A 56,442-nucleotide genomic window follows, 5' to 3' on the forward strand; every position below is an offset into this window, starting at 1 on the left:
AGGACACCGCCCTTTCACGGCGGTAACAGGGGTTCGAGTCCCCTAGGGGACGCCAGTTTTACAGAAGCGATGTTGCAAAACGTCGCTCCGCCGCGAGGCGAAAAATCCGGGGCTTTAGCTCAGCTGGGAGAGCGCCTGCATGGCATGCAGGAGGTCAGCGGTTCGATCCCGCTAAGCTCCACCAATTTACAGTTCAAGGTCTGGCCACACCGGCCTTGAATCGATCAGTACTCAGCGCTGATCATGTACAGAAGGTTTGTGTCCCCTTCGTCTAGTGGCCTAGGACACCGCCCTTTCACGGCGGTAACAGGGGTTCGAGTCCCCTAGGGGACGCCACGATTACCCGCTCTGCGGGATTTTATAAGGGTCATTCAATTATTGAATGGCCCTTTTGTTTGTCTGGCGTTTGGCCAATCTTCCTACTCCCTCAATCCTGCTCTTCTGACCAACGGTCCTATCAACGACTTGCGTAAATTTATTATGAGAATAATATTTCTATCGTAATATTCGGAGGCAACGATGAACGACAAAAAAGCTCAAACCCGTGAACGCATTCTCCAGGCCGCCAGTTCTGCGCTGGTTCAGCGTGGTCCGGCCGAGCCAAGCGTGGGCGAAGTGATGGGCGCGGCCGGCCTGACTGTCGGCGGTTTCTATGCGCACTTCGAAAGCAAGGACGCGATGATGCTGGAAGCCTTCACTCAACTGCTCGGTCAACGCCGGGCGCTGATCGCCGAGATGGACAGCGAGCTGAGTGGTGAGGAGCGTCGGGCGTTGGTGGCGGCCTTTTACCTGTCGCGCAAGCACCGTGATTCGACCGAGCAGGCCTGCCCGATTCCGGCAGCGGTCGGTGAGATGGGGCGCCTGCCGGATAATTTTCGCAGTGCGCTGAATGAACACATCGAGCTGATGGTGGCGCAGTTGGCCACCAGCCCGGAAGACATCGACAAGGTGCTGGCTGATCTGGCGTTGATGGTGGGTGGTCTGGCCCTGGCGCGCGCGCTGGGGGCCGGTGAGTTGTCTGATCGATTGCTGCGCGCCGCCAAGTCGGCGGTGCTGTGACCTGAAGCGTTGGCCCTGGGAGATGAGCGATGAGCACGATGAGTTGGATTCGCGGCGTTAACGGCACATTGGGCTGGGTAGCGCCACAGATGGTTGCGAACAAGATGCGTCAGGTGTTCATGACTCCCCGCGAGACGCCACCCCGGGATTGGGAGCTGCCGCTGCTGGCCAGCGCCGAGCGCATCACCCTGCGCTTTGGTCTCTCGGCCTTGCGCTGGGGCCAGGGACCCACTGTTTTGCTGATGCACGGTTGGGAAGGGCGGCCGACCCAGTTCGCCAGCCTGATCAACGCACTGGTTGAGGCGGGCTACACCGCTGTTGCGCTCGACGGTCCGGCCCACGGTCGATCGCCCGGCCATGAGGCCAACGTGATGCTGTTTGCCCGGGCGATGCTCGAGGCCGCAGCCGAGTTGCCGCCACTGCATGCGGTCATCGGCCACTCCATGGGCGGTGCCAGTGCCATGCTCGCCGTGCAACTGGGCCTGCGCACCGAAAATCTGGTGAGCATCGCCGCTCCGGCGCGGATCCTCAGCGTGCTACGCGGTTTTGCGAAGTTCGTTGGCATGCCGGCGCGAGCACGCTCGGCGTTTATCCGCAAAATCGAGCAAGAGGTGGGCATTCCCGCTTCCCGACTGGATGTCGCCCATTATCAGCTGGACATGCCGGGGCTGATCGTCCACGCCGAAGACGACACCTTTGTGCGGGTCAGCGAATCGCAACTGATTCATGAGGCCTGGTTCGACAGTCGTCTGTTGCGGCTGGAGACGGGCGGTCATCAGCGCGTGCTGGCCGATCCTCGCGTGGTCGAGGGCGTGCTGACCTTGCTCGCCGGCCGCAGCCTGCAGGCGCGCCAATCGGCCTGATCATCCGTTACACTGCTCCCGGTCGAATAAACGGACCGGGAGTGTGGAATGGGCTGGGATCGGGCAACCCCCTTTGTGATTGACCTGCAGGTGGCCGCTGAGGACATCGACGGGCTGGGACACGCCAACAACGCGGTGTACGTCACCTGGCTCGAACGTTGCGCCTGGCGCCACTCACAGCGCCTGGGACTGGACCTGGTGGAGTATCGCCGGCTGGACCGAGCCATGGCCGTGGTCCGCCACGAGATCGATTACCTGGCCGCCGCCTACGAGGGTGACGAGCTGCAGTTGGCGACCTGGATCGTCGACTGGGACCAGCGCCTGAAAATGACCCGGCAGTTTCAGCTGGTACGCCCCAGCGACAACTCGACCCTGCTGCGAGCGCAAACCACCTTTGTCTGTATTGAGCTGTCTACGGGCCGGCCGAAGCGTATGCCGAGTGAGTTTATTGAGGGGTATGGGCCGGCGTTAGTCGAAGCATAAATCTGGCAGGTTCAGGACGTTTGTTTCTGGTGTAGGTGACGCTTACGGCTCCAGATGTAGGAGAAGGAGAATTACCTTTAGCGAACGGTCCTAATCGCACGTTTGACCCCGCCGAGACTCTCGCGAAGCTTTGAGTGCACGCCGCATTATTTCTGCCTCTCTTCTGAACAGAAATAATGGAGATCAAGCGCTGTGAGCGCCGGCTATTTTATAGGTCTGAATGACGAAACGAAGTGTGGCGGCAAGGTTCTCGATGGCGATCCGAGAATCAATCTTTACGGTGATCTACATGCGTGTGAGGGTGGTCGAGTTACGTGCGGGGTAACCGATAAAACCTACCAGATCGTCGGTGGTATTCCTTACATGGAGAGCCACGGCAGGTTGATGGCCGGCACCCTCGACAGCCGCAGCGGCTGAGTGACACACCCGTGGCAGTAGAAATGGTCAGTTAATTCACCAAACGCAAAAACGGCACCCGAAGGTGCCGTTTCTGTTTGTACTGCGTGCCTTTCTAAGCGATCAACCCGCCAGACCCGAGTGCTGAACCAGGGTCAGCAGCGGTTGTGGGTAGACGCCGAGGAAGAACGCCAGTACGGCGATTGCCAGCAGCATCACGCCGCCCGCTTTCTGTTCCCAGTGCAGCTGGGCGTCGACGCGGCGCAGGTTTGGCTCGATCAGGAACAGGGTGACCATCACGCGCAGGTAGTAGAACACGCCGATGGCGCTGCCCAGTACCAGCGAGCCAACCAGCCACCATTGGTGGGCTTCGACACCGGTGGCGATGATGTAGAACTTGCCGATGAAGCCGGCGGTCAGCGGGATGCCGGCCAGAGACAGCATCATCACGGTCAGTACTGCAGTCAGGTACGGACGACGCCAGAACAGGCCGCGGTACTCGTACAGGGCATCAGCGTCACGGCCTTTGTACGGCGAGGACATCAGGGTGATCACACCGAAGGCGCCGAGGCTGGTGATCACGTAGGTGACCAGGTACACGCCGATAGCTTCCAGTGCCAGACCCTTGCTCGCCACCAGGGCGATCAGCAGGTAACCGAAGTGGGCAATCGACGAGTAACCCAGCAGACGCTTGAGGTTGCTTTGGGTCAGTGCCAGCAGGTTACCGAACAGGATCGAGGCAATCGCGATCACGGTCAGCACGGTGCTCAACACGCCGCTGCTGGCCACTGGCGACATCTGGAACAGACGCACCATCACCGCGAACACCGCGACTTTCGAGGCGGTGGCGAGGAACGCCGCCACCGGTGCCGGAGCACCCTCGTAGACGTCCGGAGTCCACAGGTGGAAGGGTACCAGCGACAGTTTGAACGCCAGGCCGATCAGCATCATGCCCAGGCCCAGTTGCGCCAGCGGGCTTGGCAGGCCAGTGGCCTCCAGCGCCATGCCGATGCCGCTGAAGCTCAAGGTGCCGGCTTCGGCGTAGAGCAGGGCCATACCGAACAACAGGAACGCGGAACCGGCAGCCGACAGCACCATGTACTTGATGCCGGCTTCCAGCGAACGCTTGTTGAAGAAGGCGTAAGCCACCAGGCCGTAGACCGGTACCGACAGCAGTTCCAGGCCGATGAACAGGCCGGCCAGGTGCTGCGCGCTGACCAGCACCAGGCCACCAGCGGCAGCCAGCAGGATCAGCAGGTACAGTTCTTCGCGGTTGCCCGGGTAACCGGTGCCGCCGTCGCCCAGGTAGGCATGGGCGAGGGTGACGCAGGCGAGGGTGGCGACCAGGATCAGCGCCATGTACAGGCAGGCGAAGCTGTCGATCTGCAGCAGTGGGGTCACGGCCAAAGGCGCGACTTTCAGCGCTGGCAGGATCGACAACAGGGCCAGGTTAAGACCCGCCACCGACAACAGGAAGGTCTGCGAGTGGTTGCGGCGCCAGGCGATCGCCAGCATCACCACGATAATGGTGAGGCTGGTGATCAACAGTGGCGCAAGCGCAATAAAGTGTTGAATCGTGAATTCCATAGCGCTCTTACCGGGCCGAAGCGAGTTGAGTGAAGGCGGTACCGAGCCATTGCTGCACGCCATGCATGGTCGCAGCAGAGGTATCGAGGAACGGTTGCGGGAAGACGCCGAGGTAAATCAGCAGCACCGCAAGGCCGAGCACCATGATCAGTTCGCGAGCATCCATGCCATGCAACACCGCGTCGGACTTCGACGGGCCGAAGTAGGCGCGGTGAATCATGATCAGCGAGTAGACCGAACCGAACACCAGGCCGGAGGTAGCAATCGCGGTGATCCATGGCGCACTGGCGAAGGTGCCGATCAGGATCAGGAACTCACCGACGAAGTTACCGGTACCCGGCAGACCCAGGGAGGCGGCTGCAAAGAACAGGCTGATGGCCGGCAGGTAAGCGATCTTCGACCACAGGCCGCCCATTTCACGCATGTCGCGGGTGTGAGTGCGCTCGTACAGTTGACCGCTGAGGATAAACAGTGCGGCAGCCGACAGGCCGTGGGCCAGCATCTGGATCACGGCACCTTGCAGGGCTTGCGCGCTGCCGGAGTAGATGCCAATCAGCACGAAGCCCATGTGGGACACGCTGGAGAAGGCGATCAGACGCTTGATGTCGGTCTGCGCAAACGCCAGGAACGCACCGTAGAAGATCCCGACCAGGCCCAGAGCCATGGCAATCGGCGCGAACTCGGCCGAAGCATTCGGGAACAACGGCAGGGCGAAGCGCAGCAGGCCGTAGGCAGCGGTTTTCAGCAGGATACCGGCGAGGTCGACGGAACCGGCGGTCGGTGCCTGGGCGTGAGCGTCAGGCAGCCAGGAGTGAAACGGTACAACCGGCAGCTTGACCGCGAAGGCGATGAAGAAGCCGAGCATCAGGATGTACTCGGTGGTCATCGACATCTTGGTCTTCAACAGGTCGGCGTAGTTGAAGGTGATCACACCGGTGTTGTTGAAGTTGACCAGTACCAGGGCCAGGATCGCCACCAACATGATCAGGCCGGAAGCCTGGGTGAAGATGAAGAACTTGGTCGCCGCGTAGATCCGGGTTTTCTTGCCGTCCGAAGAGCTGTGACCCCAGAGCGCGATGAGGAAGTACATCGGCACCAGCATCATTTCCCAGAAGAAGAAGAACATGAACAGGTCGAGGGCGAGGAACACGCCGACAACGCCGCCCAGGATCCACATCAGGTTCAGGTGGAAGAAGCCCACGTGACGCTGAATTTCTTTCCAGGAGCAGAGTACCGAGAGGATACCCAGCAGGCCGGTCAGCAGGATCATCAACAGCGACAGGCCGTCGAGGGCCAGGTGCACGTTGATGCCGAAGCGCTCGATCCAGACGTGCTTGAATTCAAGCGCCCAGGTCGGGTCGGCGCCAGGCGCCGGCGCAAATGAATAGTCACCGTGGGCCCACAGCCAGAGGCCGAGAGCGAGTTCCAGGGTCATGGTCAACAGCGCAATCCAGCGCGGGAGGGTGGCGCCGAAGCGCTCAGCCATCCAGCACAGCAGGCCGCCGATGAAGGGAATCAGGATTAGCCAAGGCAGAATCATGACGGGCTCGTTTCCTTTCGCAAGTTCGCAAGGTTCATATCAGACCGCTACCAGCACGATGGCGCCGATAACCAGCACGGCACCAGCAGCCATCGAGGCAGCGTACCAACGCAGTTGACCGGTCTCGGTACGGCTCAGGGAGTTGTGACCCCCTTTGGCCAGGCGCGGGATCAAACCGATGGTTTGGTCGAACGGGTCTTTGCGCAGCAGGTGGCTGATCGCCAGGTATGGCTTGACGAACAGTTTGTCGTAGATCCAGTCGAAGCCCCAGGCAGCGAACCACCAGGCCGAGAGCAGGCGGCCGATGCCGCTGTTGGCGATCGCGGTGACTAAGCGACGCTTGCCGAGGAACAGCAGCGCGGCCAGCAGGATACCGGACAGGGCGATGGCGCCCGAGGCGATTTCCAGGCTGTGCTTGGCTTCGCCGCCGGCGTGACCAACGCTTTCTGGCAGTACGCCATGCAGCGGTGGAACGATCATCGCGCCAATGGCGGTCGACAACACGATCAGCACCGACAGTGGCAACCAGTGGGCAATGCCGTGGCCGGCGTGGGCTTCGGTCTTGGCTTCACCGTGGAACGCGATGAAGATCAGGCGGAAGGTGTACAGCGAAGTCATGAACGCACCGACCAGGCCGGCGTACAGCAGACCGTGGTTGCCGCTGGCGAAGGCTTCCCAGAGGATTTCGTCTTTCGAGTAGAAACCTGCGGTCACCAGTGGCAGGGCCGCGAGGGCCGCGCCGCCGACGATGAAGCTGGCGTAGGCCAGTGGCAGCTTTTTCCACAGACCACCCATCTTGAAGATGTTCTGCTCGTGGTGGCAGGCAACGATCACCGCACCGGAAGCAAGGAACAGCAGGGCCTTGAAGAAGGCGTGGGTCATCAGGTGGAAGATCGCGCCGTCCCAGGCACCGACGCCCAGGGCCAGGAACATGTAGCCGATCTGGCTCATGGTCGAGTAGGCGAGGATACGCTTGATGTCGGTCTGGACCAGGGCTGCGAAACCCGCCAGCACCAGGGTCACACCGCCGACCAGGCCAACCAGTTGCAGGATGTCCGGCGCCAGGGCGAACAAGCCGTGGGTACGGGCAATCAGGTAGACACCGGCGGTCACCATGGTGGCGGCGTGGATCAGTGCCGAAACCGGGGTAGGACCAGCCATCGCATCCGCCAGCCAGGTTTGCAGCGGCAGTTGTGCCGATTTACCAACAGCGCCGCCCAGCAGCATCAGGGTCGCCAGAACGATCCAGAAGTCGCCAGCCTGGAATTTCTGCGGTGCTAGCACCAGCAGTTCCTGGATGTTCAGCGTGCCCACCTGTTGGAACAGGATGAACAGGCCGATGGCCATGAACACGTCACCGATGCGGGTCACGATGAAGGCTTTGAGTGCTGCGTTTCCGTTGTTGCGGTTGCTGTAGTAGAAACCGATCAACAGGTAGGAGCACAGGCCCACGCCTTCCCAGCCGAAGTACAGGAACAACAGGTTATCGCCGAGCACCAGGAACAGCATGCTGGCGATAAACAGGTTGGTGTAGGCGAAGAAACGCGAGTAGCCGTCTTCACCGCGCATGTACCAGGACGCGAACAGGTGGATCAGGAAGCCGACGCCGACCACCACGCCGAGCATGGTGACCGACAGGCCATCCAGGTACAGGGCGAAGTTCGGAGCGAAGCCGTCAACCGACATCCACTGCCACAACACCTGGGTGTAGTGGCCGCCTTCCGGCGGTGCGACGTTGAATTGCCAGATCACGTAGGCGGTCACGATCGCCGACAGGCCGATGGAGCCGACGCCGATCAGTGCCGCGAGGTTTTCCGAGAGGCGGCCGCGGGAGAACGACAGCAGCAGGAACCCGATCAGCGGGAATACGAAAGTCAGAAAGAGTAGGTTCATCCGCGCATCTCACTGGCAGCGTCGATATCGAGCGTGTGGAAGCGGCGATACAGTTGCAGCAGGATCGCCAGGCCAATACTGGCTTCGGCGGCTGCCAGGCTGATCACCAGGATGAACATGATCTGTCCATCCGGCTGGCCCCAACGGGCGCCAGCTACGATGAACGCCAGGGCAGAGGCGTTCATCATCACTTCCAGGCTCATCAACACGAAAAGAATGTTGCGGCGGACCATCAGGCCAACCAGGCCGAGGCAGAACAGGATGCCGGCGACCGCCAGTCCATGCTCAAGAGGGATAGCAGGCATGAGTTACTCCTTCGCCTCGTTGCGGCCCAAGTGGAATGCCGTGACGGCTGCAGCGAGCAGCAGCATCGAGGCGAGTTCGACCACCAGCAGGTAAGGACCGAACAGGCTGATGCCGACGGCCTTGGCGTCTACGGTGGTTTGACCGATGGCCGCACCGCTGCTGTGGCTGAACAGGACATACAGCAGTTCAGCCAGCAGCAGAGCGGCGAGTACGACCGGACCCAGCCAGATGCCGGGCTTGAGCCACACGCGCTCTTGCTGAACCGCGGCAGGGCCGAGGTTGAGCATCATCACCACGAACACGAACAGCACCATGATGGCGCCGGCGTAGGCGATCACTTCCAGGACCCCGGCAAATGGTGCACCGAGGCTGAAGAAGGTCATCGCCACGGCGATCAGCGAAATAATCAGGTAGAGCAGGGCGTGCACAGGGTTGGTGTTGGTGACCACACGAAGCGTGGACACCACCGCGATACCCGATGCGAAATAGAAAGCGAATTCCATCTTTCTTCCTTAAGGCAGCAAGCTCTTCACGTTGATCGGCTCGGCTTCGTTTTGTGCGGCGCCTTTCGGCTTACCGGCAACGGCCATACCTGCAACACGATAGAAGTTGTAATCAGGGTTTTTACCGGGACCAGAGATCAGAAGGTCTTCTTTCTCGTACACCAGGTCCTGACGTTTGAACTCGGCCATTTCGAAATCCGGTGTCAGCTGGATTGCGGTGGTCGGGCAAGCTTCCTCGCAGAGGCCGCAGAAGATGCAACGCGAGAAGTTGATACGGAAGAATTCCGGGTACCAGCGACCGTCTTCGGTTTCAGCTTTCTGCAGCGAGATGCAACCCACCGGGCACGCCACGGCACACAGGTTGCAGGCTACGCAACGTTCTTCGCCATCCGGGTCGCGGGTCAGGACAATACGGCCACGGTAGCGTGGCGGCAGGTAGACCGCTTCTTCCGGGTATTGCAGGGTGTCGCGCTTGCGGAAGCCATGGCCGAAAACCATGATCAGGCTGCGCAACTGGGTACCGGTACCCTTAACGATGTCGCCAATATATTTGAACATGGGTCAAATCCTCACTGAACCGCGCCCGCAGGCGTGTTCCACAACACCACCGCAGCGGTCACCAGCAAATTGATCAGGGTCAGTGGCAGGCAGAATCTCCAGCTGAAATCCATCACCTGGTCATAACGCGGGCGCGGGATCGATGCGCGCAACAGGATGAACAGCATGATGAAGAACGCGGTCTTGACTGCGAACCAGAAGAACGCCAGTTGCGGCAGGATGCCGAACGGACCGTGCCAGCCGCCGAAGAACAGGGTGACCAGCAGCGCCGAGATCAGGATGATGCCGATGTACTCGCCGACAAAGAACATGCCCCATTTCATGCCGGCATATTCAATGTGGTAACCGTCGGCCAGTTCCTGTTCCGCTTCCGGCTGGTCGAACGGGTGACGGTGAGTCACGGCGACGCCAGCGATGAAGAAGGTACAGAAGCCGAAGAACTGCGGAATGATGAACCACAGGTTCTGCGCCTGGTATTCGACGATGTCGCGCATGTTGAACGAGCCGACCTGGACCACGATGCCCATCAGCGCCAGGCCCATGAACACTTCGTAGGACACGGTCTGCGCCGAAGCCCGCAAGCTGCCCAAGAGGGCAAACTTGTTGTTACTCGACCAGCCGGCGAACAGCACCGCGTAGACCGACAGACCGGCCATGGCGAAGAAGAACAGCAGGCCGATGTTCAGGTCCGCGACACCCCAGGTCGGGGTGATCGGGATGATCGCGAAGGCGATCAGCAAGGCGCTCATGGCCACGACCGGTGCCAGGGTGAAGATCACCTTGTCGGCAAACGGCGGGGTCCAGTCTTCCTTGAAGAACATCTTCAACATGTCGGCCGCGATCTGGAACATGCCGAATGGGCCAACGCGGTTCGGACCGTAACGGTCCTGCCACCAGCCCAGCAGGCGCCGCTCGACGAAGCTGAGCAGGGCGCCGGCGACCACCACGGCCAGCAGCACCACGATCGCCTTGACGACCGCGATGATCGTGTCGATCACTTCAGGGGTGAACCAGGTCATTGCGCTGCCTCCTGCAGACCATCAACGGATGCGCCAAAGATGGCTGGCGGGATGCCTGCCAGGCCGGCTGGCAAAGCAACCAGGCCAGCACTCAGCTCTTCGTTGATGCGCAGCGGCAGACGCAGGGTCTGGCCGGCAACGTTGAGGCTGAGCAGGGCACCTTCGTTGACGCCCAGGCGATCGGCTTCGGACTTGGCCAGTGCAACGTAGGCAGTCGGAATGCGCTCTTGTACCGGTGCGGCCTTGGAAGAGTTCTCTTCGCTGCCGAACAGGTGGAAGAACGGCACGACTTGCCAAGTGCCCTGGGCCGGGTTGAAGGCGCGTGGAACACTGGCGAACCAGTTCAGCGCATCACCCTGGCTTTCGATCAGGCGAGTGCCTGGATCACCGGCACGCAGGTGACCACCGACTTCGTCCTGGAACTTGTTCCAGGCCTGCGGCGAGTTCCAGCCCGGCGACCAGGCGAACGGCACCTGCTGGCGCGGTTCGGCGGAGCCCGAGTAACCTTCCATGGAGAAGGCAAACGCGGTGTCCTTGTCTTGCGGGGTGCGTGGCTCGTGGACGCTGATGTCGGCACGCATCGCGGTACGACCGGAGTAGCGCAGCGGTTCACGTGCCAGCTTCATGCCCTTGATGCGGAACGAGGCGGACGGCGCGGCGTTGACGATACCGGCCAGTTGGCTGCTGCTCGCGGCGCAGGCTGCGGTGACGTGGTCCAGTTGGGTCCAGTCCACCGGTTGGTTGAGCAGGGTTGCACGCAGGGCGTGCAGCCAGCGCCAGCCTTCGTGAACCAGGATGCTGGCATCCATGTACTGCGGGTCGAAGACCTGGAAGAAGCGCTGGGCGCGGCCTTCCTGGCTGACCAGGGTGCCGTCGCCTTCGGCGAAGCTGGCGGCTGGCAGGACCAGGTGCGCACGGTCGCTGGTGGCGGTCTTCTGATGGTCGGCGACGATCAGCACTTTCGCAGCGTTCAGCGCGGCATCGACCTTGGCTTTGGCGGTGCGGGTGTAAAGGTCGTTTTCCAGCACGACGATGGCGTCGGCCTTACCGTCGATCACCGCTTGCAGGGCAGCGTCTACCGACTCGCCACCGAGCATGGCCAGGCCGAGGCTGTTGGCTTCCGGCACGATCAGGCTGATGGAACCGTTCTTCTCGCGCAGTTTCAGGGCCTTGGCGATGTTCGCCGCCGCTTCGATCAGCGCGTTGGAGCCCAGCGAAGTACCGGCAATGATCAGTGGGCGCTTGGCGGCCAGCAGGGCATCGGCGATACGTTTGGCCAGTTCCAGGGCTTCAGCGTCCAGGCCTTCAACTGCCGGAGCGCTGGCGTCGAGGGCGTGGGCCACGGCGAAACCGATGCGCGCGAGGTCGTCGGGAGCAGCGTGTACGCACTCTTCGGCAACGTCATCGAGCTTGGTTTCGGCGAGGCTGGCGATGAACAGTGGGTTCAGCGCGTGCTGACCGATGTTCTTCACCGCCGCATCGAGCCACGGCTGAACGCGCATGGCGTCGGCCATGTCTTCGGCCTTGCCCTTGACCGACTGGCGCAGGGCCAGAGCCATGCGTGCGGCCGTCTGGGTCAGGTCTTCACCGAGGACGAACACGGCGTCGTGATCTTCAATGTCGCGCATGGTCGGGATCGGCAGCGGGCTGTCTTTCAACACCTGCATGACCAGGCGGATACGCGCCAGCTCACCGGCTTCAATGCCGCTGTAGAAATGCTCGGCACCGACCAGTTCGCGCAGCGCGTAGTTGCTTTCGAGGCTGGCGCGGGGCGAACCGATACCGACGATGTTGCGACCGCGCAGCAGGTCAGCAGCCTTGTCCAGCGCTTCGTCCAGGCTCAGCTTGGCGCCGTTGGCCAGCAGAGGCTGGCGCGGGCGGTCTTCGCGGTTGACGTAGCCATAGCCGAAACGGCCACGGTCGCACAGGAAGTACTGGTTCACCGAACCGTTGTAGCGGTTTTCGATGCGACGCAGTTCGCCGTAACGCTCACCCGGGGAAATGTTGCAACCGCTGGAGCAGCCATGGCAGATGCTCGGCGAGAACTGCATGTCCCATTTACGGTTGTAACGCTCGGAGTGAGTCTTGTCGGTAAACACACCGGTCGGGCAGACCTCGGTGAGGTTGCCGGAGAACTCGCTTTCGAGCACGCCGTCTTCAACGCGACCGAAGTACACGTTGTCGTGCGCGCCGTACACGCCCAGGTCGGTGCCGCCGGCGTAGTCCTTATAGAAACGCACGCAACGGTAGCAGGCGATGCAGCGGTTCATTTCATGGGAAATGAACGGGCCCAGTTGCTGGTTCTGGTGGGTACGCTTGGTGAAGCGGTAACGGCGCTCGTTGTGGCCGGTCATTACCGTCATGTCTTGCAGGTGGCAGTGACCGCCTTCTTCGCACACAGGGCAGTCGTGCGGGTGGTTGGTCATCAGCCATTCGACAACACTGGCGCGGAACGCCTTGGATTCGTCATCGTCGATGGAGATCCAGGTGTTGTCGGTGGCAGGGGTCATGCAGGACATGACGATACGACCACGGGTGTCGTTCTCGTCGGTGTACTGCTTGACCGCGCACTGGCGGCAAGCGCCAACGCTGCCCAGGGCAGGGTGCCAGCAGAAATACGGGATATCGAGGCCTAGCGACAGACATGCCTGTAACAGGTTGTCTGCCCCGTCGACTTCGAGCGCTTTGCCGTCTACGTGGATAGTGGCCATTGTTCAAAGTTCTTCGTTGGCCCGGTGTCAGCGGGCGTGGCTAATGGAATCTGGTCATTCGCGTGAGTCAAAACAGCCGTTTCCGGCGTCATCACACGACAAGCGAAGGGCACGGACCCTTCGCTTTTTTCAACGGTTACGCGCCGACTACGATCGGCTTTGCCAGGGGCGGGACGGCGGCGCTGAGAGGCGCAATACCGGCTTCGAACTCTGGACGGAAGTATTTGATTGCGCTGCCCAACGGCTCCACGGCGCCCGGTGCGTGAGCACAGAACGTCTTGCCTGGGCCGAGGAAGCCGACCAGACCCAGCAGGGTCTCGATATCGCCGGGCTGGCCCTGGCCGTTCTCGATGGCCATCAGCAGCTTGACGCTCCATGGCAGGCCATCACGGCACGGGGTGCAGAAGCCGCAGGATTCGCGGGCGAAGAACTGCTCCATGTTGCGCAGCAGGGACACCATGTTGACGCTGTCATCCACCGCCATGGCCAGGCCGGTGCCCATACGGGTGCCGACCTTGGCGATGCCGCCGGCGTACATCTGTGCGTCCAGGTGTTCTGGCAACAGGAAGCCCGTACCGGCGCCGCCTGGCTGCCAGCACTTGAGCGTGTAGCCGTCGCGCATGCCGCCGGCGTAGTCTTCGAACAGCTCGCGCGCAGGCACGCCGAATGGCAGCTCCCACAGGCCAGGGTTCTTCACTTTGCCGGAGAAGCCCATCAGCTTGGTGCCGTGGTCTTCACTGCCTTCGCGGGCGAGGGATTTGTACCACTCGACGCCGTCGCCGATGATCGCAGGCACGTTGCACAGGGTCTCGACGTTGTTCACGCAAGTCGGCTTGCCCCACACGCCAACGGCGGCCGGGAAGGGCGGCTTGGAGCGTGGGTTGGCGCGGCGACCTTCGAGGGAGTTGATCAGTGCGGTTTCTTCACCGCAGATGTAACGCCCGGCGCCGGTGTGCACGAACAGTTCGAAGTCGAAACCCGAACCGAGGATGTTCTTGCCCAAAAGGCCAGCCGCCTTGGCTTCTTCCACGGCACGGTTGAGGTGCTTGGCGGCGGTGGTGTACTCGCCACGCAGGAAGATGTAGCCACGGTAGGTTTTCAGCGCGCGGGCGCTGATCAGCATGCCTTCGATCAGCAGATGGGGCAGTTGCTCCATCAGCATGCGGTCTTTCCAGGTGTTCGGCTCCATTTCATCCGCGTTGCACAGCAGGTAGCGGATGTTCATGGATTCGTCTTTGGGCATCAGGCCCCATTTGACGCCGGTCGGGAAGCCCGCACCGCCACGGCCCTTGAGGCCGGCGTCCTTGACGGTCTGGACGATGCCGTCCTGGTCCATCTCGGCAAACGCCTTGCGTGCCGCGGCGTAACCGTTTTTGGCCTGGTACTCGTCGAGCCACACGGCTTGACCGTCGTCGCGCAGGCGCCAGGTCAGCGGGTGGGTCTCGGGCGAGCGCTTGATCAGGTTCGCTGGGCCAAAGGAAGTCAGGGTCATACGTAGCCCTCCAACAGTTTGGCAACGCCGGCAGGCTGCACGTCGCCGAACGTGTCGTCGTCGATCATCAGCGCCGGGGCCTTGTCGCAGTTGCCCAGGCAGCACACCGGCAGCAGGGTGAAACGCCCGTCCGCCGTGGTCTGGCCGAGGCCGATGCCCAGCTTGTTCTGGATTTCGCTGACCACGGATTCGTGGCCGCCGATGTAGCAAACCATGCTGTCGCAGACGCGAATGATGTGGCGGCCGACTGGCTGGCGGAAGATCTGGCTGTAGAACGTCGCCACGCCTTCAACGTCGCTGGCCGGGATGCCGAGGATTTCGCCGATGGCGTACAGGGCGCCGTCCGGCACCCAGCCACGTTCCTTCTGGACGATCTTCAGCGCTTCGATCGACGCCGCGCGCGGATCTTCATAGTGATGCAGCTCGTGCTCGATGGCCGAGCGCTCGGTTTCGCTCAGGGCGAAACGGTCTGTCTGGATAAGCGTGCTGTTCATGCTTAGCGGTCCACGTCGGCCATAACGAAGTCGATACTACCCAGGTACGCAATCAAGTCCGCGACCATCTCGCCTTTGATCACCGAAGGGATCTGCTGCAAGTGGGCGAAGCTCGGCGTGCGAATCCGGGTGCGGTAGCTCATGGTGCCGCCGTCGCTCGTCAGGTAATAACTGTTGATGCCCTTGGTCGCTTCGATCATCTGGAAGGATTCGTTGGCCGGCATCACCGGGCCCCACGAAACTTGCAGGAAGTGCGTGATCAAGGTCTCGATGTGCTGCAGCGTGCGCTCTTTCGGCGGCGGCGTGGTCAGCGGGTGATCCGCCTTGTACGGGCCGGCCGGCATATTGCGCATGCACTGTTCGATGATCTTCAGGCTCTGGCGCATTTCTTCGACGCGCACGATGCAGCGGTCGTAGGCATCGCCATTGGCCGCCAGCGGCACTTCGAATTCGAAGTTCTCGTAGCCCGAGTACGGGCGCGCTTTACGCAGGTCGAAATCGCAGCCGGTGGAACGCAGGCCAGCACCGGTGACGCCCCATTCCAGGGCCTCTTTGGTGTTGTACTGGGCGACGCCGATGGTGCGACCCTTGAGGATGCTGTTATCCAGCGCAGCCTTTTGGTACTCGTCCAGACGCTTGGGCATCCAGTCGATGAATTCCTTGACCAGGCGCTCCCAGCCGTTCGGCAGGTCGTGGGCCACACCGCCGATGCGATACCAGGCCGGATGCAGGCGGAAACCGGTGACGGCTTCGATGACCTTGTAGGCGCGCTGACGGTCGGTGAAGGTGAAGAACACCGGGGTCATGGCGCCGACGTCCTGGATGTAAGTACCCAGGAACAGCAGATGGCTGGTGATCCGGAAGAACTCGGCCATCATGATGCGGATGGTGTCGACGCGGTCCGGCACCTTGATGCCCGCCAGCTTCTCGACCGAGAGCACGTACGGCAGGTTGTTCATCACCCCGCCGAGGTAGTCGATACGGTCGGTGTACGGGATGAAACTGTGCCAGGACTGGCGCTCGGCCATTTTCTCGGCACCACGGTGGTGGTAGCCGATGTCCGGTACGCAGTCGACGATCTCTTCGCCGTCCAGCTGCAGGATGATGCGGAACGCACCGTGAGCCGAAGGGTGGTTCGGGCCCAGGTTGAGGAACATGTAGTCCTCGTTCGCGCCGGAACGCTTCATGCCCCAGTCTTCAGGCTTGAAGCGCGCGGCTTCTTCCTCGAGCTGTTGCTTGGCCAGGGTCAGGCTGAACGGGTCGAACTCGGTGGCGCGCGCCGGGAAGTCCTTGCGCAGCGGGTGACCTTCCCAGGTCGGCGGCATCATGATGCGGCTCAGGTGCGGGTGACCCGGGAAGTCGATCCCGTACATGTCCCACACTTCGCGCTCGTACCAGTTGGCGTTGGGCCAGATGCTGGTGACGGACGGCACGCTGAGGTCGCTCTCGGACAAGGCGACCTTGATCATTACGTCACTATTACGTTCGATCGACAGCAGGTGGTAGAACACGGTGAAGTCGGCGCCGCTTGGCAGCCCTTGACGCTTGGTGCGCAGACGCTCGTCCACGCCATGCAGGTCATAGAGCATGACATACGGCTTGGGCAGGTTGCGCAGGAAGCTCAGGACTTCGACGAGTTTGGCACGGGCAACCCACAGCACCGGCATGCCGGTGCGGGTAGGCTGGGCGGTGAACGCCTCGGGGCCAAAACGGTTGTTCAGTTCGACGACCACATCCTGGTCGTCTGCCTTGTAAGGCGGGATGTACAGAGCACTGCCTGTAGTCATGGTTATTTATCGCTTTCGGTCAACGTAAAGAATGAAGCCAGCTTCTCGTTTCTTTGCAGGAACTGTTCTGGATCAGACTTCGTCGGGGCTGCGCAGGTTGGTGACCTGAATACGCTGTTCGCGGCGCTGTTCCTTCTGCGAAGGCATCTCGGCGCGATACACGCCTTGATCACCAACGACCCAGGAAAGTGGGCGACGCTCCTGGCCAATCGACTCCTGCAACAGCATCAGGCCTTGCAGGAAAGCTTCAGGGCGGGGCGGGCAGCCAGGCACGTAGACATCCACGGGCAGGAACTTGTCTACCCCCTGGACGACGGAGTAGATGTCGTACATGCCGCCCGAGTTGGCGCATGAACCCATCGAGATGACCCACTTCGGTTCGAGCATCTGCTCGTACAGGCGCTGGATGATCGGCGCCATCTTGATGAAGCAGGTACCGGCGATAACCATGAAATCCGCCTGGCGCGGCGATGCCCGGATAACTTCGGCGCCAAAGCGCGCGATGTCGTGGGGCGCCGTGAAGGCGGTGGTCATTTCCACGTAGCAGCACGAAAGGCCGAAGTTGTACGGCCACAGGGAGTTCTTGCGTCCCCAGTTGACCGCACCGCTCAGCACGTCTTCGAGCTTGCCCATGTAAATGTTTTTGTGGACTTGATCTTCTAACGGATCGGAAACGGTTTCCCGCTCGCCGATCGGGTACTGCTCGTTAGGAGCATCCGGGTCGATCCTGGTGAGATTGTATTGCATTGCCAAAGCCTCATTGTTTCAGCTTCGCCTGCCGCTTACGACGAGCTTCCGGAGCCCAGTCAAGGGCGCCCACTCGAAATAGGTAGACAAGACCTGCCAACAGAATTGCTATGAAAACGAGAGCTTCGACGAATCCGGTCCAGCCGCTTTCGCGGACGGACACAGACCATGCAAAGAGAAAGAGGGCTTCGATATCGAAGATCACGAAGAGCATCGCGACCAGATAGAATTTGGCTGAGAGCCGCAAGCGGGCGCCACCTGTAGGTAGCATGCCGGACTCGAACGGTTCGTTTTTGCTGCGACCCCAGGCTTTTGACCCGAGGAGGGCGGAGACGCCGAGCATGAAGGCGCAGAGGCCAACGACACCCAGAAGGAAAATGGCAAAGCCCCAGTTGTGGGCCATGAGTCCTGTCGCTTCGGGCATGCTGGTAATCCTTAACAGAGAGCAAGGGTCTCTGAGCTTGATAAAGAAATAAAGCAGTGACGATATGTCGCAGCGCAATCAATCCCGCTGATTTTATGGCTAAACGCCCTGCAAGTAAAATTCCTATAGCGAAATTATTTATAGGAATAAGGACATTAGCAGTCGTCGATGCCCTGTGGGCCTTGGTAGGTGGGCATTAGGCCGGATTTCGCCAATTATGTTTTGTTTACAGTGTAACGAACGGAATTCTTTCTAAATGATAATCAATATTGTTTGGATTGGTTTTTAATCTGTTTATCAGTTAAGTGCGCCGGAAAGTTGCCCTTACATGGCTGTTACTTGTAGGAACGGGCCTGCTCGCGAAAGCGATGTTTCAGGCAATATTTTTGCTGGATGTGCCGGCCTCATCGCGAGCAGGCTCGCTCCTACAGGGTTCTGAATGCGCCACAACGCCTGCGCTCGCCACAAAACCTGTGGGAGCGAGCCTGCTCGCGATGAAGTTCATGCGGTGTTGTGCCAAAAAAAACGCCCCGAACCATTCGGTCGGGGCGTCAGAGGTGCAGCGCTACGGTTAGCTGTTCAATCGGTTCGCAGCGGCCGTTGACTCAAGCGAAGCCGATCAGTGGAACTGTTCTTCTTCAGTCGAACCGGTCAGTGCGGTGACCGACGACGAACCGCCCTGGATCACGGTGGTCATGTCGTCGAAGTAGCCAGTGCCCACTTCCTGCTGGTGCGCCACGAAGGTGTAGCCCTTGGCCGCGTCAGCGAATTCCTGCTCTTGCAGTTTCACGTAGGCAGTCATGTCGTTGCGGGCATAGTCGTGCGCCAGGTTGAACATGCTGTGCCACATGTTGTGAATGCCGGCCAGGGTGATGAACTGGTGCTTGTAGCCCATGGCGGACAGTTCGCGCTGGAACTTGGCGATGGTCGCGTCGTCCAGGTTTTTCTTCCAGTTGAAGGAAGGCGAGCAGTTGTAGGACAGCAGTTGGTCCGGGTATTCCTTTTTGATCGCTTCGGCGAAGCGACGAGCCTCGTCCAGGTCCGGCTTGGCGGTTTCGCACCAGATCAGGTCGGCGTATGGCGCGTAGGCCAGGCCGCGGGCAATCGCCTGGTCCAGGCCGGCGCGGACCTTGTAGAAGCCTTCCTGGGTGCGCTCGCCAGTCACGAATGGCTGGTCGTATGGGTCGCAGTCGGATGTCAGCAGGTCAGCGGCGTTGGCGTCGGTACGAGCCAGGATGATGGTCGGGGTGCCAGCAACGTCGGCCGCCAGACGAGCAGCGGTCAGCTTCTGCACGGCTTCCTGAGTTGGAACCAGCACCTTGCCGCCCATGTGGCCGCATTTCTTCACGGAAGCCAGCTGGTCTTCGAAGTGAACGCCGGCGGCGCCTGCTTCGATCATGCTCTTCATCAGCTCGTAGGCGTTCAGTACGCCGCCGAAACCGGCTTCAGCGTCGGCAACGATCGGTGCGAAGTAGTCGATGTAGCCAGCGTCGCCCGGGTTCTTGCCGGCTTTCCACTGGATCTGGTCGGCACGACGGAACGAGTTGTTGATGCGCTTGACCACGGTCGGAACCGAGTCAACCGGGTACAGCGATTGGTCTGGGTACATCGATTCGGCGGAGTTGTTGTCCGCAGCCACTTGCCAGCCCGACAGGTAGATCGCCTGAATGCCGGCCTTGACCTGTTGTACAGCCTGGCCGCCGGTCAGGGCGCCCATGCAGTTGACGAAATCTTTCTCAGGACGGAAGGCTGGCTTGGCACCCTGGGTGACCAGGTTCCACAGCTTTTCAGCGCCCATTTTTGCAAAGGTGTGCTCAGGTTGAACCGAGCCACGCAGACGGACGACGTCAGCAGCGGAGTAAGTGCGTGTCACGCCTTTCCAGCGCGGGTTTTCAGCCCAGTCTTTTTCGAGGGCTGCAATTTGCTGTTCGCGTGTCAGTGCCATGGAGATAAACCTCGTCGCATAGGTCTTGGGTGGAAAATTCCGTTTGCCAGGTACGCATGTCAAAGGGCGTAAGAGGCTGCTCGCTGACCAGAAGCACAGGTGGTCAAGTCGGGTTCGGCGGGGTGGCGACGGAATGAACGATGGGCTCGGGGGGGAGGCTGAGCAGGTAAAGGCGAGCTGTCGGGCGCATTCGGCGTCGTGGGCCTGGTGCGAACATCAGTGGTGTGCCGGGTTACCTAATTACGCTTCCGTCCCTCGGGACAACTTCGTTCCAGTCGGCAACCTCGTCAAACACACCTTGTGGGCGGTACAGACACGAAGCGGCTCGCGGGGTAGGTGCGAACATCGCTTCGAAGGCCCTTGCCAGGGCCTCTGATTAGCGGGAGCGAGGCCATCATGCCTTTGCTTTTTTGTATCGTCAAACGTTTTGTAGTGCTTTTTTTCTGGCACTACATCTTTGGTCTAATACGACTTATCAGTCAGTTTTCGGTGAGTTAGTCCAAAGTCTCGACTTTGACCCTCAAGGTCATGTCTTCCCGGCCCTGAGTCGCGTAGCTGCGGGTCATGCGCTGTTTGTCGGCCTGGGTCTGATGGTTGATGCCGGCCAGGGTGATCCATTCGCCGACCCGGCCGCTGACGGTTGTGTCGGTGCTTTGCACGTTCACTACATCGGGGCGTTCCTGGCTGAGGCGGTCGCGGTTGGTGCTGATGGCCAGGTGCACGGTGTCGCCGGTGAGGCTGGCCGTGACGTAGAAACCCTGGGTGACATTGCGGTATTCGGTCTGGCTGAGCAGGCGGCCGTAGCCGTCAGTCTGGGTGCTGGTGAGGGGCACGCTCTGGCCAGTCTGGATCAATGCGGGCACGCCTTCGCTGGCCTGGATCTGCTGGGTTCCGCCTTCGCGACTTTCGGTGGAGTAGGTGATGACGCGGGATTGTGGGTCGCCACTGTCCTGCTGATTCTGTTGGCTGGTGTCGACGGTGATCAGCAAGCGCTTGGGCGCGGTGTCGAGTTGGCTGATTAAGGTGTTGAGTTCATCGATCTTTTCCTGCGGGGCGTTGACGATCAGCTTATTGCCGTAGGCGCTGACGTCGCCGTCCTTGCCGATAAATTTCTGCGCCACGGGCAGCAGGTCGGCGCTGGTGCGGTGGTTGAGAGGCACCACGGCAGTTGCCGCGACGGCTGAAAGGCTCCAGCCGAGCAGGAGTGTGGTGAGCAGGGTGCGTAGGGGCATGTCCATATTCTCCGCCTTGGAAAATCACGATAGTGCCAGTTTGTCGGCTCGCGAGGAGGCAAGTTGAATCCTAGACAGCAAAACGCCCCGGCATTGGGAAATGACGGGGCGTTTTGTGGTGCTCGCGATGGTCACGCCACGGTCTCAGACCGAGTGACGCACCATATCAACATGGGGAATCCCGGCTTCGAGGAATTCCGCGCTGACTACCTGAAAGCCCAGGCGCTCGTAGAACGCCGTGGCCTGAACCTGGGCGCTGAGCATCTGCTGCTTGAGACCGCGTTTCTCGGCCTCGCCGATCACCGCTTGCATCAAGGCATCACCGACCTTCAAGCCGCGCCAGTCTTTGAGCACCGATACCCGGCCTATGTGCCCGTCAGGCAGCAGGCGCGCAGTACCGATCGGAAAGTCGCCTTCGAAAGCGAGGAAATGCACGGCGCTCGCGTCGTCGGCATCCCATTCCAGTTCCGGTGGAACCGATTGCTCGGCGATGAACACCGCTTCACGAATGCGCCGGATCTCAGCGATGTCCTTCTGCCAGTCTGCGACACTTACGTGAATCTTATTCATCGGCAAACCCCAGGCTTCCTTGCTTGACCAGTTCGCACAGCAGGCCGCGGCCGTCTTCGTCGCTCAGCCATGGGCCGAGGTTGTCGACATGCAGGGCGTCGGCGGCGCAGATCATTTTCAGCAGCTCGCGCAGCTTGCCCGGCAGGTAACGGCTCTGGCCGCTGGCGAACAGCAGCAGGTCGTCATCGACTTCGGACCAGGCCAGGCGTGCGCTCGGGTTGCGAATTAGCACCGCGCCTTGTTCCAGGGCACTCAGGAAGTCGTCTTCCTCGATGTCTTCCGGGCCTGCGACCAGTTCCGGGTAGCGCGGCTCGGTCATGAACTGGCCGAACCAAGTCAGCAGCAGGCGTTCGTCGCTCATGTGCTCGGCCAGCAGGCTTTTCAGGCGGCCAAGGGCGTCGTGCTGGATCTGGTGTGGATCGGCGACCGGCTGCGCGTCGGCGTCGGTGTAGCGCTCTTCGTCAGTCAGGAACTGGCTAAGGAAGTCGGTGAAGTGGGTCAGCACTTCAGCAGCGCTCGGCGCACGGAAACCGACCGAGTAGGTCAGGCAGTCGTCGACGGCCACGCCGCAGTGGGCCAGGCGCGGTGGCAGGTAGAGCATGTCGCCCGGTTCCAGCACCCACTCATCGGTGGCTTCGAATTCGGCGAGGATGCGCAGGTCGGCGTGTTGCAGCAGCGGGCTCTCGGAGTCGCACATCTGGCCGATTTTCCAGTTGCGCTTGCCGTGACCCTGCAGCAGGAATACGTCGTAGTTGTCGAAGTGCGGGCCGACGCTGCCGCCAGGCGCGGCGAAGCTGATCATCACGTCATCGACGCGCCAGCTCGGCAGGAAGCGGAAGTTTTCCAGCAGCTCGCTGACTTCCGGGACGAACTGGTCAACCGCTTGTACCAGTAAGGTCCACTCACGCTCAGGCAGTTTGCTGAACTCGTCTTCGGCGAACGGCCCGCGACGCAATTCCCATGGACGCTCGCCGTTCTCGATCACCAGACGCGATTCAACTTCTTCTTCCAGTGCCAGGCCGGCCAGTTCGTCGGCGTCGATCGGGCTTTCGAAATCAGGAAACGCCTGGCGGATCAGCAGCGGTTTCTTCTGCCAGTAGTCGCGCATGAACTCGCGCGCCGTGATACCGCCCAGGAGTTGAAGAGGAATGTCAGGATTCATGTGTAACCTATTGAAAAAAAGCATTTTTCAGACGGGAATAAAAACGCCCGGCGCGGCCGGGCGTCTCAAACGGGTCCAGCGGTCAATCAGATGCGCTTGGCTTGCTCTACAGCGTTGCCGATGTAGTTGGCCGGGGTCAGCTGTTTCAGCTCGGCCTTGGCCTGTGCAGGCATGTCCAGGGCATCGATGAAAGTCTGCAGCGCTTCAGGGCTGATGCCCTTGCCACGGGTCAGTTCTTTGAGCTTTTCGTACGGGTTTTCGATGTTGTAGCGGCGCATCACGGTCTGGATCGGCTCGGCCAGGACTTCCCAGCAGGCGTCGAGGTCAGCGGCGATTTTCTGCTCGTTGAGTTCCAGCTTGCTGATGCCTTTGAGGCTGGCTTCGTAGGCGATCACGCTATGGGCGAAGCCGACACCGAGGTTGCGCAGCACGGTGGAGTCGGTCAGGTCACGCTGCCAGCGGGAGATCGGCAGCTTGCTCGCCAGGTGCTGGAATAGCGCGTTGGCGATACCCAGGTTGCCTTCGGAGTTCTCGAAGTCGATCGGGTTGACCTTGTGCGGCATGGTCGAGGAACCGATTTCGCCAGCGATGGTGCGCTGCTTGAAATAGCCCAGGGAGATGTAGCCCCAGATGTCGCGGTCGAAGTCGATGAGGATGGTGTTGAAGCGCGCAATGGCGTCGAACAGCTCGGCGATGTAGTCGTGCGGTTCGATCTGCGTGGTGTACGGGTTGAAGCCCAGGCCCAGTTCGTCTTCGATGAAGGCGCGGGCGTTGGCTTCCCAGTCGATCTGCGGGTAGGCCGACAGGTGGGCGTTGTAGTTGCCTACGGCGCCGTTGATTTTGCCCAGCAGTGGCACGGCGGCGACCTGAGCGATCTGGCGCTCCAGGCGGTACACCACGTTCGCCAGCTCTTTGCCCAGGGTGGTCGGCGAGGCCGGTTGGCCGTGGGTGCGCGACAGCATTGGCACGTCGGCGAAGCGGATGGCCAGCTCACGGATGGCGTTGGCGGTCTGGCGCATCAGCGGCAGCATCACCTCATCGCGGCCTTCGCGCAGCATCAGGGCGTGGGACAGGTTGTTGATGTCCTCGCTGGTGCAGGCAAAGTGGATGAATTCACTAACGTTGGCCAGTTCAGGCAGCTTGGCCGCTTGCTCTTTGAGCAGATACTCGATGGCCTTGACGTCGTGGTTGGTGGTGCGCTCGATCTCTTTGACGCGCTCGGCGTGCTCCAGCGAGAAGTTCTCGGCCAGTTCATTGAGAACGGCGTTGGCTTCGGCGGAAAAGGCGGGCACTTCCGCGATAGCGGCGTGGGCGGCCAGGCGCTGGAGCCAGCGCACTTCAACGAGGACGCGAGCACGGATCAGGCCGTATTCGCTGAAAATTGGGCGCAGGGCCTGGGTTTTGCCGGCGTAGCGGCCGTCAACAGGGGAAACCGCAGTGAGCGAAGAGAGCTGCATGGGGTGTTCTCGGACAGTCGGGCAACGAAATGGGGCGCGTATCATACATGAAAAAATTCGCCGGTCCGTCGCCAACTGACCGGCGTATTACGCGTAGTGCAAAGTTCGGTGTGCTTGATGCGAGTTATTCGTTACGCATCAATGGGTAAAGCTCTTTGAGCAATTTGCGTCGGCTGATTACCAACTGCCAGCGATGGCCGCCCAGTTGTCGCCACAGGCGTGCGGAGCGGATGCCGGCCAGGAGCAGGGCGCGAATTTTCGACGCATTGCTCGGCTGTTGCAGATTGCGCATGTCGCCGTGGACCTGAATCCGTTGGCGCAAGGTGCTCAAGGTGTCCTGGTACAGCGCGCCACAGGCGGCGACCACGTTTTCGTGGGCCGGGCCGAAGTGTTCGACCTGGGATTGAATCTGCGGCAGGCGCTTACCGATGATCTCCAGCAGGTCCTCGCGCTTGGCCAGTTGACGTTCCAGGCCGAGCATCGACAGGGCGTAGCGCAGCGGTTCGCGCTGCAGGGTGCTGGGATCGCGCTCGAGGGCGCCGATCAGTGCGCGATAGCCTTCGCGCAGGTTGATGTCGTCGCCACCGTAGACCTCCAGGGTGTCTTTGGGGTCGCGGATCAGCAAGCTACCGAGCATACAGGTCAGGCCCGCTTCGCTGACCTGGCCGGTCTTGGCGATCTTGTCCACCAGCACCGCAGCAAGAAACACGCCGCCGAGCGCCGTCAGTTGCTCCTGGGTCGGGCTCATGGACGCGAGTCCTTGCTGTGCCAGGGTTCGGCCACTTCAATGACGCCGCCGCCGAGGCAGATTTCGCCGTCGTAGAACACCACCGACTGGCCCGGGGTGACTGCGCGCTGCGGATCGTCGAAGGTGGCGCGATAGCCGCTCGCAGTTTTTTCCAGGGTGCAGGCTTGGTCGCCCTGGCGATAGCGGACTTTAGCGGTCAGGCGGCGTGGCTGGCTCAAGTCGATCGGGTTGACCCAATAGATATCGGAGGCGAGCAGGGCGCGGGAGAACAGGTACGGGTGATCATTGCCTTGGCCAACGATCAGCTCGTTGTGCTCAAGGTCCTTGATCAATACGTACCACGGCTCATCACTGGCGTCTTTCAGGCCGCCGATGCCCAGGCCCTGGCGCTGGCCGATGGTGTGGTACATCAGGCCATGGTGGCGGCCGATCACTTCACCTTCGGTGGTCTTGATTTCGCCTGGCTGAGCCGGCAGGTATTGCTTGAGGAAGTCGCTGAAACGACGTTCGCCGATGAAGCAGATACCGGTGGAGTCTTTCTTCTTGGCCGTCGCCAGCTCGTATTTTTCGGCAATTGCACGAACTTGCGGTTTTTCCAGCTCGCCGACCGGGAACAGGGTCTTGGCGATCTGCTCACCGCCGACGGCGTGGAGGAAGTAGCTCTGGTCCTTGTTCGGGTCCAGGCCCTTGAGCAGTTCGGTGCGGCCATTGATGTCGCGGCGGCGCACGTAGTGACCGGTGGCAATCAGGTCGGCGCCAAGCATCATGGCGTAGTCGAGGAACGCCTTGAACTTGATCTCGCGGTTGCACAGGATGTCCGGGTTCGGCGTGCGACCGGCCTTGTACTCGGCCAGGAAGTGCTCGAACACGTTGTCCCAGTACTCGGCGGCGAAGTTGGCGGTGTGCAGCTTGATGCCGATCTTGTCGCACACGGCCTGGGCGTCGGCCAGGTCATCCATGGCGGTGCAATACTCGGTGCCGTCGTCCTCTTCCCAGTTCTTCATGAACAGGCCTTCCACCTGATAACCCTGCTCGATCAGCAGAAGGGCGGAAACGGAAGAGTCCACGCCGCCGGACATGCCGACAATGACGCGCTTCGATTGGGTGTCAGAAGGAGCTGAATCACGCATGGGAATTAAATGAGTGTCTTGAAAAAGGACGCGATTCTAACAGGCTGGCGCCCGCAAGGCTAAAGAGAAGGACGGATCAGTTCGAGACTGAAGCAATTGCCGGCCAGATAATCATCGATGCAGCGGATGATCAGCTCGCTGCGCCAGTCATCACGCCGGGCCAGCAACTCGTCACGAGTCAGCCAGACCGCGCCGACGATGCCGTCATCGAGTTGATAATCGGGGTGATGGCGCAATGCCTTGGCGGTGAAGCAGACCCGCTGGTAGGTCACGCCGTTGCTTGGCGCCGTGTATAAGTAGAGGCCGGTGATGCCGGTGGCCTCGACGTCCCAACCGGTTTCTTCGAGGGTTTCGCGGACGGCGGCTTCGATCAGGGTCTCGTGCGGGTCCAGGTGCCCGGCCGGCTGGTTAAGCACCACGCGCCCGTGCTTGAGTTCTTCGACCATCAGGAAGCGGCCGCTGTCTTCGACGATGGTGGCGACGGTGATGTGGGGTTGCCAATCCATAAACGTTCCTCGGATTTTTGCTGCGAACCCTGTAGGGGCTGGCAAGCCAGCTCAGGGGTCGGCAGATCGTTATGTGAAATCCAAAAACACGAACCCCGGCACATGGCCGGGGTTCGTGATGTTCCATTACAACCTTACACCAGCGCAGCAATCGCCGTGTTGAGGGTGGTGCTTGGGCGCATGGCTTTGCTGATCAGCTCGGCATTGGCGTGGTAGTAACCGCCGATGTCTACTGGCTTGCCCTGGACGGCGTTGAGTTCGGCAACGATGGTCGCCTCGTTCTCGGTCAGGGTCTTGGCCAGTTGGCTGAACTGCGCCTGCAGAGCTGCGTCTTCGGTCTGGGCGGCCAGGGCTTGAGCCCAGTACAGCGCCAGATAGAAGTGGCTGCCGCGGTTGTCGATGTTGCCGACTTTACGCGATGGCGACTTGTTGTTGTCGAGGAACTGGCCGGTGGCCTGGTCCAGGGTCTTGGCCAGTACCAGCGCCTTCGGGTTGTTGTAGTTGACGCCCAGGTGCTCAAGCGAGGCGGCCAGCGCCAGGAATTCGCCCAGGGAGTCCCAACGCAGGAAGTTTTCTTCCAGCAATTGCTGAACGTGCTTCGGCGCCGAACCGCCAGCGCCGGTTTCGAACAGACCACCGCCATTCATCAGCGGCACGATCGACAGCATCTTGGCGCTGGTGCCCAGTTCCATGATCGGGAACAGGTCAGTCAGGTAGTCACGCAGCACGTTGCCGGTCACCGAGATGGTGTCCTTGCCTTCGCGGGTGCGTGCCAGGGTGAAGTTCATGGCGTCGACTGGCGACATGATCTGGATGTCCAGGCCAGCGGTGTCGTGATCCTTCAGGTAAGCCTGAACTTTCTCGATCACTACGCCGTCGTGGGCGCGCATTGGGTCCAGCCAGAAGATCGCCGGAGTGCTGCTGGCGCGAGCGCGGTTGACGGCCAGCTTGACCCAATCCTGGATCGGCGCGTCTTTGGTCTGGCACATGCGGAAGATGTCGCCGGCTTCGACCGCTTGCTCCAGCAAGGTGCGGCCGTTGCTGTCGGTCACGCGGACCACGCCATCAGTCTTGATCTGGAAGGTCTTGTCGTGGGAGCCGTACTCTTCGGCTTTCTTCGCCATCAGGCCAACGTTTGGCACGCTGCCCATGGTGGTTGGGTCGAAGGCGCCGTGTTGCTTGCAGTCTTCGATCACCGCCTGATAGATGGTGGCGTAGCAGCGATCCGGGATCACGGCCTTGGTGTCGTGCAGTTGGCCGTCGGTGCCCCACATTTTGCCGGAGTCACGGATCATGGCTGGCATCGATGCGTCGACGATCACGTCGCTTGGCACATGCAGGTTGGTGATGCCTTTGTCGGAGTTGACCATCGCCAGGGCAGGGCGTACAGCGTACACCGCCTGGATGTCAGCTTCGATGGCAGCTTGTTGCTCAGCCGGCAGGGCCTTGATGCGCGCGTACAGGTCGCCGATACCGTTGTTCAGGTTGAAGCCGATCTGCGCCAGCACGTCAGCGTGCTTGGCCAGGGCTTCTTGATAGAACTCGGCAACGATCTGGCCGAACATGATCGGGTCGGAGACCTTCATCATGGTGGCTTTCAGGTGAACCGACAGCAGAACGCCCTTGGCCTTGGCGTCTTCGATCTCGGCGGCAATGAAGCTGCGCAGAGCGTTCTTGCTCATCACGGCGCAATCGAGGATCTCACCGGCTTGTACGGTGGTTTTTGCCTTCAGGACGGTGGCGGTGCCGTCTTGAGCGATCAGTTCGATTTTCACGGCGTCAGCGGCGTCGATCAGGGCAGCCTTTTCGCTGCCGTAGAAATCGCCGGTGCTCATGTGAGCCACGTGAGACTTGGAGTCCTTGGCCCAGGCGCCCATTTTGTGCGGGTGCTTGCGCGCGTAGTTTTTCACCGACAGCGGAGCGCGGCGGTCGGAGTTGCCTTCACGCAGTACCGGGTTTACGGCGCTGCCCTTGACCTTGTCGTAACGGGCCTTGGCGTCCTTGTCGGCGTCGCTGGTCGGATTTTCCGGGTAGTCCGGCAGTGCATAGCCCTGGGCTTGCAGTTCTTTGATCGCGGCCTGCAGTTGCGGAACCGAAGCGCTGATGTTCGGCAACTTGATGATGTTGGCTTCAGGCGTAACAGCCAGGGCGCCCAGTTCGGCGAGGTGGTCGGCTACGGCTTTGTCACCCAGTTGCTCGGGGAAGCTGGCCAGGATACGCCCTGCGAGTGAGATATCGCGGGTTTCCACGGCGATATCGGCCGAAGCGGTAAAGGCTTCGACGATTGGCAGCAGGGAATAGGTGGCGAGGGCTGGGGCTTCGTCGGTGAAGGTGTAGATGATCTTCGAGCGGGTGGGCATATTCGGATTAACTCTCTTCTTTGCTAGAGCGTACGCAGAAACTCGAGGGGCGCCGGGTAAGCGCGTTCGTTAAAAAGTCGTCCTTGAGCCGAATGTCGAGATTTCTTCGCGGTGATGTTGGGTGCATCAGTCGAGCGTCAAGCGGGTGGGCTGCGGTAACAACCCGGCTTTTCGGGCCAAACGCGTTATCTTGGGGCGTTTGGCCGTCGTGACTCTGTGGTCAGCGGCGGCATTATACATAGGTAGCTAGCAAAACGCCGGTGGTTCATACGCCACCTGTCTCGTCCATTGGTCTAAAGGTCGCACCCGGGGTGCTGCGCAGGGTCGCTTGATGTGCTTGATTTAGGCGGTTTTCCCTTTGCTTTCAGGCTTGTAGGCCGCTAACCGTGCAGCTTTGCCATCATCTGGGTAGAACATGAGGTTCCCGTGCAGATTCAACTGGGGTACGCTCGAACGCAGCCAGATGTTCAATCCACACAACGGAGTTCAGCATGGGATACAAGAAGATTCAGGTTCCAGCAGTCGGCGACAAAATCACCGTCAATGCAGACCATTCTCTCAATGTTCCTAACAACCCGATCATCCCTTTCATTGAAGGCGATGGTATTGGCGTTGATATCAGCCCGGTCATGATCAAGGTTGTCGATGCTGCTGTGAAAAAGGCTTACGGCGGCGACCGCAAGATTTCCTGGATGGAAGTTTACGCCGGGGAAAAAGCGACTCAGGTTTACGATCAGGACACCTGGCTGCCTCAGGAGACCCTGGACGCAGTCAAGGATTACGTGGTTTCCATCAAGGGCCCGCTGACCACGCCGGTCGGTGGCGGTATCCGTTCCCTCAACGTGGCACTGCGCCAACAACTCGATCTGTATGTGTGCCTGCGTCCTGTTCGCTGGTTCGAAGGCGTGCCGAGCCCGGTCAAGAAGCCCGGTGATGTCGACATGACTATCTTCCGTGAGAACTCCGAGGACATCTACGCCGGCATCGAGTGGAAAGCCGGTTCGCCGGAAGCCACCAAGGTCATCAAGTTCCTTAAAGAAGAAATGGGTGTGACCAAGATCCGTTTCGACGAAAACTGCGGCATCGGCGTCAAGCCGGTATCCCTGGAAGGCACCAAGCGTCTGGCGCGCAAGGCCCTGCAGTATGTGGTCGATAACGACCGCGACTCGCTGACCATCGTCCACAAGGGCAACATCATGAAGTTCACCGAAGGTGCCTTCAAGGAATGGGCCTATGAAGTGGCGGCCGAGGAATTCGGCGCGACCCTGCTCGACGGCGGTCCGTGGATGCAGTTCAAGAACCCGAAAACCGGCAAGAACGTCATCGTCAAGGATGCCATCGCCGATGCCATGCTCCAGCAGATCCTGTTGCGCCCGGCGGAATACGATGTCATCGCCACCCTCAACTTGAACGGCGACTACCTGTCCGACGCCCTGGCGGCGGAAGTGGGTGGTATCGGTATTGCGCCAGGTGCGAACCTGTCCGACACCGTGGCCATGTTCGAAGCAACCCACGGTACCGCGCCGAAGTATGCCGGCAAGGACCAGGTCAACCCGGGCTCGCTGATTCTCTCTGCTGAAATGATGCTGCGTCACATGGGCTGGACCGAAGCTGCCGACCTGATCATCAAGGGCACCAACGGCGCAATCTCGGCCAAGACCGTGACCTATGACTTCGAACGTTTGATGGACGGCGCCAAGCTGCTGTCTTCCTCGGCGTTTGGCGATGCCCTGATCTCGCACATGTGAGCTGAGCGGCAATGACAAAAAGCCGGCTGACTCAAGTGATTGAGTCAGCCGGCTTTTTTATGGCTGTTCGCTATGCAATTTGATTCAGGCGGTAACGGTCTGCGCCTGCTCGCTGGTTTCGCGGGTAGTGATGTCAATGGCGGCGTTGATGTCGACTGCGTGCAAGCCCTTGGGGCCCTGAATAATACTGAAGCTCACGGATTGCCCGGCCTTCAGGGTCTTGTAGCCGTCCATCTTGATCGCCGAGTAATGGGCAAACAGGTCATCCGTTTTGCCATCCTCATTGACGAATCCGTAACCCTTGGCATTGTTGAACCACTTGACCTTGCCATTGACCTTGTCGCCTGACATACCCAACTCCCTCTGCAACAGACTCCATCACTGGAGTATCATCCAGTTAATCCTCGTCAAATCCTGTAAATAAGGTTTGACGGCGTGGATCTTTTTTACCCACTGTGGGCTCTATTGGTTGTAACACTGTTTTGCCGATAGTCAAGGCGACCGGATAGCCAGAGTTGAAAAGCTCTACGGCCGCCCCCACCACTGTATTCAGCTCAACTGACGAACCTTTCTTTCCATGCATGCAATCAGCCAGATTCGACTAACATTCAATCAGGATCGCCCGGATTCGCACGAGGACGATTCCGCGGGCATTGCGGTACAGGAAGCGAAGCCTGCCTTACAGGCGCCGCCCATGTACAAGGTGGTTTTGTTCAATGATGACTACACACCGATGGATTTCGTCGTCGAAGTGCTCGAGGTGTTTTTTAACCTGAATCGTGAGCTGGCGACCAAGGTAATGCTGGCCGTTCATACAGAGGGACGGGCAGTGTGCGGATTGTTTACCCGGGACATCGCCGAGACCAAGGCCATGCAGGTCAACCAGTACGCCAGGGAAAGCCAGCATCCGCTACTCTGTGAAATCGAGAAGGACGGTTAACGCCGACCACTTGGGTATGAGGTGAAGCTATGTTAAACCGCGAGCTCGAAGTCACCCTCAATCTCGCCTTCAAGGAGGCGCGTTCGAAACGTCATGAGTTCATGACCGTCGAACACCTCCTGTTGGCCCTATTGGATAATGAGGCAGCCGCTACCGTTTTGCGTGCCTGTGGCGCAAACCTCGACAAACTCAAGCACGACCTGCAGGAGTTCATCGACTCCACCACGCCACTGATTCCCGTGCATGACGAGGATCGTGAAACCCAGCCAACCCTGGGCTTCCAGCGTGTACTGCAACGTGCTGTCTTCCATGTACAGAGCTCGGGCAAACGCGAAGTGACTGGCGCCAACGTGCTGGTCGCGATCTTCAGTGAGCAAGAGAGTCAGGCAGTGTTCCTGCTTAAACAGCAGAGCGTTGCCCGCATCGACGTGGTCAACTACATCGCCCACGGCATTTCCAAAGTGCCGGGTCATGGTGATCACTCCGAAGGCGAACAGGACATGCAGGACGAAGAGGGCGGCGAGTCCTCTTCTTCAAGCAATCCGCTGGACGCCTACGCCAGTAACCTTAACGAATTGGCACGCCAGGGGCGTATCGATCCGCTGGTCGGGCGTGAAATGGAAGTTGAGCGTGTCGCGCAGATCCTCGCGCGCCGGCGCAAAAACAACCCGTTGCTGGTGGGTGAGGCGGGCGTGGGTAAAACCGCGATTGCCGAAGGCCTGGCCAAACGCATCGTCGACAATCAGGTGCCTGATCTGTTGGCTAACAGCGTGGTCTATTCCCTCGACCTGGGTGCCTTGCTGGCCGGTACCAAATACCGTGGCGATTTCGAGAAGCGCTTCAAGGCGTTGCTCGGCGAGCTGAAAAAACGTCCTCAGGCCATTCTGTTCATCGACGAAATCCACACCATTATTGGTGCGGGTGCTGCGTCCGGTGGCGTCATGGATGCCTCGAACCTGCTCAAGCCACTGCTGTCATCCGGCGATATTCGTTGCATCGGTTCCACCACCTTCCAGGAATTCCGCGGGATTTTCGAGAAAGACCGTGCCCTGGCGCGACGCTTCCAGAAAGTCGATGTATCGGAGCCTTCGGTGGAAGACACCATTGGTATCCTGCGCGGCCTGAAGGGGCGTTTCGAGCTTCATCACAATATCGAATACAGTGATGAAGCCTTGCGCGCCGCTGCGGAACTGGCGTCGCGTTACATCAATGACCGGCATATGCCAGACAAGGCCATCGATGTCATCGACGAAGCGGGTGCGTACCAGCGCCTGCAACCGGTCGAGAGTCGGGTCAAGCGCATCGAAGTGCCTCAGGTGGAAGACATCGTCGCGAAAATCGCGCGAATTCCTCCGAAACACGTCACCAGTTCCGACAAGGAGCTGCTGCGTAACCTGGAGCGTGACCTGAAGTTGACCGTGTTTGGTCAGGACGCGGCGATCGATTCGCTGTCGACCGCCATCAAATTGTCCCGTGCCGGCCTCAAGTCGCCTGATAAACCTGTCGGTTCGTTCCTGTTTGCCGGGCCTACGGGTGTCGGTAAAACCGAAGCGGCTCGCCAGTTGGCCAAGGCCATGGGGATCGAACTGGTTCGCTTCGACATGTCCGAGTACATGGAGCGCCACACTGTTTCGCGTCTGATCGGTGCCCCTCCGGGCTACGTCGGGTTCGATCAGGGCGGTCTGCTGACCGAAGCGATCACCAAGCAACCCCATTGCGTGCTGTTGCTCGATGAAATCGAGAAGGCGCATCCGGAAGTCTTCAACCTGCTGCTGCAGGTCATGGACCACGGTACGCTCACCGATAACAACGGGCGCAAGGCGGATTTCCGCAATGTGATTGTGATCATGACCACCAACGCCGGTGCCGAAACGGCAGCCCGTGCGTCGATTGGTTTCAGTCATCAGGATCACTCATCCGATGCGATGGAAGTGATCAAGAAGAGCTTCACGCCGGAATTCCGTAACCGTCTGGACACCATTATCCAGTTTGGTCGCCTCAGTCATGAGGTCATTAAGTCCGTGGTGGACAAGTTCCTTACCGAACTGCAGGCGCAACTGGAAGACAAGCGAGTACAGCTGGAAGTTACCGATGCGGCCCGCAGTTGGCTGGCAGCGGGTGGCTACGACTCGGCGATGGGGGCTCGACCCATGGCACGCCTGATCCAGGACAAGATCAAGCGTCCACTGGCGGAGGAGATTCTGTTTGGCGAACTGGCCGACCATGGCGGTGTAGTGCACATCGACATCAAGGACGGCGAGCTGACCTTCGACTTCGAGACCACGGCGGAAATGGCCTGAGTTGGTCGCAACACAACAAAAAGGCGTCTTCGGACGCCTTTTTACTGCCCATTGAACTCTGGAGCGAATCCCAAATCTCGCGCATACAAAAACGCCCGGCAGAGCCGGGCGTCTTGTATTGACTTGATTAGCGAGCGCGGTAGGTGATGCGCCCTTTGCTCAAGTCATAGGGCGTCAGTTCGACGCGCACTTTGTCACCGGTAAGAATACGAATGTAGTTCTTGCGCATCTTGCCGGAAATATGTGCGGTTACGACGTGCCCATTTTCCAACTCCACGCGAAACATGGTGTTGGGCAGGGTGTCGACGACAGTGCCTTCCATTTCGAAGCTGTCTTCTTTCGACATGCAGTAAAGCCCTCGGTGTCCAATGAATGGCCCGGTGCAACTGCGCCAGGCAAAAGCGGCGTGCATTGTGCCCGAAAAAGAGGGGTCAAGCCAAGAGCTTTAGGGGAAGACCTTAATTCAGAACCACCCAGCGCTGATTAATCAGCAGCTCGATAGGGCGATATTGGGTCTTGTAGTTCATTTTTTTGCAGTTCTTGATCCAGTAACCCAGGTACACCGCATCCAGGCCCAGGCGCCGGGCTTCGCCGATCTGCCAGAGGATGGCGTAGCGCCCCAGGCTGCGGCGTTCTTCGTCGGGTTCATAGAAGGTGTAGACCGCCGACAAGCCATTGGGCAGCAGGTCGGTCACGGCGATCGCCAGCAGGCGACCTTCGAGGCGGAACTCGTAGAAGCGGGAAAAAGGCAAGTCGCGGACCAGGAAGGTGGAAAACTGGTCACGGCTGGGCGGATACATGTCGCCATCGGCATGGCGTTGTTCGATGTAGCGCTGGTAAAGGTCGAAGTATTCTTCGCTGAACCCCGGTTTTGCCGGGCGCACCTGCAAGTCGGCATTACGCTTGAAGATCCGCTTCTGTTGGCGATTGGGGCTGAACTGCAGCGCGGGAATACGTGCCGGAACGCAGGCATTGCAGTTCTGGCAGTGGGGGCGGTAGAGATGATCGCCGCTTCGCCGAAAACCCATCTCGGACAGGTCTGCATAGACATGCACATCCATCGGCTGGCTAGGGTCGAGGAACAGGGTGGTCGCCTGTTCATCCGGCAGATAGCTGCAAGAGTGGGGCTGAGTGGCATAAAACTTGAGACGCGCCAACTCGGTCATGAGTCAACCCTCGGGAGAAGCCGTTCAATTAAGTGTAAGCCACGGGCGCAAAAGTCGCCTAGCAAACCCATGTTGCGCTGTTGGGTTGATCGAGATGGCGGGCCAGATACCCGGCAAAGTCGCGGCGCGGGATCGAGCGAGCGCCCAGGCTGTGCAAATGCTCGGTAGGCATCTGGCAGTCGATCAGCACAAAACCGGCCTCCTTGAGATGCTGGACCAGCGTGGCAAAGCCGACCTTGGAGGCATTGTCGGCGCGGCTGAACATCGACTCGCCAAAAAACAGCTGCCCCATGGCCAGTCCGTAGAGGCCGCCGACCAGGGCTCCGTGCTCCCAGACTTCCACTGAGTGTGCGTGGCCTTGGCGATGTAACTGCAGGTAGGCATCTTGCATGGCGCCGGTGATCCAGGTGCCGTCGGCGTAATCGCGCGGCGCAGCGCAGGCGCTGATGACTGCGGCAAAGTCGCGGTCGAACGTCACCTGATAGCGTTGCTGGCGCAGCAGTTTGCCGAGGCTGCGCGATACATGCAGTTCTTCGGGAAACAGCACGGTGCGCGGGTCGGGTGACCACCAGAGGATCGGCTGGCCTTCATTGAACCACGGGAAGCAGCCATGGCGATAAGCCTGCACCAGGCGCTCGGCAGACAGGTCGCCACCGGCGGCGAGCAGGCCGTTGGGCTCGCGCATGGCTTTTTCCAGCGGCGGGAATTCCAGGGAGTTGCGTTGTAGCCAAGTCAGCATGGTCTTTCGCTTGCAGTGGGGGAGGGCGGCGGCAGCGTCGAGCTGCCGCGAAAGCCTGGCTCAGTTGTCGTCGAGGTATTTTTCAGCGTCCAGCGCCGCCATGCAACCCGCACCGGCAGAAGTGACCGCCTGGCGATACACATGGTCGGCGACATCGCCGGCGGCAAATACTCCTGCGATGGCGGTGGCTGTCGCATTGCCCTCGCTGCCACCCTGGACGCGCAAGTAGCCATCATGCATCGGCAGTTGTCCAGCGAACAGATCGGTATTGGGTTTGTGTCCGATGGCGATGAACACCCCGGCCAAGGGCAGGTCCTGGGTCGCACCGCTGTGGCTGTCGCGCAGGCGAGCACCGGTCACGCCGCTGGCGTCACCCAGCACCTCGTCCAGGTGCTGGTTCCAGTGCAGGCGGATATTGCCGTTGGCGGCTTTGTCGAAGAGTTTGTCCTGAAGGATTTTCTCCGCGCGCAGTTTGTCTCGGCGGTGAATCAGGTGAACTTCCTTGGCGATGTTGGACAGGTACAGCGCCTCTTCGACGGCCGTATTGCCGCCGCCAATCACCGCGACCACCTGGTTGCGATAGAAGAAGCCGTCGCAGGTTGCGCAGGCCGAGACCCCCTTGCCGGCAAAGGCTTCTTCCGAGGGCAGGCCCAGGTACTGCGCGGAGGCGCCGGTGGCAATGATCAGCGCGTCGCAGGTGTAGGTGCTGCTGTCGCCGATGAGTTCGAACGGGCGCTGCTGCAACTTGGCGGTGTGGATGTGGTCGTAAACGATCTGCGTGTCAAAGCGTTCGGCGTGTTTTTGCATGCGCTCCATGAGGACGGGGCCGGTAAGGCCTTCAACGTCCCCCGGCCAGTTGTCCACTTCAACCGTGGTGGTCAGCTGACCGCCGGCCTGCAAACCGGTGATGACCACCGGTTTCAGGTTGGCGCGGGCGGCATACACGGCAGCGCTGTAGCCGGCCGGGCCGGAGCCGAGAATAATCAGGCGGGAATGCTTCACTTCGCTCATAAAAACACCTCATAAGCCTTTGTCACGAAAGACAATGCATGCTCAAATTGAACGGCATGCCCGTTACGTTTGGCTATGCTGTAGACCAGGGTTTGAAGCATGGCGTTGAATGCACAAACCCGTACAATGCAAGGTTGTAACAATGCTTTTCATCAAAAACCCGTGCGTGACGTGTTTATAGAAACCGCGACGCAGTGTTAAAAGTAGTCCCTGTTGCGCCTGTGCACTTTTTTACCTGCCTGGATTGGGCAGTTTTTCATCGTCATTCAACAGATGGACGCGCCTCTGGCGCAGGAAAAGAAGCGTTTTGAAGAAATCCACCGCAGCACCTAAAACAGTCGTTCCGCTCTGGCGTCAACATCTGCACTACCGACTCAAGGAAGGTGCATTGATCGCCATCGGTGCCTTGTGCCTGTTCCTGATGATGGCCTTGCTCACGTATGGCAAGGACGATCCGGGCTGGAGTCATAACAGCAAGATTGATGACGTGCAGAATTTCGGCGGCCCGGCGGGCTCCTACAGCGCCGATATTCTGTTCATGGTGCTGGGCTATTTCGCCTACATCTTCCCGCTGCTGCTGGCGATCAAGACCTGGCAGATCTTCCGTCAGCGCCACGAGCCGTGGGAGTGGAGCGGCTGGCTGTTCTCCTGGCGTCTGATCGGCCTGGTGTTCCTGGTGCTGTCGGGCGCGGCCCTGGCCCATATCCATTTTCATGCACCCACCGGCTTGCCGGCCGGTGCCGGCGGTGCGCTGGGCGAAAGCCTGGGCGATCTGGCGAAGAATGCTCTGAATATTCAGGGCAGCACCCTGATGTTCATTGCCTTGTTCCTGTTCGGCCTGACCGTCTTTACCGACCTGTCGTGGTTCAAGGTCATGGACCTGACCGGCAAGATCACCCTCGACCTGCTGGAGCTGTTCCAGGGCGTAGCCAATCGCTGGTGGGCCGCGCGCACCGAACGCAAGCAACTGGTTGCGCAATTGCGCGAAGTGGATGAGCGGGTCAATGAAGTTGTGGCCCCCACCGTCACCGATAAGCGTGAGCAGGCCAAGGTCAAGGAACGCCTGATCGAGCGTGAGCAGGCCCTGAGCAAACACATGTCGGAGCGCGAGAAACAGGTGCCACCGGTGATCGCGCCGGCCCCGCCCAAGCCGGCGGCGCCGAGCAAACGTGTGGAAAAAGAGAAGCAGGCACCGTTGTTCGTCGACAGCGCCGTGGAAGGTACCTTGCCACCGATCTCGATTCTCGACCCGGCGGAAAAGAAACAGCTCAACTATTCGCCTGAGTCGCTTGCGGCGGTCGGCCACTTGCTGGAAATCAAGCTCAAGGAATTCGGGGTTGAGGTCGCAGTGGATTCGATCCACCCTGGCCCGGTGATCACCCGTTACGAGATTCAACCGGCTGCCGGGGTCAAGGTCAGTCGTATTGCCAACTTGGCCAAAGACCTCGCGCGTTCGCTGGCGGTGACCAGTGTGCGGGTGGTGGAAGTGATCCCGGGCAAGACCACCGTGGGTATCGAGATTCCCAACGAAGACCGGCAGATCGTGCGCTTCTCCGAAGTGCTGTCGACGCCGGAGTTCGACAACTTCAAGTCGCCGGTCACCCTGGCCCTGGGCCATGACATCGGCGGCAAGCCAATCATCACCGACTTGGCGAAGATGCCGCACTTGCTGGTGGCCGGTACTACGGGTTCCGGTAAGTCGGTGGGGGTCAACGCGATGATCCTGTCGATCCTGTTCAAGTCTGGCCCGGAAGACGCCAAATTGATCATGATCGACCCGAAGATGCTCGAACTGTCGATCTACGAAGGCATTCCACACTTGCTGTGTCCGGTGGTGACCGACATGAAGGACGCCGCCAACGCCCTGCGCTGGAGCGTGGCCGAGATGGAGCGGCGCTATAAATTGATGGCGAAGATGGGCGTGCGTAACCTGTCGGGCTTCAACCAGAAAGTGCGCGAGGCCCAGGAAGCCGGTACGCCGCTGTCTGACCCGCTGTACAACCGAGAAAGCATCCACGACGAAGCGCCGCTGTTGACCAAGCTGCCAACTATCGTGGTGGTGGTCGACGAATTTGCCGACATGATGATGATCGTCGGCAAGAAGGTTGAAGAGCTGATCGCGCGGATCGCGCAGAAGGCCCGTGCCGCCGGTATCCACTTGATCCTTGCAACTCAGCGGCCGTCGGTGGATGTGATTACCGGCCTGATCAAGGCCAACATCCCGACTCGGATGGCGTTCCAGGTGTCGAGCAAAATCGACTCGCGAACCATCATCGACCAGGGCGGCGCCGAACAGCTGTTGGGCCACGGTGACATGCTCTACATGCCGCCTGGCACCAGCCTGCCAATCCGCGTGCACGGCGCATTCGTTTCCGACGATGAAGTGCACCGGGTGGTGGAAGCCTGGAAGCTGCGTGGCGCACCGGAATATAACGACGACATCCTCAACGGCGTCGAAGAGGCTGGCAGCGGCTTCGAAAACGGCGGCGGTGGCGGTGAGGAAGACGCGGAAACCGACGCGCTCTACGATGAAGCCGTACAATTTGTGCTGGAAAGTCGCCGGGCTTCCATTTCGGCGGTCCAGCGCAAGCTGAAGATTGGTTACAACCGCGCGGCGCGCATGATCGAGGCCATGGAAATGGCCGGAGTCGTGACCTCCATGAACACCAACGGCTCGCGTGAAGTCCTGGCCCCAAGCCCGGCACGCGACTGATCCGCACCGCGTGAAGACACGCGGTGCGTCATTCAAATGAATCTCTATGAGGACTCCCATGCGTCTAATCCGCATGTTGCTGTTGCCGGTATTGGCGTTGACCACGCTTTCGGCCCACGCCGATGACAAGGATGTGGCGCGTCTGACTCAGTTGCTGGAAAAATCCCAGACCCTGAGCGCACGTTTTTCCCAGCTGACCCTTGATGGCAGCGGCACCCAGTTGCAGGAAACCCAGGGCCAGATGTCGCTGCAGCGCCCGGGCCTGTTCTACTGGCACACCGATGCGCCACAGGAACAGCTGATGGTCTCCGACGGCAAGAAGGTCACCCTGTGGGACCCGGACCTGGAACAGGTGACGATCAAGACCCTCGACCAGCGCCTGACTCAGACTCCGGCGCTGCTGTTGTCCGGTGACGTGTCGAAAATCAGCCAGAGCTTCGACATCAGTGCCAAGGAAGCTGGCGGGGTAATCGACTTCACCCTCAAGCCGAAAACCAAGGACACTCTGTTCGATAACCTGCGCCTGTCGTTCCGCAATGGGCTGGTCAATGACATGCAGTTGATCGACAGCGTGGGTCAGCGCACCAATATCCTGTTCACTGGGGTCAAGGCCAACGAGTCGATCCCGGCTTCGAAGTTCAAGTTCGACATCCCCAAGGGTGCCGATGTCATTCAGGAATAAAGCACAGGGGTTGTTTTTTGACCCGCTGTATCGCGCTCCAATGAGGTTGCAAACCTAGTGATGGACCTGTTTCGCAGTGCCCCGATCGCCCAGCCCCTGGCCGCCCGTTTGCGCGCGACCAATCTGGACGAGTACGTCGGTCAGGAGCACCTGCTGGCGCGTGGCAAACCCTTGCGCGAGGCGCTGGAGCAGGGTGCCTTGCATTCGATGATCTTCTGGGGCCCGCCCGGGGTAGGCAAAACCACCCTGGCGCGGTTGCTCGCGGAAGTCTCGGATGCGCACTTCGAGACGGTTTCGGCGGTCCTGGCCGGGGTCAAGGAAATCCGCCAGGCGGTGGAAGTGGCGAAGCAGCAGGCCGGTCAATACGGCCGCCGGACCATCCTGTTCGTCGACGAAGTGCACCGTTTCAACAAGTCGCAGCAGGATGCGTTCCTGCCCTACGTGGAAGACGGCACGCTGATTTTCATCGGCGCGACCACGGAAAACCCTTCCTTCGAATTGAACAACGCCTTGCTCTCCCGAGCACGGGTCTACGTCCTCAAAAGCCTCGATGAAGCGGCGCTGAACAAGCTGGTGCAACGCGCCCTCACTGAGGAGCGCGGCCTCGGCAAGCGCCAGTTGAGCCTCAGCGATGAAGGCTTCCAGATGTTGTTGTCAGCGGCCGACGGCGATGGCCGGCGCCTGCTGAACCTGCTGGAGAACGCTTCGGACCTGGCCGAGGACAACAACGAAATTGGCATCGAGCTACTGCAGAGCCTGTTGGGTGATACGCGGCGGCGTTTCGACAAGGGTGGCGAGGCGTTCTACGACCAGATTTCCGCACTGCACAAGTCGGTGCGCGGCTCCAACCCGGATGGCGCGCTGTACTGGTTTGCGCGCATGCTCGACGGCGGCTGCGACCCGCTGTACCTGGCCCGGCGCGTGGTGCGCATGGCCAGTGAAGACATCGGCAACGCCGACCCGCGTGCCCTGAGCCTGTGCCTGGCGGCCTGGGATGTGCAGGAACGCCTGGGCAGTCCGGAAGGCGAGTTGGCGGTGGCCCAGGCGATTACCTACCTGGCCTGTGCGCCAAAAAGCAACGCGGTGTACATGGGCTTCAAGGCCGCCATGCGCAGCGCCGCCGAGCACGGTTCGCTGGAAGTGCCGCTGCACCTGCGCAATGCCCCGACCAAACTGATGAAGCAACTGGGCTACGGCGATGAATACCGCTACGCCCATGACGAGCCGGATGCCTATGCCGCCGGCGAAGACTATTTTCCCGACGCGCTGGAGCCGCAGCCCTTCTACCGTCCGGTGCCGCGCGGCCTGGAATTGAAGATCGGCGAGAAGCTCAATCATCTGGCACAGCTCGACCGGTTAAGCCCCAGGCAGCGGAGGAAACCGTGATTCCCTTGATCCTTGCAGTTTCCGCTGGAGGCATCGCCGGCACCCTGTTGCGTTTCGCCACCGGCAACTGGATCAACGCCAATTGGCCGCGGCACTTCTATACCGCGACGCTGGCCGTTAATATCGTGGGCTGTCTGCTGATCGGCATATTGTACGGCCTGTTTTTATTGCGCCCGGAGGTACCCATCGAGGTACGTGCCGGGTTGATGGTTGGCTTTTTAGGCGGCCTGACGACTTTTTCATCCTTTTCACTGGATACGGTGCGCCTGCTGGAAAGCGGGCAAGTGCCGCTGGCCCTGGGCTATGCGGCGATTTCCGTATTCGGCGGGCTGCTCGCGACGTGGGCTGGCCTGTCCCTGACCAAACTTTGATAAACGAGAGACCGACATGCTCGATTCCAAACTGTTACGTAGCAACCTCCAGGACGTAGCGGACCGCCTGGCATCCCGTGGCTTTGTGCTGGATGTTGCGCGCATCGAAGCGCTGGAAGAACAGCGCAAGACCGTCCAGACCCGCACCGAAGCACTGCAGGCTGAACGCAACTCGCGCTCCAAATCCATCGGTCAGGCCAAGGCGCGTGGCGAAGACATCGCGCCGTTGATGGCAGACGTCGAGCGCATGGCCAATGAGCTGAGCGCCGGCAAAGTCGAGCTGGACGCGATTCAGACCGAACTGGATTCGATCCTGCTGGGCCTGCCCAACCTGCCCCACGAATCGGTGCCGCTGGGCGCTGACGAAGAGGGCAACGTCGAAGTGCGCCGCTGGGGCACGCCGACCACCTTCGATTTCGAGGTCAAGGACCACGTCGCCCTCGGCGAGAAGTTCGGCTGGCTGGACTTCGAAACTGCAGCCAAGCTGTCCGGCGCACGTTTCGCCCTGCTGCGTGGCCCGATCGCCCGCCTGCACCGCGCCTTGGCGCAGTTCATGATCAACCTGCACACCAGCGAACACGGCTACGAAGAGGCCTACACCCCGTACCTGGTACAAGCGCCGGCCCTACAGGGCACCGGGCAGCTACCGAAGTTCGAGGAAGACCTGTTCAAGATCGCCCGCGAAGGTGAAGCCGACCTGTACCTGATCCCGACTGCCGAAGTGTCGCTGACCAACATCGTCGCCGGCGAAATCGTCGATGCAAAATTGCTGCCGATCAAGTTCGTCGCCCACACTCCATGCTTCCGCAGCGAAGCGGGTGCTTCGGGTCGTGACACTCGCGGGATGATTCGCCAGCACCAGTTCGACAAGGTCGAGATGGTGCAGATCGTCGAGCCGTCGACGTCCATGGAAGCGCTGGAAGGCCTGACCGCCAATGCCGAGAAAGTCCTGCAACTGCTCGAGCTGCCTTACCGCACCCTGGCGCTGTGCACCGGCGACATGGGCTTCAGCGCGGTCAAGACCTATGACCTGGAAGTGTGGATCCCGAGCCAGGACAAGTACCGCGAGATTTCCTCGTGCTCCAACTGCGGTGACTTCCAGGCCCGCCGCATGCAGGCTCGCTTCCGTAACCCGGAAACCGGCAAGCCTGAGCTGGTGCACACCCTGAACGGTTCTGGCCTGGCGGTCGGTCGTACCCTGGTGGCGGTGCTGGAAAACTACCAGCAGGCCGACGGTTCGATCCGTGTGCCTGAAGTACTTAAGCCGTACATGGGCGGCCTTGAGGTCATCGGCTAAATGGAATTTCTGCCGCTGTTTCACAACCTGCGCGGGCGCCAGGTGCTGGTGGTCGGTGGTGGCGAGATTGCCTTGCGCAAATCTCGCCTGCTGGCCGATGCCGGCGCGCTGTTGCGGGTGGTTGCACCCGAGATCGAAAGCCAGTTGCGTGAACTGGTGCAAGGCAGTGGCGGCGAACTGGTGGTGCGTGGATACCAGGAGTCGGACCTCGACGGTTGCGGGCTGATCATTGCCGCCACCGACGACGAGTCGCTGAACGCCCGGGTTTCCGAGGATGCCCATCGGCGTTGCGTGCCGGTCAATGTGGTGGACGCGCCGGCCCTTTGCAGCGTGATCTTCCCGGCGATTGTCGACCGTTCACCGCTGGTGATCGCGGTCTCCAGTGGCGGCGATGCGCCGGTGCTGGCACGGCTGATCCGGGCCAAGCTGGAAACCTGGATTCCCTCGACTTATGGCCAATTGGCCGGCCTGGCGGCGCGCTTTCGCCATCAGGTCAAGGGCTTGTTTCCGGACGTCCAGCAACGCCGGGCGTTCTGGGAAGACGTGTTCCAGGGACCGATTGCCGATCGGCAACTGGCCGGGCAGGGCGCTGAGGCCGAGCGTTTGCTGCAGGCCAAGATCGCCGGCGAAGCCACGCCGGCGACCGGTGAGGTGTATCTGGTCGGTGCCGGGCCGGGCGATCCGGACTTGCTGACCTTCCGTGCCTTGCGCCTGATGCAGCAAGCGGACGTGGTGCTCTACGACCGCTTGGTCGCCCCGGCGATTCTCGAATTGTGCCGGCGCGATGCCGAGCGTGTGTATGTCGGCAAGCGACGCGCCGATCACGCGGTCCCGCAGGACCAGATCAACCAGCACCTGGTTGACCTGGCCAAGCAGGGCAAGCGGGTGGTGCGGCTCAAGGGGGGCGATCCGTTCATCTTTGGCCGTGGCGGTGAAGAGATCGAAGAGCTGGCGGCCAACGGCATTCCGTTTCAGGTGGTGCCGGGCATTACCGCCGCCAGCGGCTGCGCGGCCTATGCCGGGATTCCCCTGACCCATCGCGACTACGCGCAGTCGGTACGCTTTGTCACCGGACACCTGAAGGACGGGACCTCGGACCTGCCATGGAGCGACCTGGTCGCCCCCGCGCAAACCCTGGTGTTCTACATGGGCCTGGTGGGTTTGCCGATCATCTGCGAGCAGTTGATCGGCCATGGCCGCTCGGCGGACACTCCGGCGGCGCTGATTCAGCAGGGCACCACTGCCAACCAGCGGGTGTTCACCGGCACTCTGGGCAATCTGCCAGAGCTGGTGGCGGAGCATGAAGTGCATGCACCGACCTTGGTGATCGTCGGCGAAGTGGTCCAGCTGCGTGAGAAGCTGGCCTGGTTCGAAGGGGCGCAGGCGAAAGTCTGAGGACCGCGTCGTATTCATCGTCGGAACGCCGCCCGGAGCCGGCTCGCTCCCACATTGGTTTTGTGTCGTTCACAAATCCCTTGTGGGAGCGGGCTTGCCCGCGATGAGGCCCTAAAAACCGACATCAATTCCGCGGTTTGTGCCAAACCCCTTTCCCACTCAACCGCTGTCGATCATGCCCGGCACTGAAATCCTGCATCGGCCCCTTCGGCACAATCCCTGTCGGATTGATGGTCTTATGGCTGCCGTAGTAGTGATTCTTGATGTGGGTAAAATCCACGGTCTCGGCAATACCCGGCCACTGGTACAGCTCACGCAGCCAATTCGACAGGTTCGGATAGTCGGCAATCCGCCGCAGGTTGCACTTGAAGTGCCCGTGGTACACCGCGTCGAAGCGAATCAGCGTGGTGAACAGGCGTATGTCGGCTTCGGTCAGATACTCGCCGCTGAGGTAGCGGTTCTGATCGAGTAAAACTTCCAGATAATCGAGTTCGGCAAACAGCTCATCAAACGCACTTTCATAAGCCTGTTGCGACGTAGCAAAGCCAGCGCGGTACACGCCGTTGTTGACTGCCGGATAGATGCGTTCATTCAGCGCATCGATCGCTTCGCGCAACGGCGCGGGGTAGAAGTCCAGGTCATTGCCGGTCAACTCGTCAAAGGCGCTGTTGAACATGCGGATGATTTCCGCCGACTCATTGTTGACGATGCGCTGCTGTTGCTTGTCCCACAGCAGCGGCACGGTCACGCGTCCGGTGTAGTCGGCGGTGTCGGCGGTGTAGCGCTGGTGCAGGAACTGGAAGTGGTCGAGTGGATCCCCGCTGGAGCCCAGTTGCTGATCGAAGGACCAGCCGTTCTCGGCCATCAGCCAACTGACCATCGATACATCAATCAATGCTTCCAGGCCCTTGAGCTTGCGCAGGATCAGGGTGCGATGGGCCCAGGGGCAGGCCAGGGAGACGTAGAGATGATAGCGCCCGGGCTCCGCAGCAAAACCACCGACCCCGCTCGGGCCGGGCTGGCCATCCGCGGTCAGCCAGTTACGACGCTGCGCTTGCTCGCGCTGAAAGGCGCCATCCTTACTGCTTTCGTACCACTGGTCGCGCCATTGGCCTTCGACTAACAAACCCATGTCCAGACTCCTCTACCGATAATCGTTGAAGTCCAGTGTAGGGCCATGGGTTCGAACTAAAAGAGCAAAGAGTGGGCGGGAATGATCGGTTAAATCGATCTGTTCCGGGCGTCCCAGTAGTGCTGGGCGGTGATAAAGGCCTGCTCGCGCGAGGTGCCGAGGCCACGCAAGGCCAGGGCCATGGTCGAGATCAGGGCCATTTGCGGGTAGCTGTCGACCACATCACCGCGCCACACGGCTTTCAGATGCTCAGGGTCGAGGCTTGCCGGCTTGACGTGACGCTGCGCCGACAATTGCGGCCATTCCTCGTCCCAGCTGACGCCGCCGCTGCTGCCATACAGGTGACTGTCGGCGTCCGGGTTGATCTCGATCTCGCCGCCATCGCCCTTGATCACGATCACGTTGTCCCCCAGCAGACCGCTGGCGTCCCGATGAACGCCCTGGTAGCCCGGATGGAAGATGCTCTGCAAGCCGCAGCGCGCGCCGAGCGGGTTGAGAATCCGCGCCAGTGAGTGGATCGGCGAGCGCAGGCCGAGGGTGTTGCGCAGGTCGATCATCCGCTGCAGTTGCGGCGCCCAGTCGCCCAGGGGCATGAACGCCAGGTTGCCCTCGGCAAGGGCGCTGTCGACCTGCTGCCAAGTGCGACACAGCGGAATCTGCAGGAAGTCCAGCAACTGCTCGGTGTAGAGGCGCCCGGCGGTGTGCGCGCCGCCGCCGTGCATGAAGATGCGGACACCATTTTGTGCCAGGCACTTGGCTGCCAGCAGGTACCAGGGCAGGTGTCGCTTCTTGCCGGCGTAGGTCGGCCAGTCGAGGTCGACCGCCAGCGGCGGGGCGTCCAGGCGCTCGCGCAGGGCCTCGGTGAAGCCGGCCAGCTCTTCCGGGCTTTCCTCCTTGTGCCGCAACAGCATCAGGAACGCGCCGAGCTGGGTGTCTTCGACCTTGTCGTCGAGCAGCATGCCCATTGCCTCGCGGGCTTCTTCGCGGGTCAGGCTGCGGGCGCCGCGTTTGCCTTTGCCGAGAATCCGCACGAAGGGCGCGAAAGGGTGTTCGGCGGGCGTTTCGATGAGCAGTGGGGCGAAGTCGGTCATAGGCAATTCGTCGGTTTGGGCAGGCCCGCCAGCTTGGCGGCGAGTTTGGCGGGGGTGCCTTTGAATAGTCGGTTCAGGTGCAGGCTGTTGCCTTTGTCCGGTCCCAGCTTGAGTGCGGTGTACTTGATCAGCGGCCGCGTCGCCGGCGACAGCTGGAACTCCTGATAGAAACCGCGCAACAGCTCAAGGACTTCCCAGTGCTCCGGGGTCAGCTCAAGCTCCTCGGCTGCCGCTAGCGCCTTGGCGACCTCCGCGGACCAATCGGCCAGGTCCAGCAGATAGCCGTCCTTGTCCAGTTCGATGTGCCGTGTACCTACGGTCAGCGCATTCATAGCCAGCTGTTGACCTTGTCGTAGGCAATCGACAGCTCGACGAAGGCCGGGTAGTCGATGGCGGTAACCCCTTCAGGCACTTGCAAACCCCTGGCCTGAACGTCTTCGTCCAGCGCCAGCACGCGCAAACCAGCGCCCCGGGCCTGCAATGCCTGCAGCGGCGCGGTGCCGGGTTGCAGGGCGTAGACCGCATCACCGGTGAGCAGCAGTCCGTCGTGGGCACCGATCAGGCGCAGGCAACTGGTCAGCCGGTCGTCGTTGAACGGTGAGTGAGACAACACATGCAAAGTCGACATCAGAGGGTAATCACCTGGTCAAAGCGGTCGATAACGGCCGAGATCTGCCCGGCATCCAGTAGCTGCAGCTCGTCGAGGCTCAGGGTGTCGGGCTTCAGGCCACGGGCGCTGGCGCTGTCGGCGCAGGCGAACAGCTCGTCAATCCCGAACAGGCCCAGTGCCTGCAGGTTGGCGCTGAGGTCTTTCTGTTGCAGCGCCTTGGCGTTCTGTCCGCTGGCCAGCTGGAACACGCCATCGTCGAGAAACAGCAGGCCGATCGGCAAATCGAATGCGCCGCCGGCGAGCACGATGTCCAGGGCTTCACGGGCGGTTGGGCCGGACCAGGGTGCCTGGCGGCTGACAATCAACAGGGATTTAGGCATGACTCATGGCCCTCCAAAGCAGATCAGGCGATCGGCGTCCTGCACCGCATCGTGCAGTTGCCCGAGGCCGGACAATTCCCACGGCGCATCGACGTTGATCGCACTGCGCTGGTAGCGCTGGGCTTCGGCGGTGTCCAGCACGCCACGGCGCAGGGCGGCGGCAATGCACACCACGGCGTCGAGCTGGTGCTCGCTGACAAAGTCGCGCCATTGCCGCGCCAGGTCCGGCTCGTCCTGGGGCGTGACCAGGGAATTGGAGGCGTTGTAAACGCCGTCCTGATAGAAAAACAGCCGCACAATTTCGTGCCCACCGGCCAGCGCCGCCTGGGCGAACAGCAGGGCGCGGCGCGAGGAGGGCGCGTGTGCAGCGGAAAACAGCGCGATGGCGAACTTCATGGCGAACTCTGAGGATAAATCTGCGGCCATGATAATGCTTTATCGATGCAGCGGCGAAGGGCGATTCAGCGCGGCATATAGCCCAGTTGCCAGCGCCGTGGAATCTTCAGCGACGCGATACCCAGCACAGCAGCGAGCAGGCCGCTGGCGTACAGGGCCTGCAGGCCGAAACGCTGCTCGAGCAGCGCGCCGAGTACGGCGCCGGCGAACATGCCGGTCCACGGGATCAACTGCACGCGCCAGCCATTGCGCCGTTCACCGAGCATCCAGCGCCCCAGCCCGCGACCAAAGCGCGACAGGGCGCCGGTGACGTAGGTCAGGCCGATCGGCAAACCGTTGACCTGCTCTACTGCGGCGTTGAGCATGCCCATGGCGATCACCGCGCCGACCAGCGCCGGGTAGCGCGCCTCGAACGGCCAAGCGGCGGCCAAACACAGCAGCGCGGCGATGCTCAGCATCAGCGGCAGGGCACGCCGTCTGCTCATGCGGCTGACGATCACGCCGAGCGCATTGCCGAGCACGAACATCAAGACCAATCCCAGCAAGCGCAGGATCAGGCGCCAGTCACCGTCGCTGATCGCCACGGCCAGGCGGGTGGTGTTGCCGCTCATGAAGGAGACGAAGTCGCCGGTGGCCATAAAGCCGATGGCGTCGGTCATGCCTGCCAGCACCGACAGACTCGCCACCAGGCACAGGCCAATGCGCCCGCGCCACTTCTGGGTGTGTTGCAGGGCGGCGGTTGGAGTTCTATGGGGCGCGGTGGGCAGCATCGCTTACTCCTTGATGCCGTTCAGTTCGCAATAAGCCGGCCAGTCCATGCCGGCCATCTGCGCCACTTCCTTGTGCACCTCCAGGCGTTGCGCCTGAAAGTCCTCGGGGGTGGCGCTGGTCAGTTGCAGGGTCAGCTCCCAGGCGAACAAACCCAGGCGCTCAGCCTCGGCTTCGAAGGCTTCGTGCAGGTGTTCATTGCGAAAGACTTCGAGGGTCTGGTGCTTGGCCTGGGCGGCGAGGGGGTTGAGGTGGTCGAGTTCCTCGCGCAGCGCAGGGTGCGCATTGAGGAAGCGTTGCAGCGCCAGTTCGTGTGGCGATTGGATTGGGGCCATGGATCTTCCTCGGTAAATAGGCAGTATGCGCAGCCTGGGGCGGCCGGTGTTGATTCGGGTCAGGCGTTTTTCCCCAGTTAAGCAGAGCCGGTGCATTTCGAGACAGCGACGCAGGGTGATAGAGTCGGCGTTTTGCTCATTTTAAGGAAGCACAATGCGTATTTTGATGGTGGCACTGGCCGGTGTCCTGCTGGCGGGTTGTGCCGGGTCGACGATGAAGCAGGCGCGTACCCAGGCGCCGAACCAGACCCTGAGCTCGGACAAGGCCGATCTGATCGTCGCCCAGTGCGTGCAGTTCGCCTGGCAGGACGAGGACGTGTTCGGCGTCGACGCCAGCGGTTACCTGGAGCCGAGCGAGGGCGGCGGTTACACGGTTTACACCCGTTCCGCCGAGGCCTTCATTGATGTGCAGGGTGGTTCGCTGAAGTACTACGCCGTTGAAGACAACTTTGTCGCCAAACGCCGGTTGGCAGCACTGGCGACCTGCTTGTAAGGCTTAAAGCTGGGGCAGGGCGGGCACCACCGGCGGCACGAAATCGAAGGCCGCCAGCTGGAAGCCCTGCTCGTCGACCTGCAAGGCCCAGCCCTGTCGATCCCAGTCACCCAGCACGATGCGCTTGGCCGCCTGATCACCGATCTGCAGCTTGTGGATCGCCGGACGGTGGGTGTGGCCGTGGACCAGGGTTTTCACCCCGTATTGCTGCATGATCCGCGGGATTTCCTCGGGGGTCACGTCGACGATGTCGTTGGCCTTGACCCGGGTTTGCGCGCGGCTTTCACTGCGCAATTTGCGCGCCAGAGCGTGGCGCGTGCGCAGCGGCAAATGGCGCAGGATAAACAGGGTCAGCGGGTTGCGCAGGGTGCGCCGCAGCTTCATGTAGCTGACGTCGCGGGTGCACAGGCTGTCGCCGTGCATCAATAGCACCGGCTCGTCATAGAACTTCACCACACTCGGGTCTGGCAGCAGGGTGCAGCCCGCCGCCTTGCAGAACCCCTTGCCGAGCAGGAAGTCTCGATTGCCGTGCATCAGGAATATGGCCGTGCCGCTGTCACTGAGTTCGCGCAGGGCCTGGCAGATGGAGCGTTGAAAGGGGCTCATGGCGTCGTCGCCAATCCAGGCCTCGAAAAAGTCGCCGAGGATGTACAGCGCACTGGCGGAGCGGGCGCGGGTGGCGAGCAGATTCAGAAACGCCCGGGTGATGTCCGGGCGCTCCTCTTCCAGATGTAAGTCTGAAATCAGCAATATCACTCAATGATCTCGGCTTTCTCGATGATCACGTCGTCTGCTGGTACGTCCTGGTGGCCGGACTTCATGGTGGTGGAAACACCCTTGATCTTGTCGACCACGTCGGTGCCGGCGGTCACTTTGCCGAATACCGCGTAACCCCAGCCCTGCACGTTCTTGCCGCTGTGGTTGAGGAAGCTATTGTCCGCCACGTTGATGAAGAACTGTGCGGACGCCGAATGCGGCTCCATGGTGCGGGCCATGGCGACGGTGTATTTGTCGTTCGACAGGCCGTTGTCAGCCTCGTTCTGGATGCTTGGGCGCTTGTCTTTCTTTTCCTTCATGCCTGGCTCGAAACCGCCGCCCTGGATCATGAAGTTGCCGATGACGCGGTGGAATACGGTGTTGGTGTAGTGACCGGCGTTAACGTACTCGATGAAGTTGGCCACGGTGATCGGGGCTTTCTCGGCGTTCAGTTCCAGGACGATGTCGCCATGGTTGGTGGTCAGTTTGACTTGGGTCATGATTACTACTCTTTCAAGGAATTCGTGGGTTTTGGGACAACAGCTCCCGGCACCGGTTCAGCCGTTGACGGCCAAGGTGCGCAGTTTAGCGCGACAGGCGCGAATTTCGAGGTTGTTTTTCATCGCCCGGCCAATAAAATCAGCAGTTTTGCCGCCTGCTCTGTCAGGGGCTCGAGCGCATCGGCTATCATAGCGGTTTTGTTTTGTCCGGCCCGTATCAAGGCCACGCACGAGTATGCCCAAGGATCCTATGAGCAAGCCCACTGTCGACCCTACCTCGAATGCCAAGACCGGCCCAGCCGTGCCGGTCAACTTCCTGCGGCCGATTATCCAGGCAGACCTGGACTCGGGTAAGCACACGCAGATCGTCACCCGTTTCCCGCCTGAGCCCAACGGCTACCTGCACATCGGTCACGCCAAGTCGATCTGTGTGAACTTCGGCCTGGCCCAGGAATTCGGCGGCGTCACCCACCTGCGTTTCGACGACACCAACCCGGCCAAGGAAGACCAGGAGTACATCGACGCCATCGAAAGCGACGTCAAGTGGCTGGGTTTCGAGTGGTCGGGCGAAGTGCGCTACGCCTCGCAGTATTTCGATCAACTGCACGACTGGGCGGTCGAACTGATCAAGGCCGGCAAGGCCTACGTTGACGACCTGAGCCCCGAGCAGGCCAAGGAATACCGTGGCAGCCTGACCGAGCCGGGCAAGAACAGCCCGTTCCGCGACCGTTCGGTTGAAGAGAACCTCGACTGGTTCGCCCGCATGCGTGCCGGTGAGTTCCCGGACGGCGCCCGTGTGCTGCGCGCGAAGATCGACATGGCCTCGCCGAACATGAACCTGCGCGACCCGATCATGTACCGCATCCGCCACGCCCACCACCACCAGACCGGTGACAAGTGGTGCATCTACCCCAACTACGACTTCACCCACGGTCAGTCGGATGCCATCGAAGGCATCACCCACTCGATCTGCACCCTGGAGTTCGAAAGCCATCGTCCGCTGTACGAGTGGTTCCTGGACGCGCTGCCGGTGCCGGCCAAGCCGCGCCAGTACGAGTTCAGCCGCCTGAACCTGAACTACACCATCACCAGCAAGCGCAAGCTCAAGCAGTTGGTCGATGAAAAACACGTCAACGGCTGGGACGACCCGCGCATGTCGACCCTGTCGGGCTTCCGTCGTCGTGGCTACACGCCAAAATCGATCCGCAACTTCTGCGAAATGGTCGGCACCAACCGCTCCGACGGCGTGGTCGACTTCGGCATGCTGGAATTCAGCATCCGCGACGACCTCGACCACAGCGCCCCGCGTGCCATGTGCGTACTGCGTCCGCTGAAAGTGGTGATCACCAACTACCCGGAAGGCCAGGTCGAGAACCTCGAACTGCCGTGCCACCCGAAAGAAGACATGGGCGTGCGCGTCCTGCCGTTCGCCCGGGAAATCTACATCGACCGTGATGACTTCATGGAAGAGCCGCCAAAAGGCTACAAGCGCCTGGAACCGGCCGGTGAAGTGCGCCTGCGCGGCAGCTACGTGATCCGCGCCGACGAAGCGATCAAGGACGCCGATGGCAACATCGTCGAACTGCGTTGCTCGTACGATCCTGAAACCCTGGGCAAGAACCCGGAAGGCCGTAAGGTCAAGGGCGTGATTCACTGGGTACCGGCTGCGGCCAGCGTCGAGTGCGAAGTGCGCCTGTACGATCGCCTGTTCCGCTCGCCGAACCCAGAGAAGGCCGAAGACAGCGCCAGTTTCCTCGACAACATCAACCCTGACTCACTGCAAGTCCTCACCGGTTGTCGTGCCGAGCCTTCGTTGGGCAATGCACAGCCGGAAGACCGTTTCCAGTTCGAGCGCGAAGGTTACTTCTGCGCGGATATCAAGGACTCGAAACCGGGCGCTCCGGTATTCAACCGTACCGTGACCCTGCGCGACTCCTGGGGCCAGTGATTCAGTCAAGGAACTAAAGTGCTAACGATCTACAACACGCTCACCAAGAGCAAAGAAGTTTTCAAGCCGCTGGATGGCAACAAGGTGCGCATGTACGTGTGCGGGATGACCGTGTACGACTACTGCCACCTCGGCCACGGTCGCAGCATGGTCGCCTTCGACCTGGTGACCCGCTGGTTGCGGTTCAGCGGTTACGACCTGACCTACGTGCGCAACATCACCGACATCGACGACAAGATCATCAATCGGGCCAATGAGAACGGTGAGTCGTTCGAAGCCTTGACCGAGCGCATGATCGCGGCGATGCATGAAGACGAAGCACGGCTGAACATCCAGAAGCCGGACATGGAGCCGCGCGCCACGGACCACATCCCTGGCATGCACGCGATGATCCAGACCCTGATTGACAAGGGCTTCGCCTACGCCCCGGGCAACGGCGACGTGTATTACCGCGTCGGCAAGTTCATGGGCTACGGCAAGCTGTCGCGCAAGAAGATCGAAGACCTGCGCATCGGTGCGCGGATCGAGGTCGACGAAGCCAAGGAAGATCCGCTGGATTTCGTCCTGTGGAAGGGCGTCAAGCCGGGCGAGCCGAGCTGGGAGTCGCCATGGGGCGCCGGGCGTCCGGGCTGGCACATCGAGTGCTCGGTGATGTCCACCTGCTGCCTGGGTGAGACCTTCGACATCCACGGTGGCGGCAGCGACCTGGAGTTCCCGCACCACGAGAACGAAATCGCCCAGAGCGAAGCGGCCACCGGCAAGACCTACGCCAACGCGTGGATGCATTGCGGGATGATTCGCATCAATGGCGAGAAGATGTCCAAGTCGTTGAACAACTTCTTCACCATTCGCGACGTGCTCGACAAGTACCACCCGGAAGTCGTGCGCTATCTGCTGGTGTCGAGCCACTACCGCAGCGCCATCAACTATTCGGAAGATAACCTCAAGGACGCCAAGGGCGCCCTGGAGCGTTTCTACCATGCGTTGAAAGGCCTGCCGAACGTGGCGCCGGCGGGCGGCGAAGCCTTCGTCGAGCGTTTCACCCAGGTGATGAACGACGACTTCGGCACCCCGGAAGCCTGCGCTGTGCTGTTCGAGATGGTCCGTGAGATCAACCGCCTGCGCGACAGCGACCTGGATGCGGCGGCCGGCCTGGCCGCGCGCTTGAAAGAGCTGGCCAGCGTGCTGGGTGTGTTGCAGCTCGAAGCCGATGACTTCCTGCAAGCCGGCGCCGAAGGGCGCGTGGATGCCGCCGAAGTCGACGCGCTGATCGCTGCGCGCCTCGCTGCACGGGCCGGCAAGGACTGGGCCGAATCCGACCGCATCCGCGACCAGCTCACCGCCATGGGCGTGGTGCTGGAAGACGGCAAGGGTGGGACGACCTGGCGATTGGCTGACTGATTGCCATAGCTGCTAAAGACAAAAACCCGCCTTGTGCGGGTTTTTGTTTATGTGAAGGATGTGATTGTTGCAGTGTTTGGGCTGGCCTCATCGCGAGCAGGCTCGCTCCTACAGTGGGCCAGGCACAGATCCCCTGTAAGAGCGAGCCTGATCGCGATTGACTGCGCAGCAGTCAGCTTTCGGCTTGGCGCAACCGCTTGTACAGGGTGTTACGACTCACCCCCAGCCGCCGCGCCAAGTGCGAAATATTCCCCCCGACCGCCTTCAACTGCCGACTCAAATCCTCGGCATCCTCCAGATTCACTGCCAACGGCTGCGGCGTTTCAACCGGCTCCATCTGCAAATCGACAAAAAAATCATCCGGCAAATGCTCGGGGCGGATCGGCTGGTCTTCGGCCATGGCCAGCGCCACCTGCATCACGCTGCTGACCTGGCGCAGATTGCCCGGCCATGGATGGCGGCTGAACAGCGCCAGGACCTCCGCGCTCAAACCGCTCCACTGCGCAGGGTCGCGATGCTGGTCCCACAGCCGCTTGAACAACGCCTGCTTGTCGCTGCGCTCACGCAACGGCGGCAATTCGAGGGTCAGGCCGCCGATGCGGTAGTACAGATCCTCGCGAAAGCGTCCCAGTTGCACCTGCTCGCGCAACACAAGGTTGGTCGCGGAAATGATCCGGATATCCACGGCGAACGACTCGCTGCTGCCCACCGGTTGCACGCAGCGCTCCTGCAATACCCGCAGCAATCGGGCCTGGGTCGGCAGTGGCATGTCGCCAATCTCGTCGAGAAACAGCGTGCCTTTGTCGGCCTTGCGGATCAGGCCGATGCTGCCTTTCTGGTTTGCGCCGGTGAACGCGCCTTTTTCGTAGCCGAACAATTCGGACTCCACCAGTTCGGCGGGGATCGCCGCGCAATTGACCGCAATAAATGCCTGCTTGCTGCGCGAGCTGGCCTGGTGCAAGGCCTTGACGAAGACCTCCTTGCCGACTCCGGTTTCGCCATGAATCAGTAGCGGAATATCTTTCTCCAGCAGGCGTTCGGCCTGGCGCACGGCCTTTTCTACGCGGCTGTCACCGAAGTGCAGGGTGCTCAGGCCGATGGCTTGGGGGGCAGCAGCAGGTGCGGCCGGTTCGCTGAACACACGAGGCTGGATCGGCTGCTGTTGCGGGCGCCGCAGCAGGCAATGAAAGCGATTGCGCCCAGCGGCTTGCAGGGCGAAGGGCTGGCCGTCGGGTTGATTGAGCAGTTCACGCAGCGACACCTGGAACAGGCTTTCGACGCTGAGCCGCGACAGACGCACGCCGAGCAGGTTATCGGCACGGCGGTTGGCCGACAGCACCTGGCCACTTTCATCGAAAATCAACAGCCCGGCCCATTGGCTGTCGAGGTTGTTCAGGCCGGTGTTGAACACCAGTTGAAAGTGTTCACCCTTGAACAGGTTGAGGATCAGCCGGTTTTCCACGGTCTGGCTCATCATCTTGACCATGCCCAGGGTGTGGTCCGGCGGCAGATAGCTGTCGCTGGATACATCGAGCACCGCAATGACCCGCCGTTCGGCATCGAAGATGGGTGCCGCCGATCCGGTCATGAAGCGGTTGGCCTTGAGGAAGTGTTCATCGTGGGCGATATGCACCGCCTGTTCGCAAGCCAGCGCGGTGCCGATGGCGTTGGTGCCGCTGCATTGCTCGCGCCAGTTGGCGCCGGCATTGAAACCACGGCTGAGCGCGGGGTCGATCAGGCGTTGAGTGCCCCAGGAGGTCAGCACCTGGCCTTGATTGTCGGCGAGCATGATCAGGCAGTTGGAGTTGCTGAGGATGTTTTCGTAATACGGCAGGACTTCCTGATGGGTGGTCTGTACCAGCGCGTGCTGGCTGTCGAGCAGGCGGGAAATGTCAGCGGCGGGCAGTTGATC

General features: G+C 60.8%; 54 protein-coding genes and 2 tRNA genes (1 of these 56 only partly in view). 18 read left to right on the plus strand and 38 right to left on the minus strand.

Annotation, left to right across the window (positions count from 1 at the left end; all coding sequences use genetic code 11):
• Positions 1-108: 108 nt before the first annotated feature.
• The 6 genes from NR126_RS24280 to NR126_RS24305 all read left to right on the plus strand — a co-directional run bounded on the left by NR126_RS24280 (position 109) and on the right by NR126_RS24305 (position 2,822).
• Positions 109-184 (plus strand) — tRNA-Ala (locus NR126_RS24280).
• Positions 185-260: 76 nt separating this feature from the next.
• A tRNA-Glu gene (locus NR126_RS24285) sits at positions 261-336 on the plus strand.
• A 183-nt stretch (positions 337-519) separates the two neighbouring features.
• Positions 520-1,059 (plus strand): TetR/AcrR family transcriptional regulator, encoded by a 540-nt coding sequence (locus NR126_RS24290; RefSeq protein ID WP_105755240.1) that lies wholly within the window; start codon positions 520-522, stop codon positions 1,057-1,059.
• Between the two features lie 29 nt (positions 1,060-1,088).
• Complete coding sequence (locus NR126_RS24295) at positions 1,089-1,922, plus strand: alpha/beta fold hydrolase (protein ID WP_027616000.1); 834 nt, start codon at positions 1,089-1,091, stop codon at positions 1,920-1,922.
• A 48-nt stretch (positions 1,923-1,970) separates the two neighbouring features.
• Positions 1,971-2,405: a thioesterase family protein gene (locus tag NR126_RS24300; RefSeq protein ID WP_027616001.1), complete on the plus strand. Its 435-nt coding sequence runs from the start codon at positions 1,971-1,973 to the stop codon at positions 2,403-2,405.
• 192 nt (positions 2,406-2,597) lie between these two features.
• Positions 2,598-2,822, plus strand: coding sequence for a PAAR domain-containing protein (locus NR126_RS24305; RefSeq protein WP_256831931.1), 225 nt, complete (start codon positions 2,598-2,600; stop codon positions 2,820-2,822).
• Between the two features lie 102 nt (positions 2,823-2,924).
• Here the strand turns inward: NR126_RS24305 and nuoN are convergent, their stop codons facing one another.
• The 22 genes from nuoN to NR126_RS24415 all read right to left on the minus strand — a co-directional run bounded on the left by nuoN (position 2,925) and on the right by NR126_RS24415 (position 28,972).
• Complete coding sequence (nuoN, locus tag NR126_RS24310; protein WP_027616002.1) at positions 2,925-4,388, minus strand: NADH-quinone oxidoreductase subunit NuoN; 1,464 nt, start codon at positions 4,386-4,388, stop codon at positions 2,925-2,927.
• 7 nt (positions 4,389-4,395) lie between these two features.
• The gene (gene nuoM, locus NR126_RS24315; RefSeq protein WP_027616003.1) at positions 4,396-5,928 is read right to left on the minus strand and encodes an NADH-quinone oxidoreductase subunit M; all 1,533 of its coding nucleotides are present in this window, start codon (positions 5,926-5,928) and stop codon (positions 4,396-4,398) included.
• Between the two features lie 39 nt (positions 5,929-5,967).
• Positions 5,968-7,821, minus strand: a complete 1,854-nt coding sequence (gene nuoL / locus NR126_RS24320; protein WP_256831936.1) for an NADH-quinone oxidoreductase subunit L — start codon at positions 7,819-7,821, stop codon at positions 5,968-5,970.
• Positions 7,818-8,126: an NADH-quinone oxidoreductase subunit NuoK gene (gene nuoK, locus NR126_RS24325; protein WP_003223790.1), complete on the minus strand. Its 309-nt coding sequence runs from the start codon at positions 8,124-8,126 to the stop codon at positions 7,818-7,820. Before nuoK ends, nuoL begins: the two co-directional genes overlap by 4 nt.
• A gap of 3 nt (positions 8,127-8,129) precedes the next feature.
• The gene (gene nuoJ, locus NR126_RS24330; protein WP_027616005.1) at positions 8,130-8,630 is read right to left on the minus strand and encodes an NADH-quinone oxidoreductase subunit J; all 501 of its coding nucleotides are present in this window, start codon (positions 8,628-8,630) and stop codon (positions 8,130-8,132) included.
• A 9-nt stretch (positions 8,631-8,639) separates the two neighbouring features.
• Entirely contained in the window at positions 8,640-9,188 is a 549-nt protein-coding gene (gene nuoI / locus NR126_RS24335) for an NADH-quinone oxidoreductase subunit NuoI (RefSeq protein ID WP_027616006.1), read from the minus strand.
• 11 nt (positions 9,189-9,199) lie between these two features.
• Positions 9,200-10,207, minus strand: coding sequence for an NADH-quinone oxidoreductase subunit NuoH (gene nuoH / locus NR126_RS24340; RefSeq protein ID WP_027616007.1), 1,008 nt, complete (start codon positions 10,205-10,207; stop codon positions 9,200-9,202).
• The gene (gene nuoG, locus NR126_RS24345; protein ID WP_027616008.1) at positions 10,204-12,918 is read right to left on the minus strand and encodes an NADH-quinone oxidoreductase subunit NuoG; all 2,715 of its coding nucleotides are present in this window, start codon (positions 12,916-12,918) and stop codon (positions 10,204-10,206) included. The genes nuoH and nuoG overlap by 4 nt, the downstream gene beginning before the upstream one ends.
• A 136-nt stretch (positions 12,919-13,054) precedes the next feature.
• A complete protein-coding gene (gene nuoF, locus NR126_RS24350) occupies positions 13,055-14,410 on the minus strand; it encodes an NADH-quinone oxidoreductase subunit NuoF (protein WP_105755245.1) in 1,356 nt (451 codons plus the stop codon).
• Positions 14,407-14,904, minus strand: a complete 498-nt coding sequence (nuoE, locus tag NR126_RS24355) for an NADH-quinone oxidoreductase subunit NuoE (protein WP_027616010.1) — start codon at positions 14,902-14,904, stop codon at positions 14,407-14,409. The genes nuoF and nuoE overlap by 4 nt, the downstream gene beginning before the upstream one ends.
• 2 nt (positions 14,905-14,906) lie before the next feature.
• Entirely contained in the window at positions 14,907-16,691 is a 1,785-nt protein-coding gene (gene nuoC, locus NR126_RS24360; protein WP_027616011.1) for an NADH-quinone oxidoreductase subunit C/D, read from the minus strand.
• Positions 16,692-16,763: 72 nt separating this feature from the next.
• Positions 16,764-17,438, minus strand: coding sequence for an NADH-quinone oxidoreductase subunit B family protein (locus NR126_RS24365; protein ID WP_027616012.1), 675 nt, complete (start codon positions 17,436-17,438; stop codon positions 16,764-16,766).
• Positions 17,439-17,448: 10 nt separating this feature from the next.
• Positions 17,449-17,862, minus strand: a complete 414-nt coding sequence (locus NR126_RS24370) for an NADH-quinone oxidoreductase subunit A (RefSeq protein ID WP_027616013.1) — start codon at positions 17,860-17,862, stop codon at positions 17,449-17,451.
• A 619-nt stretch (positions 17,863-18,481) separates the two neighbouring features.
• Positions 18,482-19,807: an isocitrate lyase gene (aceA, locus tag NR126_RS24375; RefSeq protein WP_007970439.1), complete on the minus strand. Its 1,326-nt coding sequence runs from the start codon at positions 19,805-19,807 to the stop codon at positions 18,482-18,484.
• A 494-nt stretch (positions 19,808-20,301) separates the two neighbouring features.
• Positions 20,302-21,039, minus strand: coding sequence for a secretin N-terminal domain-containing protein (locus NR126_RS24380; protein WP_256831967.1), 738 nt, complete (start codon positions 21,037-21,039; stop codon positions 20,302-20,304).
• A 144-nt stretch (positions 21,040-21,183) separates the two neighbouring features.
• The gene (locus tag NR126_RS24385) at positions 21,184-21,609 is read right to left on the minus strand and encodes a GNAT family N-acetyltransferase (protein ID WP_027616015.1); all 426 of its coding nucleotides are present in this window, start codon (positions 21,607-21,609) and stop codon (positions 21,184-21,186) included.
• Positions 21,602-22,771 (minus strand): cupin domain-containing protein, encoded by a 1,170-nt coding sequence (locus tag NR126_RS24390; protein ID WP_027616016.1) that lies wholly within the window; start codon positions 22,769-22,771, stop codon positions 21,602-21,604. Before NR126_RS24390 ends, NR126_RS24385 begins: the two co-directional genes overlap by 8 nt.
• Before the next feature lie 86 nt (positions 22,772-22,857).
• Positions 22,858-24,228, minus strand: coding sequence for an adenylosuccinate lyase (gene purB / locus NR126_RS24395; protein WP_027616017.1), 1,371 nt, complete (start codon positions 24,226-24,228; stop codon positions 22,858-22,860).
• A 124-nt stretch (positions 24,229-24,352) separates the two neighbouring features.
• Positions 24,353-24,976: a high frequency lysogenization protein HflD gene (gene hflD / locus NR126_RS24400; protein ID WP_027616018.1), complete on the minus strand. Its 624-nt coding sequence runs from the start codon at positions 24,974-24,976 to the stop codon at positions 24,353-24,355.
• Positions 24,973-26,106 (minus strand): tRNA 2-thiouridine(34) synthase MnmA, encoded by a 1,134-nt coding sequence (gene mnmA, locus NR126_RS24405; protein ID WP_256831973.1) that lies wholly within the window; start codon positions 26,104-26,106, stop codon positions 24,973-24,975. Before mnmA ends, hflD begins: the two co-directional genes overlap by 4 nt.
• Positions 26,107-26,165: 59 nt before the next feature.
• On the minus strand, positions 26,166-26,612 hold the full coding sequence (locus NR126_RS24410) for an NUDIX hydrolase (protein WP_256831976.1): 447 nt from the start codon (positions 26,610-26,612) through the stop codon (positions 26,166-26,168).
• A gap of 134 nt (positions 26,613-26,746) precedes the next feature.
• The gene (locus tag NR126_RS24415; protein WP_256831983.1) at positions 26,747-28,972 is read right to left on the minus strand and encodes an NADP-dependent isocitrate dehydrogenase; all 2,226 of its coding nucleotides are present in this window, start codon (positions 28,970-28,972) and stop codon (positions 26,747-26,749) included.
• Positions 28,973-29,463: 491 nt separating this feature from the next.
• Between NR126_RS24415 and icd the strand changes: the two genes are divergently transcribed.
• Positions 29,464-30,720, plus strand: coding sequence for an NADP-dependent isocitrate dehydrogenase (icd, locus tag NR126_RS24420; RefSeq protein ID WP_027616022.1), 1,257 nt, complete (start codon positions 29,464-29,466; stop codon positions 30,718-30,720).
• Between the two features lie 84 nt (positions 30,721-30,804).
• Here icd and cspD read toward each other — a convergent pair whose 3' ends face one another.
• Positions 30,805-31,071, minus strand: a complete 267-nt coding sequence (cspD, locus tag NR126_RS24425) for a cold shock domain-containing protein CspD (RefSeq protein ID WP_027616023.1) — start codon at positions 31,069-31,071, stop codon at positions 30,805-30,807.
• 226 nt (positions 31,072-31,297) lie between these two features.
• Between cspD and clpS the strand changes: the two genes are divergently transcribed.
• Both clpS and clpA read left to right on the plus strand, forming a co-directional pair.
• Positions 31,298-31,660, plus strand: coding sequence for an ATP-dependent Clp protease adapter ClpS (gene clpS, locus NR126_RS24430; protein WP_027616024.1), 363 nt, complete (start codon positions 31,298-31,300; stop codon positions 31,658-31,660).
• Between the two features lie 29 nt (positions 31,661-31,689).
• Positions 31,690-33,960 carry an ATP-dependent Clp protease ATP-binding subunit ClpA gene (gene clpA, locus NR126_RS24435; RefSeq protein WP_027616025.1) on the plus strand — a complete coding sequence of 757 codons (2,271 nt, stop codon included), beginning with the start codon at positions 31,690-31,692 and terminating at the stop codon, positions 33,958-33,960.
• Positions 33,961-34,087: 127 nt separating this feature from the next.
• Here the strand turns inward: clpA and infA are convergent, their stop codons facing one another.
• From infA to trxB, 4 genes are all read right to left on the minus strand, one after another.
• Positions 34,088-34,306: a translation initiation factor IF-1 gene (infA, locus tag NR126_RS24440; RefSeq protein ID WP_002553999.1), complete on the minus strand. Its 219-nt coding sequence runs from the start codon at positions 34,304-34,306 to the stop codon at positions 34,088-34,090.
• 112 nt (positions 34,307-34,418) lie between these two features.
• Complete coding sequence (locus NR126_RS24445) at positions 34,419-35,126, minus strand: arginyltransferase (protein WP_027616026.1); 708 nt, start codon at positions 35,124-35,126, stop codon at positions 34,419-34,421.
• A 58-nt stretch (positions 35,127-35,184) separates the two neighbouring features.
• Complete coding sequence (gene aat, locus NR126_RS24450; protein WP_027616027.1) at positions 35,185-35,865, minus strand: leucyl/phenylalanyl-tRNA--protein transferase; 681 nt, start codon at positions 35,863-35,865, stop codon at positions 35,185-35,187.
• A 60-nt stretch (positions 35,866-35,925) separates the two neighbouring features.
• Complete coding sequence (trxB, locus tag NR126_RS24455) at positions 35,926-36,876, minus strand: thioredoxin-disulfide reductase (RefSeq protein WP_256832003.1); 951 nt, start codon at positions 36,874-36,876, stop codon at positions 35,926-35,928.
• Between the two features lie 307 nt (positions 36,877-37,183).
• Between trxB and NR126_RS24460 the strand changes: the two genes are divergently transcribed.
• Genes NR126_RS24460 through cysG form a run of 6 tightly spaced genes read left to right on the plus strand, consistent with a single transcriptional unit; the run spans position 37,184 to position 44,720 of the window.
• Entirely contained in the window at positions 37,184-39,589 is a 2,406-nt protein-coding gene (locus tag NR126_RS24460) for a DNA translocase FtsK (protein WP_033865872.1), read from the plus strand.
• Positions 39,590-39,647: 58 nt separating this feature from the next.
• Positions 39,648-40,271 carry an outer membrane lipoprotein chaperone LolA gene (gene lolA / locus NR126_RS24465; protein ID WP_027616030.1) on the plus strand — a complete coding sequence of 208 codons (624 nt, stop codon included), beginning with the start codon at positions 39,648-39,650 and terminating at the stop codon, positions 40,269-40,271.
• 60 nt (positions 40,272-40,331) lie between these two features.
• The gene (locus NR126_RS24470; RefSeq protein WP_027616031.1) at positions 40,332-41,657 is read left to right on the plus strand and encodes a replication-associated recombination protein A; all 1,326 of its coding nucleotides are present in this window, start codon (positions 40,332-40,334) and stop codon (positions 41,655-41,657) included.
• On the plus strand, positions 41,654-42,028 hold the full coding sequence (crcB, locus tag NR126_RS24475) for a fluoride efflux transporter CrcB (protein ID WP_027616032.1): 375 nt from the start codon (positions 41,654-41,656) through the stop codon (positions 42,026-42,028). Before NR126_RS24470 ends, crcB begins: the two co-directional genes overlap by 4 nt.
• A 16-nt stretch (positions 42,029-42,044) precedes the next feature.
• Entirely contained in the window at positions 42,045-43,325 is a 1,281-nt protein-coding gene (serS, locus tag NR126_RS24480; RefSeq protein ID WP_027616033.1) for a serine--tRNA ligase, read from the plus strand.
• Complete coding sequence (gene cysG / locus NR126_RS24485) at positions 43,326-44,720, plus strand: siroheme synthase CysG (protein WP_027616034.1); 1,395 nt, start codon at positions 43,326-43,328, stop codon at positions 44,718-44,720. It abuts the gene before it with no gap.
• A 124-nt stretch (positions 44,721-44,844) separates the two neighbouring features.
• Here the strand turns inward: cysG and NR126_RS24490 are convergent, their stop codons facing one another.
• The 8 genes from NR126_RS24490 to NR126_RS24525 all read right to left on the minus strand — a co-directional run bounded on the left by NR126_RS24490 (position 44,845) and on the right by NR126_RS24525 (position 49,432).
• Positions 44,845-45,852, minus strand: coding sequence for a glutathione S-transferase family protein (locus NR126_RS24490; RefSeq protein WP_256832019.1), 1,008 nt, complete (start codon positions 45,850-45,852; stop codon positions 44,845-44,847).
• Positions 45,853-45,941: 89 nt separating this feature from the next.
• Positions 45,942-46,943, minus strand: a complete 1,002-nt coding sequence (locus tag NR126_RS24495; protein WP_256832021.1) for a glycosyl transferase family protein — start codon at positions 46,941-46,943, stop codon at positions 45,942-45,944.
• Complete coding sequence (locus NR126_RS24500; RefSeq protein ID WP_027616037.1) at positions 46,940-47,275, minus strand: TusE/DsrC/DsvC family sulfur relay protein; 336 nt, start codon at positions 47,273-47,275, stop codon at positions 46,940-46,942. Before NR126_RS24500 ends, NR126_RS24495 begins: the two co-directional genes overlap by 4 nt.
• On the minus strand, positions 47,272-47,571 hold the full coding sequence (tusB, locus tag NR126_RS24505) for a sulfurtransferase complex subunit TusB (protein ID WP_027616038.1): 300 nt from the start codon (positions 47,569-47,571) through the stop codon (positions 47,272-47,274). The genes NR126_RS24500 and tusB overlap by 4 nt, the downstream gene beginning before the upstream one ends.
• On the minus strand, positions 47,571-47,933 hold the full coding sequence (gene tusC / locus NR126_RS24510; protein ID WP_027616039.1) for a sulfurtransferase complex subunit TusC: 363 nt from the start codon (positions 47,931-47,933) through the stop codon (positions 47,571-47,573). Before tusC ends, tusB begins: the two co-directional genes overlap by 1 nt.
• A gap of 3 nt (positions 47,934-47,936) precedes the next feature.
• Complete coding sequence (tusD, locus tag NR126_RS24515; RefSeq protein WP_027616040.1) at positions 47,937-48,329, minus strand: sulfurtransferase complex subunit TusD; 393 nt, start codon at positions 48,327-48,329, stop codon at positions 47,937-47,939.
• A gap of 65 nt (positions 48,330-48,394) precedes the next feature.
• A complete protein-coding gene (locus NR126_RS24520) occupies positions 48,395-49,099 on the minus strand; it encodes a YoaK family protein (RefSeq protein ID WP_027616041.1) in 705 nt (234 codons plus the stop codon).
• A gap of 3 nt (positions 49,100-49,102) precedes the next feature.
• A complete protein-coding gene (locus tag NR126_RS24525) occupies positions 49,103-49,432 on the minus strand; it encodes a DUF6388 family protein (RefSeq protein ID WP_027616042.1) in 330 nt (109 codons plus the stop codon).
• A 154-nt stretch (positions 49,433-49,586) separates the two neighbouring features.
• Between NR126_RS24525 and NR126_RS24530 the strand changes: the two genes are divergently transcribed.
• Positions 49,587-49,925, plus strand: coding sequence for a hypothetical protein (locus NR126_RS24530; RefSeq protein ID WP_105755254.1), 339 nt, complete (start codon positions 49,587-49,589; stop codon positions 49,923-49,925).
• A 3-nt stretch (positions 49,926-49,928) separates the two neighbouring features.
• Here NR126_RS24530 and lpxH read toward each other — a convergent pair whose 3' ends face one another.
• Positions 49,929-50,681: a UDP-2,3-diacylglucosamine diphosphatase gene (lpxH, locus tag NR126_RS24535; protein ID WP_105755255.1), complete on the minus strand. Its 753-nt coding sequence runs from the start codon at positions 50,679-50,681 to the stop codon at positions 49,929-49,931.
• Positions 50,678-51,181 carry a peptidylprolyl isomerase gene (locus NR126_RS24540; RefSeq protein WP_105755256.1) on the minus strand — a complete coding sequence of 168 codons (504 nt, stop codon included), beginning with the start codon at positions 51,179-51,181 and terminating at the stop codon, positions 50,678-50,680. Before NR126_RS24540 ends, lpxH begins: the two co-directional genes overlap by 4 nt.
• Before the next feature lie 250 nt (positions 51,182-51,431).
• On the opposite strand from NR126_RS24540, the gene NR126_RS24545 reads away from it, so the two are divergent.
• Positions 51,432-53,129 carry a glutamine--tRNA ligase/YqeY domain fusion protein gene (locus NR126_RS24545; RefSeq protein WP_256832029.1) on the plus strand — a complete coding sequence of 566 codons (1,698 nt, stop codon included), beginning with the start codon at positions 51,432-51,434 and terminating at the stop codon, positions 53,127-53,129.
• 18 nt (positions 53,130-53,147) lie between these two features.
• A complete protein-coding gene (cysS, locus tag NR126_RS24550) occupies positions 53,148-54,530 on the plus strand; it encodes a cysteine--tRNA ligase (protein ID WP_105755258.1) in 1,383 nt (460 codons plus the stop codon).
• Between the two features lie 172 nt (positions 54,531-54,702).
• Here cysS and NR126_RS24555 read toward each other — a convergent pair whose 3' ends face one another.
• Positions 54,703-56,442, minus strand: the 3' portion of a protein-coding gene (locus NR126_RS24555; protein ID WP_256832037.1) for a sigma-54-dependent Fis family transcriptional regulator. The gene runs 102 nt beyond the window's last position; the window shows 1,740 of its 1,842 coding nt (coding positions 103-1,842); the start codon falls outside the window, past its right edge; its stop codon occupies positions 54,703-54,705.

It is taken from the genome of Pseudomonas sp. Pse1 (genome assembly GCF_024519635.1).
Classification (GTDB): Bacteria; Pseudomonadota; Gammaproteobacteria; order Pseudomonadales; family Pseudomonadaceae; genus Aquipseudomonas.

Excerpts from the sequence above, each read along its gene's own strand:
- NR126_RS24290 (WP_105755240.1), top strand. The coding sequence starts at position 520 with ATGAACGACAAAAAAGCTCAAACCCGTGAACGCATTCTCCAGGCCGCC.
- NR126_RS24295 (WP_027616000.1), top strand. The coding sequence starts at position 1,089 with ATGAGCACGATGAGTTGGATTCGCGGCGTTAACGGCACATTGGGCTGG.
- NR126_RS24300 (WP_027616001.1), top strand. The coding sequence starts at position 1,971 with ATGGGCTGGGATCGGGCAACCCCCTTTGTGATTGACCTGCAGGTGGCC.
- nuoN (WP_027616002.1), bottom strand. The coding sequence starts at position 4,388 with ATGGAATTCACGATTCAACACTTTATTGCGCTTGCGCCACTGTTGATC.
- nuoM (WP_027616003.1), bottom strand. The coding sequence starts at position 5,928 with ATGATTCTGCCTTGGCTAATCCTGATTCCCTTCATCGGCGGCCTGCTG.
- nuoL (WP_256831936.1), bottom strand. The coding sequence starts at position 7,821 with ATGAACCTACTCTTTCTGACTTTCGTATTCCCGCTGATCGGGTTCCTG.
- nuoK (WP_003223790.1), bottom strand. The coding sequence starts at position 8,126 with ATGCCTGCTATCCCTCTTGAGCATGGACTGGCGGTCGCCGGCATCCTG.
- nuoJ (WP_027616005.1), bottom strand. The coding sequence starts at position 8,630 with ATGGAATTCGCTTTCTATTTCGCATCGGGTATCGCGGTGGTGTCCACG.
- nuoI (WP_027616006.1), bottom strand. The coding sequence starts at position 9,188 with ATGTTCAAATATATTGGCGACATCGTTAAGGGTACCGGTACCCAGTTG.
- nuoH (WP_027616007.1), bottom strand. The coding sequence starts at position 10,207 with ATGACCTGGTTCACCCCTGAAGTGATCGACACGATCATCGCGGTCGTC.
- nuoG (WP_027616008.1), bottom strand. The coding sequence starts at position 12,918 with ATGGCCACTATCCACGTAGACGGCAAAGCGCTCGAAGTCGACGGGGCA.
- nuoF (WP_105755245.1), bottom strand. The coding sequence starts at position 14,410 with ATGACCCTGACTTCCTTTGGCCCAGCGAACCTGATCAAGCGCTCGCCC.
- nuoE (WP_027616010.1), bottom strand. The coding sequence starts at position 14,904 with ATGAACAGCACGCTTATCCAGACAGACCGTTTCGCCCTGAGCGAAACC.
- nuoC (WP_027616011.1), bottom strand. The coding sequence starts at position 16,691 with ATGACTACAGGCAGTGCTCTGTACATCCCGCCTTACAAGGCAGACGAC.
- NR126_RS24365 (WP_027616012.1), bottom strand. The coding sequence starts at position 17,438 with ATGCAATACAATCTCACCAGGATCGACCCGGATGCTCCTAACGAGCAG.
- NR126_RS24370 (WP_027616013.1), bottom strand. The coding sequence starts at position 17,862 with ATGCCCGAAGCGACAGGACTCATGGCCCACAACTGGGGCTTTGCCATT.
- aceA (WP_007970439.1), bottom strand. The coding sequence starts at position 19,807 with ATGGCACTGACACGCGAACAGCAAATTGCAGCCCTCGAAAAAGACTGG.
- NR126_RS24380 (WP_256831967.1), bottom strand. The coding sequence starts at position 21,039 with ATGCCCCTACGCACCCTGCTCACCACACTCCTGCTCGGCTGGAGCCTT.
- NR126_RS24385 (WP_027616015.1), bottom strand. The coding sequence starts at position 21,609 with ATGAATAAGATTCACGTAAGTGTCGCAGACTGGCAGAAGGACATCGCT.
- NR126_RS24390 (WP_027616016.1), bottom strand. The coding sequence starts at position 22,771 with ATGAATCCTGACATTCCTCTTCAACTCCTGGGCGGTATCACGGCGCGC.
- purB (WP_027616017.1), bottom strand. The coding sequence starts at position 24,228 with ATGCAGCTCTCTTCGCTCACTGCGGTTTCCCCTGTTGACGGCCGCTAC.
- hflD (WP_027616018.1), bottom strand. The coding sequence starts at position 24,976 with ATGAGCCCGACCCAGGAGCAACTGACGGCGCTCGGCGGCGTGTTTCTT.
- mnmA (WP_256831973.1), bottom strand. The coding sequence starts at position 26,106 with ATGCGTGATTCAGCTCCTTCTGACACCCAATCGAAGCGCGTCATTGTC.
- NR126_RS24410 (WP_256831976.1), bottom strand. The coding sequence starts at position 26,612 with ATGGATTGGCAACCCCACATCACCGTCGCCACCATCGTCGAAGACAGC.
- NR126_RS24415 (WP_256831983.1), bottom strand. The coding sequence starts at position 28,972 with ATGCCCACCCGCTCGAAGATCATCTACACCTTCACCGACGAAGCCCCA.
- icd (WP_027616022.1), top strand. The coding sequence starts at position 29,464 with ATGGGATACAAGAAGATTCAGGTTCCAGCAGTCGGCGACAAAATCACC.
- cspD (WP_027616023.1), bottom strand. The coding sequence starts at position 31,071 with ATGTCAGGCGACAAGGTCAATGGCAAGGTCAAGTGGTTCAACAATGCC.
- clpS (WP_027616024.1), top strand. The coding sequence starts at position 31,298 with ATGCATGCAATCAGCCAGATTCGACTAACATTCAATCAGGATCGCCCG.
- clpA (WP_027616025.1), top strand. The coding sequence starts at position 31,690 with ATGTTAAACCGCGAGCTCGAAGTCACCCTCAATCTCGCCTTCAAGGAG.
- infA (WP_002553999.1), bottom strand. The coding sequence starts at position 34,306 with ATGTCGAAAGAAGACAGCTTCGAAATGGAAGGCACTGTCGTCGACACC.
- NR126_RS24445 (WP_027616026.1), bottom strand. The coding sequence starts at position 35,126 with ATGACCGAGTTGGCGCGTCTCAAGTTTTATGCCACTCAGCCCCACTCT.
- aat (WP_027616027.1), bottom strand. The coding sequence starts at position 35,865 with ATGCTGACTTGGCTACAACGCAACTCCCTGGAATTCCCGCCGCTGGAA.
- trxB (WP_256832003.1), bottom strand. The coding sequence starts at position 36,876 with ATGAGCGAAGTGAAGCATTCCCGCCTGATTATTCTCGGCTCCGGCCCG.
- lolA (WP_027616030.1), top strand. The coding sequence starts at position 39,648 with ATGCGTCTAATCCGCATGTTGCTGTTGCCGGTATTGGCGTTGACCACG.
- NR126_RS24470 (WP_027616031.1), top strand. The coding sequence starts at position 40,332 with ATGGACCTGTTTCGCAGTGCCCCGATCGCCCAGCCCCTGGCCGCCCGT.
- serS (WP_027616033.1), top strand. The coding sequence starts at position 42,045 with ATGCTCGATTCCAAACTGTTACGTAGCAACCTCCAGGACGTAGCGGAC.
- cysG (WP_027616034.1), top strand. The coding sequence starts at position 43,326 with ATGGAATTTCTGCCGCTGTTTCACAACCTGCGCGGGCGCCAGGTGCTG.
- NR126_RS24490 (WP_256832019.1), bottom strand. The coding sequence starts at position 45,852 with ATGGGTTTGTTAGTCGAAGGCCAATGGCGCGACCAGTGGTACGAAAGC.
- NR126_RS24495 (WP_256832021.1), bottom strand. The coding sequence starts at position 46,943 with ATGACCGACTTCGCCCCACTGCTCATCGAAACGCCCGCCGAACACCCT.
- NR126_RS24500 (WP_027616037.1), bottom strand. The coding sequence starts at position 47,275 with ATGAATGCGCTGACCGTAGGTACACGGCACATCGAACTGGACAAGGAC.
- tusB (WP_027616038.1), bottom strand. The coding sequence starts at position 47,571 with ATGTCGACTTTGCATGTGTTGTCTCACTCACCGTTCAACGACGACCGG.
- tusC (WP_027616039.1), bottom strand. The coding sequence starts at position 47,933 with ATGCCTAAATCCCTGTTGATTGTCAGCCGCCAGGCACCCTGGTCCGGC.
- tusD (WP_027616040.1), bottom strand. The coding sequence starts at position 48,329 with ATGAAGTTCGCCATCGCGCTGTTTTCCGCTGCACACGCGCCCTCCTCG.
- NR126_RS24520 (WP_027616041.1), bottom strand. The coding sequence starts at position 49,099 with ATGCTGCCCACCGCGCCCCATAGAACTCCAACCGCCGCCCTGCAACAC.
- NR126_RS24525 (WP_027616042.1), bottom strand. The coding sequence starts at position 49,432 with ATGGCCCCAATCCAATCGCCACACGAACTGGCGCTGCAACGCTTCCTC.
- NR126_RS24530 (WP_105755254.1), top strand. The coding sequence starts at position 49,587 with ATGCGTATTTTGATGGTGGCACTGGCCGGTGTCCTGCTGGCGGGTTGT.
- NR126_RS24540 (WP_105755256.1), bottom strand. The coding sequence starts at position 51,181 with ATGACCCAAGTCAAACTGACCACCAACCATGGCGACATCGTCCTGGAA.
- NR126_RS24545 (WP_256832029.1), top strand. The coding sequence starts at position 51,432 with ATGAGCAAGCCCACTGTCGACCCTACCTCGAATGCCAAGACCGGCCCA.